Raw genomic sequence first — 57,515 nt, 5'->3', positions numbered from 1 at the left:
CGCCCAGGACACCAACGGCCCGCTCGCCGTCACCATCGCCACGCTGCGCGCCGAACGCGCCGCGCTGCTCGGCTACCCCAGCCACGCCGCGTACGTCGTCGAGGACCGCACCGCGGGCAGCACCCAGGCGGTCACCGACCTGCTGGGCCGGCTGGTGCCGCCCGCGCTGGCCAACGCCCGCCGCGAGGCCGAGGCGCTGGCCGAGCTCGCCGGCGGCCCGGTCGAGGCGTGGGACTGGGCGTACTGGTCGGCGAAGCTGCGCAAGCAGCGCTACGCCGTCGACGAGGCCGCGCTGCGCCCCTACTTCGAGCTGGACCGGGTGCTGCACGACGGGGTCTTCCGCGCCGCGCGCGAGGTGTACGGACTCACCGTCGCCGAGCGGCCCGACCTGCCCGGCTACCACCCCGACGTCCGGGTCTTCGAGGTCTTCGACGCCGACGGCAGCGGCCTCGGGCTCTTCCTCGCGGACCTCTTCGCCCGCGAGACCAAGCGCGGCGGCGCCTGGATGAACTCCCTCGTCGACCAGTCCCGACTGCTGGACCGGCGGCCGGTGGTGGTCAACAACCACAACATCGACAAGCCCGCGGCGGGCGAGCCCGCGCTGCTGACGTTCAGTCAGGTCGACACCCTCTTCCACGAGTTCGGGCACGCCCTGCACGGACTGCTCTCCGCGGTGCACTACCCCTACTTCGCCGGCACCAGCGTGCCCAGCGACTTCGTCGAATTCCCCTCCCAGGTCAACGAGATGTGGTCGCTGTGGCCCGAGATCCTCGACCACTACGCGGTGCACCACGAGACCGGCGAGCCGATGCCCGCCGAGGTGGTGGCGAGGATGAGGGAAGCGGCCTCCTTCGGCCAGGGCTTCGCGACGGTCGAGTACCTCGCGGCGACCCTGCTGGACTGGGCGTGGCACACCCTGCCGGCCGGCGCCGACCCCGGCGACCCGCTGGACTTCGAGGCCAAGGCGCTGCGGGACGCGGGACTCGCGGTGCCGGCCATCCCGCCGCGCTACCGCAGCACGTACTTCACGCACGTCTTCAGCAGCCAGTACAGCGCGGGCTACTACTCGTACATCTGGAGCGAGGTGCTCGACGCCGACACCGTCGACTGGTTCGAGTCCCGCGGGGGGATGCGCCGCGAGAACGGCGACATCTTCCGCCGCGAACTGCTCTCGCGCGGCGGCAGCGTCGACCCCATGGAGGCGTTCGCCGCGGTGCGCGGCCGCGGCCCCGACGCCGGACCGCTGCTCGTCCGCCGCGGCCTGACCGCCGGCTGACCCGCCGCCCCGACGCCGCGCCGCCCCCGCGTCCCGAGGGCGTGCCTCCCCGCGCCGAAAAGCGGGTGCGGCGCCGGGAGGCGCCGGGCCAGGATGGCCCGCATGGGATGGACCCTCGGCGGCGACCTCGACGCCTTCGCGGCGCGGACGGACGCCTTCCTGCACGCCCGCGCGGTGGAGAACTCGGTGCTGCTGACCGTCGCCGACGCGCTGCGCCGCCGCGGCGCGGACGCGTACGGCAGCGAGCCGCCGGTCTTCGGGTACTGGCGGCCCGACGGCGGGGGAGCGGTCGCCGCGGCCGTGCTCCAGACCCCGCCGCACCCGCCGCTGCTGTCCGCCGCGCCGCCGCAGGCCGCCGCGGCGCTCCCCGCGGCCTGGGCGGACGCCCTCGCCGCCGGCCTCGTGCCGGTCCCGGCCGGAGTGCGCGGGGAGGCGGCCGCGGCCCGCGCCTTCGCCGACGGCTGGGCGCGGCGGACCGGCGCCGCCGTGCGGGTGGGGCGCAACACCCGGGCCTTCCGGCTGGCCGCGCTCACCCCGCGCGAGCCCGCGCCGCCGGGCGCGGCGCGCGTGGCGGGCCCCGCCGACCGGGAGCTGCTGCTGCGCTGGCACCGGGAGTTCGCCACCGACATCGGCGGGCCGCTGCCCGGCGGCGACCGGGCCGTCGACGACGCCCTCGCGCACGGCGGCCGCACCCTGTGGGAGCTGCCGGACGGCCGTCCCGTCGCGATGGCCGGGGTCACCGTGCCGGTGGCCGGCGCGGTGCGGGTGGTCGCCGTCTACACCCCGCGGGAGCACCGCGGCCGCGGCTACGCCGGCGCGGCCGTCACCGCCGTGTCGCGCGCCGCGCTCGACGCCGGAGCCGACGAGGTGCTGCTCTTCGCCGACCTCGCCAACCCGGTCAGCACCGGCCTCTACCGGCGGCTCGGCTACGTGCCGGTGCGCGACGCGGTCGAACTCGCCTTCGTGCCGGCCGGGAGCGGCGCGGCCGCCGGGGCGTGACCCCGCACGGGGGAGCGACCGCGGGCGCCCAGGAGCCCCCACGCCGGCGCGGCGGGGCAGGGCGCGGGCGCCTTGCCTCCCGAGGAGTTCCGGCCACGGCCTCGGCGCGGCGTCACCGCATAATGGAGATCGGCGCACGCCGCGCCTGCCCCCACCCCCCGCTGGAGGTCCTGTGACCGACGCCCGCCGACGGCCGTCCCGACTCGCGCAGCTGCGCCCCGCGCCCTTCGGCGCCGACCCCACCGGAGCCCGGCTGGAGCGCATCCTGAATTCGCCGAACTACGCGGACGGCGCCTTCGTGAATCCGCTCGGCGCCCGCAGCGTGCCCACCGGCGGGCTGCTCAGGTCCCTCCCGGAGAACATGCGCAAGGAGGCCCGGCAGTCCCGCAAGCCGGCCCGCCCGGTCCCCGTGCACCCCACCACCCTCGCCGACCTGGCCCGGCCGGCCGCCTCCGGGCTGCGGCTGACCTGGATGGGCCACTCCAGCGTGCTCGCCGAGATCGGCGGCCGCCGGGTGCTCTTCGACCCGGTCTGGGGGGAGCGCTGTTCGCCGTTCGCCTTCGCCGGGCCGCGCCGGGTGCACCCCACGCCCGTGCCGCTGGCCTCGCTGACCGGTCTGGACACCGTCGTCATCTCGCACGACCACTACGACCACCTGGACATGCCCACGATCGCCGCGCTGGTGCGGAGCGACGCGGTCTTCGCGGTGCCGCTGGGCGTCGGCGCCCACCTGGAGCACTGGGGGGTGCCCTCCGCCCGGCTGCGGGAGCTGGACTGGAACGAGTCCACCGAGATCGCCGGCCTCACCCTGACCGCCACCCCCGCCCGGCACTTCTGCGGGCGCGGCCTGCGCGGCCGCCAGCAGACCCTGTGGGCGTCCTGGGCCGTCACCGACGGCGTCCACCGGATCTACCACAGCGGCGACACCGGCTACTTCCCCGGCTTCGCGGACATCGGCCGCGACCACGGGCCGTTCGACGCGACGATGATCCAGATCGGGGCCTACAGCGAGTTCTGGCCCGACATCCACATGACGCCCGCCGAGGGCATGCAGGCCCACCTCGACCTGTCGGGCGGCGCACCGGCCGGCGTCATGATGCCCATCCACTGGGGCACCTTCAACCTCGCCCAGCACGCCTGGGCCGAGCCCGCGGAGGGCACCGTCGCCGCCGCCCGCGCGACCGGCTCGAAGGTCGCCACGCCGCGGGTCGGCGCCCCGTTCGAGCCGGCCGACCCGCAGCCGGACGACTGGTGGTGGCGCGAGGTCGCGGTGGTGCCGGCCGGCGGCTGGCCCGACCACCCCGAGGCCGCGCCCGCCGCCGCGCAGCCCGCCGGGGCGAGCGCCGCCGACTCCGCCTGACGCCCGCGGGGCCTGCCTGACGCCTGCCGGGCCTGCCTGACGCCTGCCGGCGCTGCCTGACCCCGCCGGGCCCGCCGCGTCCGCCTCAGGTCCGCTCCCTGAGGCCCGCGGCTCAGGACGTGGCCCGGCCCAGATAGGTCAGCTCGCCGCTGTCCGGCACGGCGATCTCGTGGAAGCCGAGCCGATCGTAGAAGGCGCGGGCGCCGGTGTTGGCCGACAGCATCCCCAGGTGCACCGCGGGCACGCCCTGGGCGGCCAGCGCCCCGAGGTACGCGGTCATCAACGCCCGGCCGTGGCCGCCGCCCTGGAAGTCCGGCAGCACGTCGATGTGCAAGTGCGCGGGATAAGCGGCCAGTTCGGGCACCACCATCCGCTCGGGGGTGTGCAGCAGGCCCGCCATCACCTCGCTGAGGGAGGCCGGTTCGCCCTGCGGCGCGGGCCAGCGGTCGGCGACCCGCGGCAGCCACGCGTCGCGGAACCGCTTGACGAAGCCCGCGGTGTCCCCGGTGCCCAGCACGTAACCGACCGCCCGGCCGCGGCCGTCGTCGACCACGAACGTCAACTCCGGCTCCAGCACCGCGTACGGCGCCGCGAAGATCGCGCCCACCAGTTCACGGTCGGCCTCGGGGTACGACCCGGTCGCGTCGCCGCCCGCGTCCGCGGTGCGCAGGCAGATCTCGTACAGCGCCGGCAGGTCCGCCGGACGGTAGGGGCGTATCGCGGTGCTCACAGGCTCTCCTCGGGTGCGGGCCGCAGGACGGTGAAGGTGAAACCGAAGGCCGCCGGTGCGGCCGTCAGCCGGAACTCCGGCAGTACCTCGGGGCCGCACGCATGGCTGCCGACGCCGTGCAGGGCGTGGTCCAGGTGCAGCCACAGCATGTCGCCGCGGGTCAGTTCGTGGGTGTGCGCCGCGGCGTCCAGCGCCTCGGTCGTCCAGGGCCGGGCGGTCAGCCAGAACGGCGGCGCGCCGTCCACCCGCAGCCCCGACCCGTCCGTCCGGCGCAGCTCCGCCCAGCGCACGTCGGCCCGCGCGCCGTTCTCCTGCGGACGCACGTACGGCGTCTGCAACTCCTCGACGCCCGCCTCGTAGCGGCCGATCCTGGAGGCGGCCCGGGTGTCCGGGTACGCCTCGCCCGGCCCGCCGCCGTACCACCGCACCCGGTCCAGCGTCGGGCACACGCCCATCCGCAGGCCGAGGCGCGGCAGCGGCAGCGTCCAGTCGCCCTCGGGCTCCACCCGCACCTGAAGCGTCAGCCGGTCGCCGGCCGCGGTCCAGGAGTGCAGCACGCGCAGTCCGAGGTCGGAGGCGGCCGGGGCGATCCTGGTCGCCACCGTCAGCACGTCGCCGCCGACGGACACCCGCACCACCCGGCGGCGCATCCGGTGCAGGCCCAACGCCCGCCACTTCGGTTCCAGTTGCCCTTGCGGATACCAGTCCATGCCGCGGTCGTTGTCGATCGGGGCGCGCCACACGTCCAGTTCGGGGCCGCTCACCAGGCTGCCGCCCAGGTACTTCAGGCGACCGCTCGCCGCGTCGAAGGTGCCGGGGCCCAGCACCACCACCCCGCCCTCGGCCCGGCGCGCCGGGTGAGGAGCGCCGCGCCGCACCCGGCCGCCCTGCCGCTTCCTCGCCGCGAACTGCGCCCACGCCACCTCGTGTCCGGCCGGAGCCCACGCCGTGTCCTCCGCGAGCACCGCCCGCACCGTCCACCACGCCTCGGCGCCCGCCGTCACCTCCCGCGGCATCAGCGGCAGTTCGAGCCGCGCGCTCTCGCCGGGGCCGAGCGCCGGCACCTCGAACCGGCCGTGGTCGGTGCGCACCCCCTCCTCCTCGCGCACCCACCCGAAGGCCAGACCCGAAAGGTCCGCGACGTCATGGAGGTTGGTGACCGTGACCAGTCCGCGCTCCGCGTCGCCCTCGATCCGCACCGGCTGCACGACCTTCTTGAACTCCAGCAGCCCCGGCGAGGGCGTGCGGTCAGGGAAGAGCAGCCCGTCGCACACGAAGTTGCCGTCGTGCAGCTCCTCGCCGAAGTCGCCGCCGTACGCGAAGTACGCGGTCCCGTCGGCGGTCCTGTGCCGCAGCCCGTGGTCGATCCACTCCCACACGAAGCCGCCCTGGCAGCGCTCGTAGGTCTCGAAGATCCGCTGGTACTCCGAGAGGCCGCCGGGCCCGTTGCCCATCGCATGGGCGTACTCGCACAGGAGGAACGGCATGTTCCGGCGCCGCGCGTCCGCCTCGGGGTCGGCCTGCGGCGGTTCCTCGCGGCGGCCGATCAGCTCGCACTCGGCGTGGTCGGCGTACATCCGCGAGTACACGTCCACGTCGCGGCAGGACAGGTCGCCCTCGTAGTGGATCGGCCGGGCCGGGTCGCGCCGCCGGATCCACGCCGCCATCGCCGACAGGCCGCTCCCGGTGCCGCACTCGTTGCCCAGCGACCACATCACCACCGACGGGTGGTTCTTGTCGCGCTCCACCATCCGCGCCGCGCGGTCCAGCAGCGCCGGTGTCCAGCGCTCGTCGTCCACCGGATTGCCGCGCCAGCCCACCTCCTCGAAGCCGTGCGTCTCCAGATCGCACTCGTCGACCACCCACAGACCCAGCTCGTCGCACAGGTCGAGGAACGCCGGGTGCGGCGGATAGTGGCTGGTGCGCACCGCGTTGACGTTGTGCTGCTTCATCAGCAGCAGATCGCGGCGCATCGTCTCCTGATCCGGCACCCGGCCGTGGTCCGGGTCGAACTCGTGCCGGTTCACCCCGCGGAACAGGATCCGCCGGCCGTTGACCTTCAGCACGCCGTCCTCGACCGCGACGGTACGGAAACCTATCCGCAGCGGAACCCGTTCGCCCTCGGTCGCCAACTCCGCGTCGTACAGCCGCGGCAGCTCCGCCGACCACGGCTCCACCGGCACGATCACCGGCGCGCCGGTCGGGATGTCGAGCCCCAGCTCCGGCACGGTCAGCGTGCCGCCGGGCGTGCAGTCCACCCGCAGCGTGCCGAGGCCCGTCGCGTGGTCGTAGCCGCAGTGCACGAAGACGTCGCAGACCGCGCCCTCGGGCCGCTCGATGAGCGTGACCTCGCGGAAGATGCCCGGCAGCCACCACATGTCCTGGTCCTCCAGGTAGCTGCCCGACGACCACTGGTGGACCCGCACCGCCAGCACGTTGCCGCGCGGCCGCAGGCGCTCCCCGACCTCGAACTCCACCGGCAGCCTGCTGCCCTTGAAGGTGCCCAGCTCCTCGCCGTTCAGCCACACCCGCGCGCACGAGTCCACCCCCTCGAAGCGCAGCACCGCGGCCCCGCCCGGCCAGTCGTCCGGCAGGTCGAAGGCGCGCAGATGGTCGCCGGTCGGGTTCTCCGTCGGCACGTGCGGCGGATCGACCGGGAAGGGGTAGCGGACATTGGTGTACGCGGGCCGGCCGTAGCCCTGCAACGGCCAGTGCGACGGCACCGGCAGCACGTCCCAGTGCGAGGCGTCGAACCCCGGGCGGGCGAAGGACGCGTCCTCCGCCTCGGCCGTCGCGGACAGCCGGAACCGCCATGCGCCCCCGAGGTTCAGCCGGCGGGCGTCCGACACCGACCACCACGCCCGCGGCGGGAGCGCTCCCGTGCCGGGCGACACGTCCTCGTAGTAGGGGAGTGTGCCGGGCGCCGGCGCCACATCCATCGTGCTGCTCCTCGGCTGGATCGACCACACCGCGCACGCTCCGCGCCCGCGCACTGCCTGCCGGACCGATTCTGCTGAGGAGGCGGGTCCGGCGCCAGACGTATCGGCGTCGTATCGCGTCACGTGCGCGGGGCAGGCGCGGCGCCGCGCCCGCGGCTGGGGACGCGGTGCGACCGCCCGGTCGCGCAGGGTGTGCAGGGGGCGTCCGTACGCGCGGCGGGGGCCGGACGCCAGGACGGCGTCCGGCCCCCGCACCGGGGCGCACGGCTCAGATGCCGTCCACCTTGAACGGGTCGTGCTCCGCGAGCAGCTTGTCGAGCCGGGCCTGATCCACCCGGCTCGTCACCTGCCCCACCTCCTGGCGGTCGCGCACCACCTTCGACAGCGTGAACGCCGAGGTCACCACGTAGAGCAGCCCCACCGCGAGGAACGCCCGAACCCACGCCCCCACCGGCAGGTACGCCACCCCCACCACCATCGCGCCGAGCGACAGCGAGAACGAGACCGCCGCCTGCACGGCGAACGCCGTAGTCGTCTGCTGAGGAATCACCTTCGTCATGCCCCCACTGTCCGCCCCCTGTGACCCGCCCCACATGAGTACCGCTACTCATCCCGCCTGAGCCCCCCGCCGCCCCCGACCTGAGCCCGGCCCCCCACGACCGCCCGCCCCACCCCGGGGTGCGAGCGAACACCCCCCGAGGTGCGGTATCGTTCTCATGCGCGGTCAGCCCCGGGGGTCCACCCCCGAAGCCGATCAAGCACCGGGACGTGGCGCAGCTTGGTAGCGCACTTGACTGGGGGTCAAGGGGTCGCAGGTTCAAATCCTGTCGTCCCGACGGTGCGGAGGGGCCCGCTGACCTGGTATTTTGCCAGGTCAGCGGGCCTCTCTCATTTATTGAGAACGATAGTCGTCTGATGACCGGTCAGTAGCTGGGGACCCCTTGGGGACCATGGCTCTAAAAAACCCGCAGGTCAGAGGCTGTTTTGCTGGGGACCATGATCACGTCGTTCGGCTGCGGATTGTGCGGTTCCTACAAGCGGCGGCGGGTTGCTGACATGCCGGGGGAGGGGGGCGGCAGTCCGGGGGACGGGGTCAGGTGGTTGCTGAAGGTGCGGCCGGCGTTCATGACGGCTTGCAGGTCGGGGTGCAGGTAGCGCTGGGTGGTGTGGAGTGAGCCGTGTCCGGCGATCAACCGCAGGACGTGCAGGGGTACTCCGGCATCGGCCATCCATGTCAGGCCGGTGTGGCGCAGGTCGTGTCGGCGTAGGTGCTCGTAGCCCAGGGAGTTGACGACCTCGTCCCAGTGGGTGGCGTCGCGCAGGACAGCGGTGGTGATGCGGCCGCCGCGGGGGCCGGTGAACAGGCGGGCGTCGGGCTTGTCCCGCAGGGTCAGGAGGCGTTGGGCCACCATGGGACGTATCTCTTCGATGAGGGGGACGCGGCGGGCGGTCTTGCCCTTGGTGTTCTTGTCGGCGAGGCCGCCGGGGGAGGGGGTGGTCTGGCGTCGCAGGATCCAGATCCAGTTCCTGGTGTCGATGTCCTTGACCCGTACTCCTGAAACTTCCCCGATGCGGGCGGCGGTGCAGGCGGAGAAGGTGACCACGTCGCCCCAACCTGTGTACTGCTCGTGGGAGCGGGCGACCAAGGCCGCGGCGAGCTCTTGCAGGGCCGCCCAGTTGCGCAGGGCGAGCGCGCGCGGGTCGTCGAGTTCGTCCTCGGCGAGCTGGTACTGCCGCTGCCAGCCCCTGATGCGCGCGGGGTTTGCAGTGATCAGCCCGTCGCGTACAGCCTGCTCCATGACGCGCACCAGGACTGCCAGGGTGTTCTTGACCGTCGAGCGGCCCTCGCCGTCGGCGATCCAGGCGTAGGTGGTGCGGTCGACAGCCCCGTTGGTCACCATGGTCACGGGCAGGTGGCCGAGCGCGGGCACGACGCGCAGCCGCCAGCCGGCCAGGTAGGGGTCGGTCGTCTTCGGCTCCAGGCCGCGAAGGGCCAGTGTCATATGGGTGTTGCCGTATTCGGCGAGGGTCTGGGTGGCAGCGGTGGGGTCGATCCCGCGGGCAGCCGACGTGTGAAGGGCGTCGAGCCACTCCTGCGCGGCTTCCTCCGTCTGGTGGGACTGCGAGAGCGACGTGCGCCGCTTGGTGTGGGGGTTGGCCCATCGCACGCGGGCCCTGTAGGGGAGGCTCCGGTCGGGGCGGTGCTCGATGTCAGCCGACAGCGGGACGGCGATAGGCAACTCGTGGACGTAGGGCAATCAGGCCGCCCTTCGCCGGGCACCAGGCGTCGTGCGACGTTCGTCCAACCACGTCTGCAGGTCGCCTGCGTCATAGAGGACGACACGTTCGGACAGGCGGATGAACGGCGGACCCTGCGGTGGCTGTTCGGTCCGCCACCGTCGCACCGTGGACGGATCGACCCGCAGCAGGCGGGCGACCTCCTCGGTGGTCAGCAGCGGTGAGGTCCGCAGCCTTGCCAGGACGGCTTCGGCGGGGTGCGGGGGCGCGCCCGTGTCAGTTGTTGGTATGGCGGAATCCTGCGGCAATGCACTTCCTCGATGTCGGCTTCAGGAACAAGACCCGGCGGTGGGCGGAAGCCCTTCCAAGTCCAGCCAGGCGGTGGCTGTTCTCCGCGGGAGAACAGCCACCGGCTGAACCGGGGTCTTGTTTCCATCTTCATCAAGAAATACGTTTTGCCTGACGGCATTTTCCGTGTTATCAGCTCATCGGAAGGCTGTTGTCAGTCGACCGGGCACTCGCAGTGTGCCAGCGGGGCACGTCGCGGACGGAACTGGTAAGCGCGCACGTGATGCCGAGAGGAGGGCAGTTGGGTGCCTCAGAGCGATGAGTGGGCGCGGCGTCGAGGAGGGAGTGGCAAGCCACCTCAGTCGAGACAGAAGGCCCGCACGCCGAGGAAGCTCTGCGGGGCAAAAAAGAGCAACGGCTCCGGAGGCCGCGATTCTATCCGAAGTTTTCGCAGGTCAGAGCGTCATCTGACGCTTTGTCATGCGTTCTGCGCCACAAATGCGCCACGCGCTCCGACGTCATATCTGATTTTCCGTCAGGTAGTTCTCTTCCGGTGGTCCCGGGTCATGTATACCCGGCCGGTGCCCTGGAAGTCTCGCCTTTGCAGTCGATGTGAGGCAACGCGGAGCGGCCCCCAGGCAAGGGTGATCACTCGGTGTGACGTCCCTGGCCTCCCGTGGAGCGTCTACCTGGGCTGATGCATGCCTGCGGCCCTTGTGAGGGGAGTGCGGTTGGTGCTTTCGCGCCGGTGTGTGCTTCTGCGCGCCCGAGGGAGCGGGGGCGTGGGTGGGCAGTCCTTTCTTCTCGACGTGAGGGGACTGGCATGGTGCAGCAGTTGGTGCGGGGTGGGATGTCGGCGACGGGTGGCGGTCTGGTGATCGGCCGGCAGCGGGGGCGGGAGTTCCGGCATGACACCCCGGTGGAGCGGGGTCGGGGTGTGGCGTCGGTGGCGGGGGAGTTCGGTGCGGAGCTGGCGCGTGCGCTGCGGGCGAGCCTGTTGCCGGCCGGGCAGGGTGTGTACGGGTTGCGGGGGCCGTCGGAGATGACCTGGTACGCGTTCGCCACCGCCTACGCCCGGGACCGGTGGGTGGGTCGGGCGGCGACCACGCGGAACAGTACGAGCGAGGCGTTGACGCTGGTGACGCGGTCGATGCTGTGGGACATTCCCGGTCGGCCGGGCGAGGCGGTGCTGCACCGTGCGCTGCGCTCGTGGGCGTTCGTGGTGCCGGGGGCGGAGGCGCGGGAGATACCGGCGCAGGACCGGCTGGTGCTGGCGTGGGTGGCGAAGGCGTCCCGGCCGCTGATCGACCTGTATGACCCGGCCGTCGCCCGCGGTGTGCTGGAGGCGCTGTCGCTGAAGCGCGACGGAGGTCCCGCGGCGCCGGACACGGTGAGCCGCAAGCGCCGGATACTGGTGAACGCCCTGTATCACGCGATCGAGCAGGGGGAGCTGGGCAGCACCCGCTGGCCCGGATCCGCTGGCGGGCACCGAAGCAGGCCAGCGCGGTCGACCCACGGGTGGTGGTCAATCCCCAGCAGGCCCGGGACCTGCTGGCCGCGCTGTCCTACGTCGGCGGGTTCAAGCGCGCCCGGGGGCGCCGGCTGGTCGGACTGTTCGCGGGCATGTACTACGCCGGGCTGCGCCCGGAGGAGGCCGTCGCGGTGACCCTGGCGGACTGCACCCTGCCCGTCAGCGGCTGGGGCCGTCTGGTTCTGCACCGTACCCGTCCGCAGGCGGGCAAGAGGTGGACCGACAGCGGCGAGATGCACGACGACCGCGGCTTGAAGAGCCGCCCGCCCGGAGAGGTCCGCATCGTCCCCCTCCCACCCCACCTGGTCGCCATCTGGCGCGACAGCGTCCGGACGTTCGGCACCGCACCCGACGGGCGGTCACCGAACGCGGCACCATCCTGGGCTACACCACCATCCACCGCGCCTGGAAAGACGCCCGCACCCTCGCCCTGCCCCCCGAACTCGCCGCGACACCGCTCGGCAAACGCCCCTACGACCTGCGCCACTCCGCCCTGTCCACCTGGCTCGCAGCAGGAGCCGATCCCGCCGAAGTCGCCCAACGCGCCGGCAACAGCGTCGAAGTCCTCCTCACCCGCTACGCCAAATGCCTCTATGACCGCCAGTCCCTCACCAACCAGCGGATTGAGTCTCTTCTTTCCGCCTATGATCTGACGTCGGAATTCCAGTAGAGATGTACCGCGTGCCGAGTCCCCGCTTTGCGCTGGTCATCCCCAACCATCGACCCAGATCATGCCCGCCAGGGCATGATCTGCGTCAGGTACGGGGCGAAAATAGCGTCGAGATGGAGAGCACGGATAGGCGAAAATGTACATCGCGCCCTCCTTGAAGAGTTCGTTCAATGCTCGATGGACGGTTTCTGGCTTCCAGCTCCTGGCGTGGGCGAAGTCGGAGACGCAAGGTCCCTCTTCTTCGGGATCGAGCTTTTGGATCGCGGTTGCTATTCTTTGGGCCCGCCGACTAAGGTGAGCCAGTTCTGGAAACTCTCCACCTGTCAGGATTGTGTGGGTGTCCCGGCTTGGGATCCATTCGCCTGGGAAGGCCTTGTCCTTTTTGCTGAAATTGCATGAAGCGCAAGCTACGGCGAGGTTGTCTGCGTGAGTCGCGCCGCCGCTGCTGCGTGCCAGCACGTGGTCGAGTGTGGCGCGTCGTCCTAGGAAGTCGGCCTCTGACAGCGCCGCCCGCCTATCCGGGTGCAACGTGGCCTGGCCGCATGGACGGTAAACATCTGTGCCGCAGAATGTGCAGCGCAGCGGTCCGGCGGAAAATTGTCGATGAAGTCTGCATGGGTCCTGGGATCGCCCTGCTCGACGCGGGTTTTCGAAAGGGACGATCGGGTTTTCTTCGTTCCAGTTCAAGTATTCTCCGGAGAACAATTAAATCTCCTGGTCTTTGGGATCCGGGCATGCTTGACAGGGCTCGTTCCTGCTGGCTCGTTCGCCGTGCCGGCCAGGGCTCATATCGGTTGACACCGAGAGAGGTAGCCGTCTGTGCTGGTCGGTTCAAATTCTGGCGCCTTGCGAGGGTTACACGATGTATTCCTCCATGAGTTGCGCGAGATGCATGATCGCCGGCCAGGTGGTCGGGCTGTCGGTGTGGGTGCTGAAGCGGCGTTGTGCATGGACGTACATGGCCCAGTCGGCGGGGTCGTCGCCGGCCTGGAGGAAGGCTGGGACGATCTCGAGGGTGGCGGGGTTGGCGCAGGTCCAGGTGCGGTTGAGTGGCTGGGCGGGGTCGAACTTGGTTACGCCCAGGGGCGTTTGGTTCTGGTCGGAGCGTGGGTTGATTCCCCAGTAGGCGCGTTCGCCGATCTGGGTGAGGCCGGAGAACCGGCCGTGGAGCGGTGTGCCTTTCTCGTCCCAGGTGACGCCGAAGGCGCGGGGGACGGCGCGGCGGTCGTCTGCTTCTCGGAGCCGGATGATCCTCAGTCCCTTGTGGTCGTCGGGTGCGTGGAGTGTGGGCGGCCGGTCCGGGTTTTTCAGGCTGACCCCGGGGAGGATCATCTGGTCGGGGGTGAGGTGGCTGTCCTGGAGCCAGGGCCAGATGTCGTCGTCGCGCATGCGGGCACCGCGCACCAGCAGGAGCCGGTGGGTGTGGGAGTCGAGGGCGAGGGCTTGGTGGATGAAGTCGGCCAGTGCGGCCCTGGATTGGTAGACCGAGATCCTGCCGCGGCCGGTGACGAGGGCCTCGGGTAGCTCGGCGAACGGCATGAGCGGCTCGACGCGCTGCTTTGTGCTGGGCATAAGCTGGGCGGTGGGAGCGGCGTCCGTGCTCTGGCGGACAAGGATCGGTACGACGCGGTCACCTGCGGGAGCCAGCCAGATGGTGAGCAGTTCGAAGGGGTCGCTGTCTTCGATGCCCCGGGGCTTGGGGAGGGTCGGCAGGTGTCCTGCTTGGCGGAGGGCGTCTTTGAGGGCTGATGCGGTGCGTTCGATGTCGGCGTTGGTGAAGTCGGTGCCGGGCAAGCGCCGTCCGAGGGCCTTTTCGCTGGGGTTTGCGGGGGCATCCGGGATGGGGCGCAGGCACTGGACGCGGCGGTTCACGGTGGGCAGGGTCTTCTTGAAGAGGGTTTTGGGGTCGCCTTGTCGTAGGCGGGCGAAGTAGGCGGCGCCTTCCATCTCGACGACGCAGGTGCGTGGTTCCTCGCTGCGCGGGAAGCTCTCGGCGATGCGGGTGGCTCGCTCGGTTTCGGCCTGCTGGTAGACGGTCCGGCGCTGGGCGGTGTCCATGTCGGCGGTGGTGGGGCGGGGGAGGCCGGCGGTGAGGTCTCCGGGATTGACGCGTTGCAGGGTCAGCTCGATGGGGCCGGTGTAGACCGCGTTGGAGTCCGTGGTTTCGGTGCTGGGGGTCAGTCCGAGTTTTTCGCTCGCGGCGAGTTGTACTGCTTGCCAGGTGCGGGTGGAGGTGGCCCATACGTCGATCGTGTAGGTCGGTGTCTCAGGCGGTTGCGGACGCTGGAGGGCGCGCACAAGGGTGCGAGCTTTGGGCGCGGGTGCGAGGTGTTCCAGGCCGAGGGCGGCGAGGTGCTCGCCGAGCTGGTCGAGGACTTCGAGGTGGTCGCAGGGCTGGAAGCCGGTGCCGACCGGATGGTCGTGGCTTGCCGTGGCGGTGTCGCCGGGTGTTTGCGGGCTGCGGTAGGTCATGCCGGTGCTGTGCACGAGGTGGGCGGCGAAGGGCTGGGCGGCGGCCGTGGTGGGATCGGTCCGAAGCTGTTCGAGGTCCGGGGCCGGGTGGCGGCTGAGGCGGGCGAGGATCTTGGCGACGCCGGGCGCCCAGGCCCAGCCCGATTCTCCGTAGCGGGGAATGGTGAGGGTGCTGTGCAGGAGCATGGGCCGTTCACGGCGGTGAACGAATCCGTCTGCGGCCATCAGTAGGACGGTTGCGTTGGTGTCGCCGCGGCCCTTGCGGGGGACGTAGCTGACCGGGGCCGATGCGAAGCGGGACATCGTCAGGTCGGCGTGCAGATGTACGCCGGGTTTGCCGGGCACGGTCTGCAGGTGGAATGTGATCGACTCGGCGCTGGTGCCGGTGGCGCCCCGCTTGTCCACGAGGGGTTCGGGGACGCCGAGGTAGATCGTGCGTTGGCCGTCACTTCTCGTGGGCCCGAGGAGCACGGTCCGCGGCTGACCGTGCAGCACCAGTCCGGTGCGTGTGAGGTGTTCAGCGACCAGGCTGGGCAGCAACTTGAAGACTTCGGGGGCGGGGCGTGCGGTGCCGTTGGGGTGAAGGGCGTGGTCGGCGAGGTCGAGGTCGTCGGGGACCCAGTCCAACTGGGCGGCTTCGGATAGTTGGGTGTACCAGTCGCTGCCGGGAGGAGGGGCGGCGATGTTGGTGGCGGCCCATGCGTCGAGAGCGATCAGGAGCAGATCGGGGTCGACGGGGGCGCTGGCGCGCAGCCAGGCAGGGTCCCGGGGGTTCCCGCGGACGGCGGTGATCGCCGGGTCGATGAGGGTGATCAGGTCGGTGAGGGAGCGGGTGGGCAGCAGTTCGGGCCCGCTGGTCTTGCGGGTGCGGCGGGCGGGGCGTTCGTTCCAGGCCCGCTCCAGCAGGGTGAGCCAGGCGTCGGGGCAGCTGGCGCGGTAGCCGGTCGTCGGTAGGGTCGCACCGGGGGCGAAGGCGAGCGCGATCGGTCGGGCGTGTCGGTAGGTCGGCATCAGTGCAGTCCCCAGTCGAGGGTGTCCAGGAGGCGGGAGGTCAGGCCCCAGCAGGCGTGGGCGAGTGCGTGGTCGCGGCGTTGCGCGGCGGTGGCGTCGGGACCGGGGTCGGTCAGCCATCCGTGCAGGAGTTTCTGGGCAGCGACGATGACACTGGTGCGTTCGGTGTCGGGAGCCGTCTCGTCCAGGTCGGCGGTTCGCGGCGCAAACGCGGCGTCGCACAGGTAGACCAGGACTTTCTCGTTGCCGCGGATTCCTCGGCCCAGGGTTTGGTGCAGGGGCACCAGGAGGTTGCCCACGAAGGCGTTGCGTTCGGTCCGGTCGGCCAGGCGGCTGAACAGGACCGGCTCGCCCACCATCTTGCGCCAGCGGTTCCTCTCACCGTGTCGCAGTGTGCGGGCGATATCGCCCGGGGACGCGCCCGGTGCGGTCAGGTCGACGGGGTCGTGGAGACGGCGCATAGCTTCGCGGCTGAGGAGGGACAACGGGAAGGTCGCATCGTCAGCCGGCGGGTGGATACGGGCGAGGTAAAACACCGCGCCCAGAGCGGCGACTCGCCGCGCGTTGAGAATGTTGTGACCACGCTGCACTGCCCCCTCGGCCGCCACCAGGATGTCGGCACCGGTGGAGGCGAACGTGCCCAGGCGGCGGCGGGCGAGGCTGTAGGCGGTCGGTGGGTCCTCTTCGCGGATGACGTGCAGCGCTGTGTACCGGGTCTTGTGGTTGATGAACTCCGCGACTGTCTCAGCATCGCGCGTGCTCTGGACAGTGAACAGGACCTGCTGACGGTCTTCGGCAAGATGCTCGCGCACCTGCTCCAAGAGCGGTAGCAGTGCTCCTGGGCGCGGGGTGCAGATGCTGTCGGTGACCGCGGCGAGTGCAGCCTGCCGCCGCGCGGGGTTGCCACCAGTGCCGGAGACGAAGACAGGGCGGCCGTCTGCGTAGCGGGCCGGGCGGAAGAACATCCGGCTCTCCTCGAGGGCGGCCCGGGCCTTGGGCGGTTCCCGCAGGATCAGGCTGGGCGGGGTGTCCAGGTGGAATCTGGGAGAGGCCGGCATCCAGCTGGTCGCTGAAGCGAGAACCACGTTCGGACCTTCGATGCCTTCGGGGGCCAGGAGGTCGTGCAGGTGGTAGAGGAGCCAGCGGCCGACACCGCGCAGCCACAGCACGCTGAACGAGCCGCTGTCGCCTTCACGGTTGGCCTGCCACTGCAGCGCCATCAAGTTGCCCGCAGCCTGTTCGGGAATGAACGTCTGGAGGTCGCGGGGAGGCTGGTTGCTCCAGAAATCCTCCAGGCCGTCCCCGGGAGAGCTGGAAACCGCCGGGAGGAGCTGCGCCATGGTGAAGAACGATGCGGTGATCCTCGCGGTCCACAGGCCGGCCTGCAGGAGCCTGGCCAGTTCCTCCAGCCCGTCCGGAGTGGTGTCGTCCGGCGCCGGTCGATGCTTCGCCAGCCAGGCCAGGGCGGCCTCCTGGGCAGTGATTGTCGTTTCGTGGGTGGCGGTCATCGCCTGGGTGAGTTCCGCCCATGCTTCCGGGGGCGCTTGGAAGGGGTTGCTCAGCAGTGGCTCGAAGTGCTCCTCGAAGAACAGGTCTGCCTGGTCTTCCAGTTCGGTCTGCCCTTGCCAGTCCCGGCGTGCGGTGAGTCCGTGCAGGACCCGGGCCAGCCGGCGCAGCAGGCTGTATCCCGTGAATGGGCCCTCGTTGACGACATCGCGCAGGACCACGCCGGTGGACTCTAGGAGCAGTGTGTACAGCTCGGTGAGGGCTTGTTCGTGCTGGCGGGCGGCCCGGTTGATGGCTTTGAAGTCGGGGGTGAGGATGTCACGGCGCCAGGAGTGTTCGAGCTGGCGGTCGATCTGTGCCAGGACGCGGTCGCTCCAGCCCCGGCCGGGCTGGGTGAGGATCTCGTGCTGCAAGAAGCGGTCGTCGAACTGCTGCTGGACGGTGTCGGCCTCGTCGACCAGCAGCAGGTCGAGATGGTGCTGCGCTGCCTCGTACAGGCGCATGTCGGCGTTCGACGAAGGGGTGGCCATGGAAGCCAGGCCGGCCGGAGTGGTGACCCAGAGCTGTGCGTCGGTGCTGGCCCGGGCAGTGGCCTGGGACGGGCAGACGGCGAAGAGAGGGCAGTCCACCGTCCGCCTCGTGCCCACAACGGTGAGCTTGTTCTGGCACGGCCGTTCCTTACGAGGCAGGGGAGCGTGGTCGGGCCGGTTACTAGTGCGCAGATCCTCCAGGTAGCACTGGTCATCAGCGAAATCGGCAGCCGGGTCGTCTCCGTCGGGGAAGGTGGTGGTCCCGTCGTGCAGTTGCGAGCGCCAGTACCGCTCAGCGTGTTCCCCGGCGGTGTTGCGACCGAAGAAGGGAACGGCAGTGATGCCGAGCGCCCGCAGGAAGGAGACTTTTGCGTAGACGTCGCTACCTGATGAGAGCAGGTAACCGACCTTTCCTCCACGCCGTACGGCGATGAGGGCGAGCAGATCGAGGAGGGTGGATTTGCCGCTGTTCATCAAGCCGACCAGGCCGAAGACCCCGTCGATGGTGAAACCGTCAACCGGCCCCACCAATGTGCCGCTGACCGCGTCGACTGCGGCAAAGTCCATGTCCTCCAGGCGCTTGACGAAGTCCCGGTTGGTGATCTGCGGATGCTCGGCCAGCAGCGCGTCGAGCTGTTCCGCGGCCCAGTGAAGATCCTCGGACGTCACTGGCAGGGGAGTACGGGTTCGGGAACGGACCGGCTCTAGAACAGGGGGTGGCGGGTCAGGGGCGAAGGTTTCAGGGATCAGTACCTGTTCGACGCTGCCGTCGTCACGGCGGAAGTTGCACAGTGCGCCGGGCGGGGCAGGGGCGTGCAGAGTCGGTGAAGTGTATGGGGCGGGCTGCTCCAGCACCTGGCGGTAGACCTCGTGCCGGCCGGCAGCATACGGAGACGGACGACGGGTAAACACCGTGCCGTGCTCGACCTTGCGGCCCCGCAACTCACCAGGATCGAACCCGCGGACCTGCTCGGGCAGCCGCGCGTAGGTGTTGAGCTTCTCCCGCCAGGCACCGGACCGCGCGACCCCGCCCATCAACTGCCGCAAGGCCCGCACTTGCGGCTGCGACTGCTCGGACACAACGGCGTACGTCGACAGGACAGGCCACAGGGCACCGATGCCCTGCTCGGGCATGTGATCGGCCATGAACGACAAGCCCAGCTCCAGCGCGCAGAACTCGGCCGGCCTGAGCGAGCCCAGCAGAGGCCGGACAGCCTGGTCCGTGAGCTCCTTGACGAGGACCTTGCTCCATTGCGTGGAGTCCCTCATCGGGCCACCACCTGCAGGGCACGGCGGGTCACCTGGCGCACGAACTCCTCCTCGTTCAGGACCTCGATCCCGCTCACCCGCCCGTCCAGCTCACGCACCAGGTCCGTGCGATATCCGGGGACCTTGTCACGGTGCATGGGCAGCACGATGATGCGCCGACGCGCCATGATCCGTGCGTCGCTGCTGAACCCCCGTGCCAGCTGAGTTGGGCTGGCGCAGTCCTTCGCGTCGATCACCCAGCGTTCCACGGGGTGGCCGGGCGCCGACGGCACAAAGGTGACCGCACTGTCCCAGGCATCCAGTAGCGGCCACGCCTCCACTTCGACCGCTGATGGTGGTAGCTCGGCCAGTCGGTCCAGGATCCGTGTCTCGACCAGTCCCGGATCGTGGAAGAACCGGCGGGTGGCACGATGCTGGAGCCAGTAGCCATCCAGAGTCTCGAAGGTCTGCGTGCCGGTGGGCCCGGTACAACCAGGCGTCGGGCAGTTGCCCACCGCGCCATCAGCGGGATTGCCGCACCCTTGGCAGACTGCCAACCGCACCTTCCCGGGCTCGGGGCGGAAGGTGTAGGCCGTACCGAGAAACTGCCGGATGAACAGCTCTCCTGACGCCTCCGCAGCCGGGAAAATTCGTGCCAACGCCAGGACCCGTCGGTCGCTCAGAACTGGCTCCGCGATCAGCAGACGACGCAACCGCACGTAGTTCCGCGGAACCTCACGCTCACTGGTCCCGTTCCGCTGGGCGCAGGTGACCAGCGCGCGAAACGTCTGGTTCTGCACCAACTCTGCTTCCACGTCGGCATGACCGGCGAGAGCAGCAGCCTCCTCCGCGAACTCCGAAAGCTCATCACCATCCAGAAGGACCGCAGTCAGATCGCCCTCAGCCAGGGACAACCCCACTGGCCAGGTCGACAGCGGAACACGGCAGTGTGCGAACAGGTTCAGATCGTTGCGAGGCCAGTTGAGCCCCGCGACCCGGCCCATCCACCACAACCGGCGACGGGCGGCCCGCCAAGCCTGTGGGAGAGCGGGGCCGTCTTGCGTCGTCGACTGGAGCGGAGTCCCGTCTTGGACTCGCTGGTGATCGAGCCGGATCCGCGCCAACCCGGCGCAGAGCATCTCGAGCGTTGTGTAGTCCTCATTAGCCTGCAGAGTGCTGGACCTGTGAGAGACCTTTACGTCGAAGCTCTCTTCGCCACCTGGCGAGTCGATCTTGCCGGCCAGGTAAGCAGGCGGCAAGGCATTGTTGTCGGACTCAGCCCTTGCAGGCGGAGTAGGGGGTGCCACGGGGAGGCGATCCGCTTTCATAGTCGCCACTCCTACACCTAGGCACTGACAATCCACCGCCGAAGTCACCCACACGGCTTAAATGGCGCACATGTTTTCTATTTATGTGGGCGGCGGCCATGTGGAGGAGGACGCGCGAAGCGCTGACGCAGGTGACGCTGTGGGAGATGCCCAGCCGCCCGAGTCAGGACACCATCGGACGAGTGGAGTTGGGAGCAATCCGCTGCGGAGAATTTCATTCGCGGTATCGAAGCAGGTCAGGCTCCCGGGGCCGGACCTGTCTGTCCTGGATGGGACCGCTGGTCGCCGATTGTGATGGGGGACCTCTGATGAGGGATCGTTCGGGCGAGGCTTCCGTCTCCTGTCCGTCTGCCTTGGTGATCGCGATGGGTAGCGATGGGCGGGCTAGGAATTCTTGGGGCAGGACCCGCTGGGATCGATGATCCGGGTGCCAAGGAGGTGTCTCTGTGCCGCAGAGGGAGGTACTGGGGCTGGGCGGTGCTCGCGGCCGTGGTGCACAGCGTTGATCGACGAGGTGGAACGAGCCGTCGCGGGTCGGTTATACGGCGAGGCTGAGGAGCCTGGCGCGGGTGAGGGCGACGTACAGCATGCGGTGGGTCTCTCTGGTGTGGTCCAGTCCCGCTCGGAGTGCTTCCCGGTCGGGCTCCTCCAGGTGGACTCCCACCCTGTCCCACTCCCTGCCCTTGGCCTGGTGGCAGGTGAGGCCCGGGACCAGTTGATCGTCGGGGAGTCGCAGGCGTGCGCGGAGGTTCTCCAGGCGTGCGATGTGCGTTCGGTCGCGCTTTGGAGCCTTGCGGCTCGACTCCGTGGCGATCGTGGTGTTGAGGGCGTTCCTGACCGCATCGAGGTCCTCATCTCCTGCGAGAGAGTCCAAGATCGTTTGCAGTCGTGGTTGCAGTCGTGTGATCGCTTGGCTGTCGGTGATGCCCAGGGCGGTCAGTGCGTCATTCGCGAAGACGGCGCCGATACCGAATGCGCGGTCGGTCATGAGGCTGAGGAGTAGCGTGGTGGCCGCCTCCTGGAACTGCCCGCTGGGCGAGCGGATCGCGAGGGGAAGGACGCGTGGGTCGGTATCCCACAATGCGTCCCATTTGCGCGCGAGGACCACGTTCACCTGTGACACGTCGCCGTCGTCGACCACCGCGGGCTCTTTTCGGCGCAGTCGCCTGGTCAGCAGCCGCTGGGGTTCGTCTGTGAAGCGGAAGGAGGCGTGGAGGGATTGCCGCGTGAAACCCTCATGGTCCATGAGGATCGGTACTTGCTCCGGACGTGCTCCTCGGAATCCGTAGAGGGCTTGCCAGGGGTCTCCAACCAGGGTGACGGCGAGGCCGGCGCGCGCAGCGAGGGTGACGACCTGGAGGTCGAGGAGGTTCGCGTCGAAGATCTCGTCGATGATCAAGGACCTGACGGACCGCGTCAGGAAGGTGGCCAGCTCCGTGCGCACGGTATGGCTGTCCAGGGCTGCTGCCAGCACCGAGCGTACGTCTTCGTGGGTGCACGTTCCTTCGCTGACCGCAGTCTCGAAGGCTTCCTGCTCAATGGTCGGGCCGCGGCGGGACTCTCTGACGATGCCGGGAGCGATCCGGTTGCCGTGCAGTTCGAGAACCGGCCGGTTGAAGGCGTATATCGAAGGGAGATGGGATTGCCATGAGTCGAGGACACGCAGTTCGAGGTGCCCGCCGGGCCACTGGAGCAGTTCGCTGCGCAGAAGGTGGTTGAGTAGCTGGTGCACGAGGGTGTCGAGTGTGACGATGCGGTGCGGCCAAGCGAGGGCCGTTGGCCCCCAGTGTTCGAGCACACGGTTGCGTATCTCGGCTGTCGCTGAGCGGGTGAAGCTGACAGCTATCACGGCCCGATGGTCGGCTGTGCGTGCGAAGCGGTGCAAACCGAATCGCTGGGCTGAGACCGTGGTCTTGCCCGATCCCGGGGGCGCCTCGACGTACAGGCGCGCCTGCGGGCTTCCCACTGCCAGAAGCTGCTCGCGACTGAGATCAATACGCGGGTCAGGAGTGGCCATCGCGGCCCCATTCCTGCATGGTCGGGTTCGTCGGCCAGGATCCCGGGCGGCGCGGGTTCGCCGGCGGCCATGCCCCAGGCCGTATCGGTGGAAGCGGCGACGCGACGACGGGTACCGGATGGGCCGGAGCATCCCAGAGTTCCATGCCCTCGATCCACAGCGCAGCCGACACCGTGTCTTCAGGTTCCGGCTCGTCTTCCGAAGCGTCGAGGTCCTCCCAGTCATCGGTCCACATGCTGATCGAATCGGACCCACCCGGCGTGGGGAAGTCGACATCGTCGGTGTCGTCCACCCACCACGCTGCGGGATCCGGGATGCCGAAGGGTTCCCTGTCGGCTACCGCGTCGGCGGGGACGTCGGAATTTTCGGTGGAGGTCGGAGGGTAGAGGAAGTCGAAGAGCTGCTGGATGTGATCAGGGACCCGGACCGGTAGTTGAGCATCGTTGGCGTCCATCAGCCTGCCGGCGAGAGCCAGGGCGAACTGCGCTTTCTTCTTGGCTCCAGGACCAGCAGGAGCATCGTCGGCTCCACCCTTGCCCTTGCGTCGGCTCTTGAAGATCTCGTGGATGGCTTCTGGAGTGATGTCCCAAGGCGTATCCAGACCAACGTCGTCCAGAGCGTCGGCTATGAGGTCTTCGTTGCCCTCAGTGATTGCCGGCTCCAGCGTTGGGTGGCTGATGAAGGCGTCGACGACCATGGGATCGTGGTTCGGGATCCATTTCGGCTTGCGGGGTTCGGCTTCGAAGGGGAGATCGCTGTCGGTCAGCACTGCCAGCTTGGAGCACAGTTCGGCGCCCCGGCTGGCCAGGAGGTGGACGGCCCACTCGCCGACCTTGGTCCCCACCGGCACGATGCTCAGAGCATCGACGAACGCCTCTTTCACGGTGTCGGATCCCGCCCACGCCCGGCCGAATTCACGCAGGATGGCCGCCTCGGTGACGCCTTCGACCAGGACGAGGCGTTCAGCAAACAGGGCGGCGGACCGGCTGGCGTCCAGATGCAGCCGCGCCATCCGCAGGGTCGCCGCCCGATCCTTCGCCGGCACGACGGTGGCCACGGCCCGGCAGACCCGGCCGTGATCGGTCTGGCGCACCACTATGAGGTGCTCGGGGTCGCAGGAGGTGATGACATCGGTGGCGTGACTGGACAGGATGACCTGCAGCTCGGGCCTCGTCTTCACAGCCCTACGCAGATACCGGGTGAGAGCGTGCTGCAGTTGGGGATGCAGGTGCGCTTCAGGTTCTTCGATAACGACGGTGGCGTGGAAAGGGGTTGCCGGAAAGAAGGAGTCCTCCTCCGATTCGGCTTCGGCCTGGGCCTGGACGAGGCGCTCGCGGATCCGCTCCTGCTCTACCTCCGTGAAGAGGTCCTCGGCAGAGGGCTGCTCGGAGTCGGCCGCCGGGGGCTCGGAGGTGTCCGGTATGGCAGCTAGGGTCACAGCGATGTGGAGGAGGTTGACGTATCCGAGCCCGGACACCTCCAGTGGCCGGGCCGTCGTACGCCCTTCCATCACCGCAAGCATCAGCTCCAGGACGCGTGCCAGGTATGCGTCGTCAACCACCTGCCCCCTGATATAGGGCCACTGAGCGTTGACGCCGGCCGACAGAGTGGTGAGGTGGCCGCGGATCCGCTCCTCAAGAGCGTCGATGATGTCGTCCTTGGCCAGCTCCTCGAGCAGATGGGACGCGCGGACCCGAAGGGGAACCAGGCTCCGACTGCCGTTGAGACGTTGCTGCTGGGCTCGCAGGAGTTCGATGAGGATCCGCGCTTCACGCCGGGCCAGCTCGTCCAGCGGGTGACGCCAGGCCGGCAGGTAGATCAACTTGAACGGGTCGAGTTCCTGCCCGACGCCGTGCAGAGGGTCGACCTTGGCGGTAACCGTGCCCATCTTGCGGTTCAGCGAGACGCTCCACCTCTTCGCGACCGAGCCCTGGCTCCGGTAGTGGCTCTGGAACAACTGCTGCCCCAGGCGCCCCTCAGTCGCCACATCCGCCCCAAACGAATACTCGATATCTATGCTGCGAGCGACATCCCTGGGGCCGAGGGCGGCTGAGCTGTGCCGCGGGAACGCGGGAAAACGGCTGGGATGGGCAAGGTACAAGGCATCAGCGAGGGTGGTCTTCCCGGCGCCGTTGGCCCCGATCAGAACGCTGAACCGCCCAGGCAGCTCACAGACCAACTCCCCCTCGGCGCTGGCACGCAACCCACTCACCTTGATCCGACTTAGATACATCCCGACCCCCAGGGCAGCCGTGCGAACCACTGGAAGGTCATCATCCCCGGCTACTCCGACATCGGGCACATGCTTTCCGGGCCAGAAGACCCAGCCCCGCGCTTCACGGGCATGGCGTTGAGATCCAGCACGGTGATCTTCTCGGCGTGCCCGCGGCGAGGCTGCTCAGAAGCGCCATGCTGCGCCGGTAGGCGATCGAAACTGTCCTGGAATGGCGGGCCTGGGCGTCGGCATGGCCATGCTCTCGTCCTCCCGGGGCCAGCCCTGGCGATCAGCTTCACCTGGTAGGCGACCGCCGCTCGAAGCCGTTACCGATCTGCCGCCCATCGTGGTTAGCGACCTGTTCGGCGTTCATCCCAGTACCGCCTTCGGCTGGGTCCGTTACGCCCAGGGCAGCAGGGCCGCCTACCTCGCTGCTGGTGCGGAATCGGGACCTACGACTCGATGAGGTGGACCTGTCCGGCGTGGGTGAACCATGCGATCTCTCCGCCGAGCACATCCTTCACCATCCACGCGAGGTTCTCCCGACCACCGACACTAATGTCGAAGGGGTCGCTCAACTCCTCGCCGACAGTCGCGGAGATCGACCGGATCTTGGCCGCCGGCTTGCCGCTCAAGGCCAGGACGACTGGCGGGTCGAACGAACGAGTGACTCGATGGAACGGAGTCAGAACCTCCGTCGTTGGGTTGATCTCCCCGTGCTGGAGGAGGTCCATGACCCGGAGCCAACCGTCGCGCGGGTCCTGGACCTCCAACGCATAGTTGAGCACGGGTCCGCTCAGTGCGCCCGACAGCAGTTCAGAGAGATCCATATGCAAGTCCTTGACCACTGGAACACGCGGGGTCATCGAAATCTGGATCTTCATCAACCGCCCCTTGACGTCCTTGTCAGTCGGGGATCGCATCTCCAGGATGATCAAACCGTATGTATCGGCGATCTTTCGGGCGCCTAGTTGAAAGCCCTTCACATGGACCAGGACGCCTGTCGTCGGCACGTCGTCGAAGCTGACCTCTTCGACAACTCCCTTGAAGGCAAGCGCATCGTTCTGCTCCAGCGAACGGCTCTTACGCCGACACTCGAAGACGACCCGGTGCGCATGCCCGGACTCGGTCGTGAACTCCCACAGGACATCGATCTGGTGAGGCGAAGCCCGACCAGGCAGGACCAGGTCGTGCTCAAGGCGTGTCGTCGTCACCAGCGAGCGTTCTGCGATGCGCTCGACGAGGAGCCGCGTCACCTTCTCGTAGTCGGTCGAGCTCATTGAGTCGGTGCTGTCAGCCATCTGCGCTGCCCCTACAAGCTGCTTGGAATAGGTGATCAGCGGCAACTTACTCTCCTTCCGATCCCGCTGAGCGGGCCTCTCGACGATGGACCAGATGGACCGAGGCGGCTGCGGATCGGGACGCATAGCGCAGGGCAGGAACGGTTCACACCCTCTACCTGGAGGAATTCACCCACCGACTCGCCGGCGAGTGGCTCACCTACCGCCACCACCGCTGGCCAGCATCGACGAACCCCTATCTCCTCGTCAGCCAGAAGACCGCCCTCGACCCGGATCTGTGCCGTCAGGAGCCGGCGAAGCGGGACCAGAAGTTGCGACGCGCCGCGGCCGGGGTTTCGGGCTCAGTTGGCGCGGACCGGCTCGGCTCCGTGCCGTGATGTTGCCCGAGGACGGCAGTTCGCACCGCTGCCCAGTCCTCGGTCCGCCACCACTCGAAGAGGCCCATTGCTGGAATCACCGGATGCTGGAGCGCGGCTACGAACTCGGGGCGCTCGTACACCTCCTGCTTGCGCTGCGCGGGGTCGAGTTTGTGCTGGTGGTTGACGACCAGGGTTCCACGAGTGACCGGCTGGTTGGGGCGCAGCTTCGGCCAGGTGCTCAGGTGGCGCTCAAGATCGGCCACCAGCGCTTCCTTCGCCTGGCCGCCTTCGGACTTCACTTCGACGAGGCGTGCCTCTCCGCCCCAGATGGCGAGCAAGTCCGCTGACTTCGTGCCCAGCTCCTCATCCAGGTCAGTAATGTCAAAGCCAGCCGCGCGCAGAACGACCGCGACGGCGTCGACTAGCGTACTGCCGGTGCCGAACAGCAGCCCGGACCGGACCGGCTCCGCCGCATCCTTCGCTGCCTTCTGCTCGGCTTCCAGCCGGACCTTCTCGGCGGCGTAGTGGCTCTCCAGTTCCTCAAGTGCAAGGCGTGCCGAGGACTCGGCGGTCGTCTCTAGGTCGGGGTTGATGCTGTGCGGGGAACGGACTCGGCGAAGAGCTTCTGGGACGTGCGCGGGCAGGGCACGCTGGACGAGCCAGCCGACCACGGCGTTCCAGTTGATCCCGTCCGGGACGATGTACCAGATCTGCTTGCCGTCGTTGGGCATCCAGCGGGCTACGACTGGTTCACCGAGTGTGTCCACCAGGATGGGAACAAGCTCGCCCTCCGGCTGGTAGACGGTGGTACCTGACAGCCCTTCTGCCGTCACCGGCCGAGGGGTCATAGCCCACCAGGGACCGTCATCTGAACTGTTGCGGATGCGGAGCGCGAGGTCATGGTCAACCGGATCGAGGCCCGGGGCTAGCGTGATCTCCGAACTGGTCCCGAGGCGCTTGCCGGCGATCGAACCATCGAAGTTACGGAAGTACACGCTGGCAACGTCGCCACCGAAGATCGAGTTCCTCGGCTCGCTGTTCGCGTCGCCCATCGTGGCGATGATCAATGCCTTCTCGCCACGTGAAGCTGCTCCGTCGAGGAAACGCGTGAACTCGTCCGCGCCCCGCCCGCTGAAGTGGCTCGGATTGATGGCCGCAGCGCAGGTACTGGTGTCCGCCCTGAGCCACCGAGGGTCGGCACCAGCCTTCTCCCAGCCGATGCCGTCGTACCTGTGAGCGGCTGCCCACAGTTCCCGGACGTGTTCGTGCGCGTCCGGATGGGGCTCCAGGAACTCGGCGGGGTTCTGGACACCGATGTGGACAGCGACGAGCCCGCTCGGGGCTGCGGAGTGTGCCATGCGATCACCGTAGCGCCGGCCGCTGTCAGCATGAGCGCATCGGTGGCAGGCGGTTCCAGATTCCGCGCCTTCCTGCCAGTACTACCGATCTTTCGACTCGACTCGAAGACCAAGCCGAAACCCGTACCAGACCCGCCCCCTTCGCCCTCCTCTGCATACGAGTTCACCTCGGGAGCCTTCATGATTCCTCGAACCCGCGCGCTTCTGTCCTTGATGACTCCAAGCACCGCAACCGCCTGTCCATGTTCCTCAAGGAGACGGTCCGCAGCGACTCCAGCCGTGCGCTCATCGACGCCATCGTCGCGGGCCTGTACGAGCAGTTCAGCGCCATCGACAAGATGACGAACAAGGCGGTGCACGCGAACGTCGCGATCGAGATCGCCAATCTGTGTGCTCTGAACACCTACATCGTCAGCGGCGAGATCGTCAGTCTGCACACTCTGTCCTCGGAGCAGCAAAGCGATCCGACGCAAACAGACGCGACTAGCGACCCGAAGCAGCAGACCGCTGAAGAATCGGCTGGTATGCCAAGCCCGTAACCGCGGCCGACGTGGTTCATTGAAGTATGCGTACAAGCACACGAACGCTCCGGTTCCCCCCGCGCCGGGGCGTTCGACCTGCCGGCAGCACCCCGCCTCAAGCGGCGGTCGCAGCAGCCGGACGGGACGGCGGCAAACGGGGCCGCGCGGACCGCGACCCAGGACCCAGGAGCGCCGCGACTGGCAACCGCACGGTTTCGTTTGCGACGCGAGGTCCAGCAGGTTCGCGGTCTGGGCCCCGAATCTGCGCACTGCTCTCCCGCCATGGCCTTGGTGAACCCGATGGGCGAGGCGCCGGACGACTTCGCCATCGAACTCGTCCTTGTCGATGACTCAGAGTGATCTGGATCAAGCTCTGCATCCGGGAGTCGAAGCTACTCCGGACACCAATTCCCACCTGTATCGGGGCCTGCGCACGCCGAACGCGATGCCGTGAGCCCATGTGGTGACCCTACAAAATTCGGCCCGTTGTGAGCCCGTATCCCAAGAGCAACGACCAACGGGACCTCTTGTGTTTACGGGATTCATTGCAGGTCACAGGCGTACACGTGAAGAACGCAGCCTACGGGCGAATGCGGTCCGCAGTGGTTCCCGTCGCGGAGGATGGTCGGTCGGTGCGCGGCTGGCGACCGCTTGATCTGCGGAAATGACAACGGGGAGCTCGCTCACTGCCCGTTTGTAGGGTCCTCACGCCGGAGAGAGCAACGGTCGGTAGACCGTGTGTGTTTTGGCAGGTACAAGGAAGGCTGTGACCGGCGTTTCCGCTGGTCAGAGCCTTTTTCCGGAGTGCCCCCGGCAGGATTCGAACCTGCGCACACGGCTCCGGAGCTTTCCGGAGTTTCCGCAGGTCAGGGCGTTATCTGACGCTTCATCATGCGCTTTGCGCCACAAATACGCCACTCGCTCGGAGCGGGAATCTGAGGCGCTGTCAGGTTGCCCAGTGTCGTTCGGTCACTCGGTATTGGTACCCCTCCCGGGTGCGCTGGCATCCCTGGCCGAGCCCGGCGTTGGGGGGCGTGAAGGAGCGCGATAGGGCACGCGTGCTTTCCGGTTGCGCTGGGTGACCTTGGTTTCCGCTGGCGGGATGGGGACACCGGCGGGTGGTGGTTGGGCTGTTCGGGGGGTGGTGTGGATGGCGGCTTTGGGTGGTGGGCAGTCCTGCCTCCTCGAGGTGAGGGGAATGGGCATGGTGCAGCATTTGGTGCAGGGCGGGTTGAGCGGGGTGGGTGGCGGGCTGGTGATCGGCCGCCAGCGGGTGCGGGAGTTCCGGCATGACGTGCCGATGGACCGTGGCCGGGGTGTGGCAGCGGTGGCGGGGGAGTTGGGTGCGGAGTTGGCGCGGGCGATCCGGGTGGGGCTGGCTCCGCCGTCTGGTGCGGGGCCTTATGGGTCGCGGGGTCCGTCGGAGCTGACCTGGTACGCGTTCGCTGTCACCTACGCGCGGGATCATTGGGTGGGGCGGGCGGCGACGACGCGCAATGGCGGCCCACGCCTTCAGCATGCTCATCGCGGTGTCGCAGGAGCAGAACGTGAAGCTCCGCGACATCGCCGCCGAACTGACGACGACCGGCTAGTTCGGCGCGTCGGCCCGGCTGACTCCCGAGAGCTGACGGCCATCACGGGAACAACCGTGCTCAACGCGTTCGCCCGGGGAAGACCTCGATCATGGACGATCACCAGAACACGGGGCCCGCGCCGGCGAACCGGCGCCCGGAGGGAATGAGCGACGCCACCGTGGAAGCGCTCGGAACCCTCTCGAAAGCGCTGGAGACAGTGGAGCGAGCCCGCGGCGCCCTGTTCGCGTTCCACCAGCTGACCGGAGGAGCGGATCTGCGCCTCGGTGAAGCGGTGGAACACCTGAGGGCGGCAGGCCACAGCGAGCAGGCCGACCTGCTGGAACGGGAGATCGTCGGCCGGAATGTGCTGCCCGGATATTGGACGTTCCAGATGGTCGAGACGTACGACGCGACGTACTACGAGCCGTTCCGCCGGCTGGACCGCGAGATCCACGCCGAGCTGTCCGGCGGCAGACGCCACATCCACGAGGCCGAGATGAAGGAGGCCCGCCGCACGCACGGCCACCCTCACCACACTGCCCGGCCTCCGCGGGAGACTTGAACCGGCCCCTGCGGAGGGAACGGTCCCGCCTGACCGGGACACCCCGGTGGACAGCTCCGCTGGCGGATGGGTGCGTGGTGATCAAGCATGCCGAGCGGACGTCGGTCTGGTGCATGTCGTCGCGCAGCATGTCGTTGACCGGGGCGTGGGCGCGGTTGACCGGCAGGTGGGCGAAGATGGGGCCGCCGAGTCGGCTGATCTGGGGCTGCGGGCGTGCACCTACGCGCTCGTGGTCGAAGTGGGTGATCTTCTCGCGCAGGTGGTGGTCCTGGAGCAGCTCCGGGCCCCGCTGGTCGGACTTGGGCTGCGGCAACCGGCCAGTCCGCCAGTCACACATTTGGTCAAGCAGCGCTCACCCGAGTACCTCGTCCCATTCCGCTTCTAGGATTATTCGGAGTATGTCTGGCAAGACGGCATTAAATGAAAGCCCTGCCGCAGCGCAAACGTGGCGTCCCGTCAACGGAAAGGCGAGCTGATCCCTATGACGACCTCCCACCTAGCGGCCGGCCCCGGGTCCTCGACCCTGCTCCTCCTATTTGCCGCGGTGATCGTGGCGGCGGTCCTGCTCGGCGGCTTCTGGTACGGCAGCCGCCGGACGCGGTCCCGCCGCTCGCCTGGGCCGCCTCCGGTCGTCAATCCCGCCGAGTCCGGCGAAACACAGCGCGGCAGGACCTGGCAGACCATCGATGACGACCCCGACCAAGGCGCCCCCACCGAGAACCACCACAGAAAGTCCTAGTGCTCCGAACGGGGCCCCCGCCCCGGACCGGCCCTCGGTGAGCCGGTCCGGGGCGGGGGCACAGCCGATGGTCAGGGGCGGTCGCCGGTGCCGCCCGCGGTAGGGGCGGCGGTCTGCTGGTGGCCGCCGGGCCTGGGCGGCTGCTGGGTGTCGTGGATGCTGTCGCGGGCGGCGGCGGCCACCGCCTGCGGGGTGATGCCGAACTCGGTGTAAAGGCGCTGGTAGTCGGCGGAGGCGCCGTAGTGCTCCAGGCTGACGATGCGCCCGGCGTCGCCGACCACGTCGCGCCAGCCCTGTCCGACGGCGGCCTCGACACTGACCCGGGCCCGTACGTGCGGCGGCAGGACGCCGTCCTGGTAGGCCGGCGGCTGGGCGGCGAACCACTCTCGGCAGGGCATCGACACGACCCGCACCGCCAGGCCGTCGGCGGTCAGCAGGGTACGGGCGTCCAGGGCGATCTGTACCTCGGAGCCGGTGGCGACCAGGATCACCTCGGGCACCGCGCCGCCGGCCGGGTCCGCGAGGACGTATCCGCCGCGGGCCGCTCCATCGGCGGGGGCGTACTGACCGCTGGCACGGTCCAGGACCGGCAGGTTCTGCCGGGACAGGACCAGCCCGGCGGGGCGGTCGCCGTGCTCCAGGATGGCCTGCCAGCAGGCGGTGGTCTCGTTGGCGTCGGCGGGGCGCACCACGTCGAGGCCTGGGATGGCGCGCAGCGCCGCCAGGTGTTCCACGGGCTGGTGGGTGGGGCCGTCCTCGCCGAGCCCGATGGAGTCGTGGGTCCAGATGTAGGTGGCCGGTAGTTGCATCAGGGCGGCGAGCCGTACCGCGGGGCGCATGTAGTCGGAGAAGGTCAGGAAGGTGCCACCGTACGGGCGGGTCAGGCTCTGCAGGGCGATGCCGCCCAGGATCGCGCCCATGGCGTGCTCGCGGATGCCGAAGTGCAGGGTGCGCCCGTACGGGCCGCCCTTCCAGTCCTTGGTCTGCCGGTCGGACGGCACGAAGGACGGCTCGCCGTCCATGGTGGTGTTGTTACTGCCGGCCAGATCGGCCGAGCCGCCCCACAGCTCCGGCAGGACCGGCGCCAGCGCGCTGAGGATCTTGCCGGAGGCCGCCCGGGTGGCCATGCCCTTGGCGTCGGCGGGAAAGGCCGGCAGCGCGTCGGTCCAGCCGTCGGGCAGTCGCTGCTCCTGGAGGCGGTCCAGCAGCGCGGCGCGCTCCGGGTTCGCGGTCCGCCAGGCGGCGAACCTCTCGTCCCACTCGGCGTGCGCCTGCCGCCCGCGGTCGGAGGCCTGCCGGGTGCGGGCCAGTACCTCGTCCTCGATGGTGAAGTGCTGCTCGGGGTCGAAGCCCAGCAGCGACTTGGTGGCGGCGACCTCGTCCTCGCCCAGCGCGGAGCCGTGGGCCTTGCCGGTGTTCTGCTTGTTCGGTGCCGGCCAGCCGATCAGGGTGCGGAGCATGATCAGCGAGGGGCGGCCGGTCTCCTGCCTGGCGGCTCGGGTGGCGGCCAGCAGCGCGTCGACGTCCTCGACGTAGCTGCCGGTCGAGGTCCAGTCCACGGTCTGCACGTGCCAGCCGTACGCGGCGTAGCGGGCCGGAACGTCCTCGCTGAAGGAGACGTCGGTGTCGTCCTCGATCGAGATGTGGTTGGAGTCGTAGAACACGATGAGGTCGCCGAGCTCCTGATGGCCCGCCAGGGACGCAGCCTCGCCGGTGACGCCCTCCATCATGTCCCCGTCGGAGGCGACCACGTAGACGTGGTGGTCGAACGGGCTGGTCCCGGCCTCGGCGTCCGGGTCGAGTAGACCGCGCTCGCGCCGTGCCGCCATCGCCATGCCGACCGCACCGGCCAGGCCCTGGCCCAGCGGCCCGGTGGTGATCTCCACACCGCGGGTGTGCCGGTGCTCCGGGTGCCCGGGTGTGGCCGAGTCCCAGGTGCGGTACGCCTCGATGTCGGACAGCTCCAAGCCGAACCCGGCCAGGTAGAGCTGGATGTACAGGGTCAGGCTCGAATGCCCGCAAGACAGCACGAACCGGTCCCGGCCCAGCCACCGGTCGTCGGCCGGGTCGTGCCGCATGACGTTCTGGAACAGCAGGTACGCCAGCGGCGCCAGGCTCATCGCCGTGCCTGGGTGACCGTTGCCGACCTTCTGGACGGCGTCGGCCGCGAGCAGCCGCACGGTGTCGACCGCCCGCACATCGACCTCGTCCCATCCTGCCTGCTCCGCGACCGGATCCGGCACCGACCGGTCGTGCCGTGCGGTGCTGCCGGACTTCTCATTCACCATGCTGTTGCTCCTTCGTCAAGCTGATGCGCGGAGGGTTGCTCGGATCGGCTGTCCCCAGCTTTTCGGTCGCGGAGTGCGTCAAGATGAGCCGGCCTCGACCTGAAGCCGCTCGTCCGGCGGCGATCGCGCCGGAAGAGGTGCCATTCACCGCAGAGGTCCCGGGCCGGGGGCCAGGCGTCTCCGGGTCGGCGAAGTCTTCGTATCGCCAGCAGGTACGCGCAGATCGCGACTGATGTGACAGCGGCAGCAACCCATGCCAGGGCGTCCGGGACCGGGTCGGCGGGCATGGGCATCGGCGCCATCAGGGCTGCTTTCGCTCAGTCTCGGTGGCCGCGGTGCCGTCTCTCGGTGTGGAGCGGGCTGCGGAGCGCACCAGTAGGCCGCCGATGGTCAGGAAGATCAGCGCCAGGATGTTCCAGGTTCAGTCGTAGCCGACCAGGTCGACGTGGTAGCGGATCTGGTGGAGTTTGAGGATTTTGTGCTGGACGGTGCCGTCGTAGAGCTGGAAGAAGCCGGCCCCGAGGAAGATTCCACCGAGCAGGTCCCGGCCGGTCAGAACCTGCTGGCGGCGCAGGTCCGCGACCCATGCCAGCGCGATGACCACGGCGAACCAGCCGAAGGCGTGGAAGAGACCGTCGGAGACCAGACCCGCGCTCGGGGTGGACTTGTCGTAGAAGTGGTGCCAGTGCAGGAGTTGGTGGAAGACCGTCTCGTCGACGAACGCGGCGATCCCGATCCCAATGAGCACCCCCGACCACACCGATGGCGGCAGCCGGACGCCGATGTCACCGCTGGCCGGTCTGCCCGGGGCGGGAGTGGGTCGAAGAGGCATGTGCGCAGCCTTCCTTGGGAATCAATTGCCGTTACCTGCGAGCCCGGCCCGTTGGGACCCGCCCCGAACATCACGGGGCCCTCAGGGCCCGAGCGCGGCGGCCAAGCGGACTTCCAGTTCGGCGAGCCGGACGTGATCGGCAGCCAGAGCCGCGTACCGCCAGCCGAGGCCACCCACCGGGCGGTCGGTGTAGAAGAGGACCCCCTCGGTGTCGCCGGGCCGGAAGTCGAGGCCCGCTGTGTCCAGGCGGGCTACTACCGAGTCGAAGGAGAGCGGTGAGGTGGCGGTGGCGGTCCCGGTGGACCAGACCGGTGCCGGCCCGCTGGTGCGGGTGGTGCGGGGGATGCGGGTGACCATTGTGTGGGCCGTGGTGGTCGCGGTGCGCCTGACGTTGCATTCCAGCGCGTACAGGATTCCGTCCCGGGTGCACACCGCGTCCAGGCTGTAGGGCCCGCGGTAGCCTTCGTCGGCTAGGTGGTGGCCCAGTGCCCGGGTCCAGTCGGTCAGTTCCTCGCGTGCCGGGCCGGGCAGGTCGTCGAGGGGTGAGCGGTAGCCGGCGAAGGAGCCGCCGCTCATCCGCATCTCGCCGTCGTAGCTCACCTCGACCCGGTCGGCAGTGACGTGTCCCTGCGCACTGACGGCTCTGGTGTGGTCCACGTAGTGTTCGACGACCCAGCGGCTGTCCGCGGGGGGCGGTGGCTGCGCCGTTCTGTCGGAGCGGGTGACGAAGTGCAGGCCGTGGCCGCCGGCGGACCGGTCGGGTTTGACGACCACCTGTTCGTGTGCCGCCAGGAGTTCGCCGGTCGCCCGGCTGAGTTCGGTGCCGGTGCACGCCCTGCCGTGCGGCAGGCGCAGGCCGAGTGGATCGGCGACGGCGCGGAATCCGGACTTCGTGTTCAGATCGGCGACCGTCTGCAGGACACCTGGGTGCGGGGTACCCGTTTCGTAGGGAACGACAGGGATGCGGAGGTCCGCGGCAAGAGCGACGGATGCTTCGTCCAGTGCGGTCGGGAGCAGCCGCGCTCCCGGGCGGTCGCGGACCAGGGCGCGCACGGTGTCCAGCAGGCCGTGCTGGGTGAGCGCTTCGGCCATCGGCAGATGCGGGGTGTCCGGCACGGTGATGACGGTGACGGAGCCGTCCGCGATTCCCAGTCTGTCGGAGACGTAGCGGCGGAAGGGAGCGCTGACCGGTACGGGGGTGATCACCACGTCGCCGGGCCGGGCCAGCCACAGCTTGCGCGGTGCCTGCTGCGACCACTGGCGCAGCACCGCCTCCTCGCTGAGGTCGACCGCCAGCGGTGACACGAAATTGGCGAGGATGACCAGAGCGCCGCCGTCCTCGTACTCAGCGTTCATGATGCATTCCCTCCCGCGCCGTAGCGCCTTATGCGATCGATTGCGGGGCGACGCTCTCGGACGGGCACGCGTTCCTTGGTCCCGAACGGCGCAAGCGGCCGTTCTTCCGAGCGCGCGTCCGCCGTCTTGCGGTCCCCGCCTCGGTGGGCGGGAACCGCACGGTCGGGCTCAGGCGGCGGGGGTGAAGCGGTCCCAGGCGCGGTGGTGGCCCAGCAGTTCGGTGAGGGCGTCCAGCGCGGCGGTGGGGTCGGTGGCGTTGATCACTCCGGGGGCTTCGGGGGAGATGCCCGCGGTTTCCAGGACTTCGGCTCCGTCGGCCCAGGCGCCGATCGCCTTGCCGTGGCGGTACGCCTCGGTGACCAGCAGCAGCACCCGCGGGTCGATTCCGGAGACCGCCGCCTCGGTGTCGTCTACCTTGGCGTCGCGGGCACCGCTGGCGTCGGCGCCCGGGGCGGGTGCGCCGGTGAGCAGGATGGCGTCGAACTCGGTGGAGCGGGCGGTGGCGAACGTGCGCTGCACGGTGACCGGGTCGCCGTCGGTGTCGAGCTTCCCACCGGTGGGGGCGATGACCAGCGGGACCATGCCGGCGTCCAGGATCGCCTGGCGGACGGATCGTACGCCGGTCAGGTCCTGGTCGCCGGCGGTGACGATGCCGATGATTCGGCCGTCCAGCGGCCAGGTGCCGCCGAGCTGCGACAGCGCCGGGCTGGGCTGCGGGTCGGCCAGGGCCGCCGTCGGCTCGGGGGCGGGCAGGCCGAGGCCGGCGGCGACCTGCGCACACAGGCCGGTGTCGATGTTGGCGAGGACGAGCAGCGCCCGCTCCTTGACCGCCTGTTCCCAGCACTTGTTCAGTTCGAAGGTGTAGGCGGCGATGATGTGCTCGCGTTCGGTCGGGGTCATGCTGAGCCAGAACAGGCGGGGCTGGCTGAAGTGGTCGTCGAACGAGGCGGCCGCCGCACGGACCTTGGGGCCCTTCCGCACCTCCACCGGCACCTCGATGTAGGCGCCGGTGTCGGCCCCCGCCACGAACGGGCATCCGCCGTCGAGGGAGTTGGGACGGTAGGGCGCCACGCCGCTGTGCACGGCGGTCTGGTGCATGCCGTCCCGCAGCATGTCGTTGACCGGCGCGTGGGTGCGGTTGATCGGCAGCTGGCCGAAGTTGGGGCCGCCGAGCCGGCTGATCTGCGTGTCCAGGTACGAGAACAACCGCCCCTGCATCAACGGGTCGTTGGTGACGTCGATGCCCGGGACAAGGTGCCCGACGTGGAAGGCGACCTGCTCGGTCTCGGCGAAGTAGTTCGACGGATTCGCGTTCAGTGTCATCAGGCCGATCGGCCGGACCTCGGCCAGCTCCTCGGGCACGATCTTCGTCGGGTCCAGCAGGTCGATCCCGTGGAACATCTGGTCCTCGGTGTCGGGGAAGGTCTGCACCCCCAGCTCCCACTGCGGGTGGGCGCCGGACTCGATGGCGTCGGCGAGGTCGCGCCGGTGGAAGTCGGGGTCCATGCCCGCGGTGATCTGCGCCTCCTCCCACACCAGGGAGTGCACGCCGAGCTTCGGCTTCCAGTGGAACTTCACCAGCGTGGTGGCGCCGTCGGCGTTGACCAGCCGGAAGGTGTGGACGCCGAAGCCCTCCATCATCCGGTACGAGCGCGGGATGCCGCGGTCGGACATGTTCCACAGCGTGTGGTGGGTCGCCTCGGTGTGCAGGGTGACGAAGTCCCAGAAGGTGTCGTGCGCGCTCTGCGCCTGCGGGATCTCCCGGTCCGGGTGCGGCTTGCCGGCGTGGATGACGTCGGGGAACTTGATCGCGTCCTGGATGAAGAACACCGGCATGTTGTTGCCCACCAGGTCGAAGACGCCCTCGGAGGTGTAGAACTTCGTCGCGAACCCCCGGGTGTCCCTGACGGTGTCGGCCGAGCCGCGCGAGCCCAGCACGGTCGAGAAGCGGACGAAGACCGGCGTTTCGGCGTCCTTGGCCAGGAAGGCCGCCTTGCTGATCCCCTCGGCGGTGCCGTAGCCGGTGAAGACGCCGTGCGCCGCTGCCCCGCGGGCGTGCACCACCCGCTCGGGGATGCGCTCGTGGTCGAAGTGGGTGATCTTCTCCCGCAGGTGGTGGTCCTGCAGCAGCACCGGCCCGCGGGGGCCGGCCTTGAGCGAGTGGTCGGTGTCGTGGAGCCGCGTGCCCTGCGCGGTGGTCAGGAACTCACCGCCCTGCGCCACCAACTCCTGAGCGACGCCCGTCTCCTGCCCGGTGGGGCTGAACGTCTCGGGGCCGCGCTGGTCCGGCTTCGGCGGCAGCGGCCCGACCGGATCGGTCGGTTCGTCGAGCGGCGGAGCCTGCGGACCGGGGGCGCCCGGAATCTCGTTGCCGGGGTAGACGGCCTCCTGGACCTTCTCGACGACCTTGTCTGCGGCAGCGGCTACGGGGTTCTTCTTCTTGGCGGTCACGGGGTTCCGATCGTTGGGGGTGAGGGAGGCGCTGTGTCGGGACGGGGGCTTGCGGCGTCTGCGGGAGGCCACCGAGGCACTGGTGGCTGCGGGGCGGTGACGTCCCGCGCGCCCACGGATCCGCTCCGTCGGCCACGTCTGGTGGCCGTCCGGATAGCAGGGCCGAGGGGTTCACCGACCGCCGAGATGCAGGTCGGCGGTCGGCGGCGGTATCCGCAGAGCTGAACGGCCGTTCCGCCAGGCGTCCAGCAGTACCGCGCCCAGCGCGTCTTCGAGCAGGCCGGTGGCCTGGATGCCGAAGGCCACGTCGGCGTCCAAGTGGGGTTCGGCCGCCAGCAGCGGGCCGACGACCTCGTGCCGGACGACCTGCTCATGGACGGCGTCGGCTTCGACGTGCTCGTCGTAGAAGCGTGCCGCGGCCGGACCCGCGCCCGTGTTCCGCATGGCCTTCGCGAGCCGCCGGGAGCCGGGGGAGGAGGTCACCTCCACCGCGGCGAAGTGTCCGACCAGGGCGCCGCGCCGTGCGCGGTGCAGCCCCAGCAGGGACATCAGGTTCACGACGCACAGCGCCTGAGCGGGGGCGGAGTCGAGGTAGGCGCCGTAGGTGTGGTCCAGGCCGAGGTCGTCCATCAGGTCCGCGAAGAGCCGGGCGTGGATGTCCTCGGCACGTCCGGCGCCGAACTCGTCGTATTCGACGGCCACCATCGCGGCCTTGGCGCGGCCGTGCAGCCGGGGGATGACCCAGGCGTGCGGGTCCGCCTCCTTCAGGTGATACAGGGAGCGCAGTGCCGCGTACTCGCGGACCTGCCACAGTTGGCCCTCGTTCGCCAGGTACTGGCTTACCCCGGTGCCATCGTCGGCCGCCGGTTCGACGAGGACACCGTCCAGAGCCTCCTGCGCGCCCATCTCCGGAGGCACGTCCGCACGCAGCGCCGCCAGGAACCGCTCCTCCATCGCCCCGCGCAGCCGCAACAGGTCAGGGTCCCACTCGCGGTCCTCGGCCACCCCGTCGAACCCCTGGTAGTGCAGCTCGTACAGCACATACAGGGCGAGTTGCAGGTCGTCCCCGTATGGGTCGGCCGCCGCTGCCGATTGCGGCTCCAGCACGGGCGCGGTGTCGTTGTGCAGAGCCGTCAGGACGGCGCCTGAGACGGGACCGCGCGGTGCGGGAAGTGCGGGGCTTGTGGCACGAGCTTCGGCGTACCCGATGGTGGGTGCCTCGGTCATCGGTCGTCCTCTCCGCGCGGGGCGGCTGCCGTGTCCGAGGAAGGCCCGGGAACGGCGGTCCGGCGGCGGTGGCTGGTGTCGCACCAGGGGTAGGTGCGGCTGCGGCGGCACGTGCACACCGCGACCGTGAACCGCTTCGAGGTGACGGCCACGCCGTCGTCCCCGGTGACGGTCACAGGTCCTTCGACCAGGAGCGGTCCGCCTCGTTCGAGACGGATCCGGCGGGGTTCAGCGTCGTTGCGCACGGATGACCACCGGTTCCTCCTTGTCCTGCCCCTCAGCCACCAGGCCCTGGGCGCGCAGCCACGGCAGGCGGGAGCGCAGCACGGGGCCGAGCAGCACGAGTTCCCGGTCGACGACCCCGGCGTCCAGGCCGGAACGGGCCAGTACCTCGATCGTGGCGTCGATGCCGCACATCGCCGAGTGGACCATGAGGAGGACGCCGCCGGTTCGCAGGGCGGAGGCAGCGGTGGCGCAGACCCGGTCCACGACGGCACGCCCGTCCCACCCGCCGTCCCAGGCGCGGGCGCTGCCGCTCAGCGGCGGCAGGTCGGCGGGCGCCGGCACGTACGGCGGGTTGCTGACCACCAGGTCGTAGCCCGCTCCGCCGGGTGAGGACAGGTCACGGCGTCTGACCGTGACCCGGCTCCCGTGGAAGGCGGCGTTGACCCTCGCGCACAGCACCGCCCGGCGGGAGATGTCCACGGCGGTGACCCGGGCACCCAGGCGCGCGGTGTGCACGGCCAGAGCCCCGCTGCCGGTCCCCAGTTCCAGCACACGGGTGCCGAGACCGATCCGCTCGCGGCTGACGGCCCGCAGCAGCAGGTGCGTATCGTGCTGCGGGGCGTAGACGCCCGGCACCGTCAGCATCCGCAACGGCCTGCCCAGGGATACCTCGCCCACGGCCGCCTCTCCTGTTCGGGACGGCGCCGGCCGCCATCGGTCCGACCAGGATGTGCCGCCCGTGGGCGTGCTGCCACTCCGGCGCCCGCCATCGGCGGGGGGCGTCTGCCCGTGCTCGCGTCCGGCCGCGATGCGGGAGCGGGTCACGCGGAGGACCGCGCGGGAGTCAGGACGCGCTCGGCCGCGGCGAGCCGGAATCGCTCCAGGGCCGCGCTCTGCTGTTCGGCGCGCTCCAGGAGGGTGTCGAGGTGGTCGGTGAACAGGCGATCGTCGGTATCCGCCAGGGCGCGCAGGGTACGCCAGCACGCTGCCTTGCCCTGGACGCCCAGCAGCATGGACTCCAGTTCCAGCAGGTCACTGAGCGGGGAGCGGGAGAAGAGGTGGCCGTTGGGCTTGAGACGGCCCGCCTTCTCGGCCAGCCAGCCCACCACGACCTTGGTCTGGTCGGCGGACACATCCAGATCGGTCATGATCTGGGTCAGCGAGTCGCGGTCCTGCTCCACCTGCCGGGACAGTCCGGCCAACTCCGCACCGTACTTCTGGCCCTGTTGGGTCTGCGCGGCCCGTCGGAAGAGCTCCAGGCCAGCGGTCGCGCCGGAGAGGTGGTCGTTGAGATAGACGGCGAGCAGGCCCGCGCCGGCGGGTGTGTCCGTCGTCGGTGTGCCGGCCCGCGGTCGGGCCTCGCCGTCTCCGGTGGTGTGCATTTGGCGGTGGACGGTTTCGCCGAGTTCGGTCCAGCTGTCCTCGAACTTGGTCAGTCCTTCGTCTTCCAGGGTGTCGGTGACGTCGCTGAAGTCGACACCGGCTTCGGCCAGGGCTTGAAGGTGGGCGGTGGCGGCGGCGTAGTCGGCGGCAGAAGGCTTGTCGGCGGCGGGGAGGGTGCCGTGGTCGGCGAAGGCTTCCAGAGTGGTGCCGGGCATGGTGTTCACGGTGCCCGGGATGACGTGTTCGCGGACGTACATGGTGTCGGGGTAGTCCTTGTTCTTGACGCCAGTGGATGCCCACAGGGGCCGCTGCGGGCGGGCACCGGCCGCGGCCAGAGCCTGCCAGCGCGGCCCCGCCGTCACATCCTGGTATGCCTGATAGGCCAGACGGGCGTTGGCGACGGCGGCCCTGCCCTTCAACGCCACCGCGTCGGGGGTACCGATCCCGTCCAAGCGGCGGTCGGTCTCGGTGTCGACACGCGAGACGAAGAACGACGCGACCGAGTGGATGCCCGACAGATCGCGGCCGGCGGCCTGGGCCTGCTCCAGGCCGCTGAGGTAGGCGTCCATCACCGCGCGATAGCGGTCCAGGGAGAAGATCAGCGTGACGTTCACGCTGATGCCCTCGGCAATGGCCGTGGTGATCGCGGCCAGTCCCTCGCGAGTGGCCGGGATCTTCACCAGCAGGTTCGGCCGGTCGACCGTCTCCCACAGTCTGCGCGCCTGCTCGATGGTGACGTCGCCGTCACGGGCCGACCGGGGGTCGACCTCGATCGAGACCCGCCCGTCGACACCGCCGGTGCGCTCGTACACGGGGGTGAGAACGTCACAGCCGTCGCGGACGTCGTCGGTGGTCAGCGCGAACACCGCGTCGTCGACGCTCGCACCCTTGCCACCCAGAGCACGCAACTGCTCGTTGTAGCGGTCCCCCTGGGACAGTGCGGAGGCGGAGATTGTCGGGTTCGTCGTGACCCCCACCACATGCCGGTCCGCGACAAGCCTCTCCAACTCACCGCCGGCCAGCAGCTCACGCGACAGGTCGTCCAGCCATACCGACACCCCCGCGGAGGAAAGACCGGCGAGCGGATCGGATGCGGGAGCGGACGTAGATGAAACGGACACCTGAAACCTCCAGTGGGCGCGCGGCGCGGGCCGGCGCACGGGACGCGTGCTGTCCGACCGGCGATGCGGGAAAGGGCGCTGACGCGGAGGGGCCTGTGCGCCCCGTCCGGCTCTCCGGCCGGACGAGCTGTTGCTCACCCCTGGGCAGACGCCTGTTTTCCCAAGCTGTCAGCCACCCCCGATGACGTACGTCTGTCCCCGTCCGCTGGTCCTATCCGCCCGCGATCGCAAAATCACCAAGATCCGGCCGTAGGCGGCCGACCCCTCTCGGCGGTCGCAGTCCGGGGTTCGTGCCTGGCGAATCCATCGTCCTCGCCTGCCCCGAATGGCGGCATGCAGCTGCCTGCGCCGATCCGCACAGCGCAAGAACACCGGACAGCCGGAACTTTCTGACACGCATGCGCCCGCGGTCGGGTGCCGTGGGTGTGACAGCCGCAGTCCGGGACGCGGGCACCGCACATGCCATGGAGCGCTTCGCAACTCAATCGTGAGGAGGGAACACGATAGCGAGACAGGATAAAACAGTACATCTCGTCCGAGTCGATGCCGTCCTGATCTCCCGCGACTTGCTGGCGCCCAGGCTGCTCGCGGGTGGAAACCTCGAACGCCGCCGCACGGCGTGGCCGCCGGGCTGCAGACGCGGATGTCGAGGCGCACCGTCGGCCCTGCGGGTCGACCGCGTTGACATGCCCTCCCGGGTTCTCCTTCCGCGTGCGCCGCTTCTCCGACTTCGCAGGCATGACCGTGATCTGCGGGAGACATCGGTCACCCGTTGATCGGGCGGGGCCTGGCTGTGCGGAGGCGGTCAGGAGTTCAGGATGTCGGTGGTGATCTCCCTGAGGTTCCGGCCGGTGGCGAAGGCGCGGGCGCGCATCAGTGCGAGCGCGGTTTCCGAGCTGATCTTGCGTCGATGCATCACGACACCGATGGCCCGGTGGGTGTCCGACCAGTGGGCTCGCACCGCGTCGGCCGGCTCCCAGGGCGGGGCCGGGTCCTCCGCGGACAGCAGCCGCTGCGCGGGTATCAGAGCCTGGGCCACGGCGTGGGAGGCTTCGATGGCTTGTTCGATGGCTGCCTGCGGCATGCCGCCGGGTGTGCGGCAGGCCATGTCCAGCGCTCCCAGGACGTAGTCGCCGAGCCATAGCGGAAAGGCGTGCACGGCTTCGATGTCCGGGCACCGTTCGCGAAGAGCCGGCGCGAACAGTGGCCACCGCCGCGAACCGGCGGCCCAGTCGGTCAGGTGGACCGGCTCGCCCTCGGACGCGGCGGTGATGCACGGGCCCTCGGCCATCGTGAACTGGACCTCTTCGATGGCCGTCGCCATCTCGTTCGACGCGCACAGCAGTTGGCGTGAGGGGGTGTCGGTCAGCAGGGACATCGTGACCGCGTCCACCGGCAGGCCACCGGACAGGACCTCGCACAGCCGGCGCGGCACCTCCCGGGGCGGGCAGTCCTCGACGGCGCTCCGCACCTGCCGCGCCAGCGGCATCCGGTCACTCATCGCATCCCTCAACCTTCGAATTCCAGCCTGTTCCTGCCCTGCGCGCTCGCACGGGGCCGTGTGTCCTGCCAACCGCCCGCCACTGTCCACGCTGCTTCTGCTCCACGGTGGCCGGCGGCGCGCTGCCTACCGCGGTCAGATCAGCATCCGTGATGCGGGCGAGTTCCGCGTCGAGACAGCGCGTGATGTGCGCGCGGTCGAGCGGCGCGCGGTCCCGCACCGCTGCCACGAAGTCGCGGATGCCGGAAGCCGGGAAGCACACCCGGGCGGCGAAGGCGGCGGTGAGGGCGACTTCGACCGTTGTGGCGCTGCCCGGTACGGGGCGGACGGTGATGTCACCTTCCTCCGCGGGGGAGGTCATTCCGCCGGCCAGGATCTCCTAGGCGAACGTCTAGCTCGCCGCCACACTGTCGGGTTCGCGGCGCAGCACTATGTTCACCGCCAGACGGTCCCGGGGCCGGTGGACGAGGTCCGTCGCCACTGGCGCGCGCACCTCTCCCGGCAGGAGCAGCATTCCCGTCGTACGAATCCCTATCACGGGATCACCCGCAACTGATGCCATGCCATTTTTCCCTCGCTCTGGAGCAAGCCGGGGCCGCGGCTTCGTCATCGGTCGGTATGCCGGGTCTCGAGTCACCTCGTTGTGGACGCGCAGGCCGGGGTTGCGACACTGGAGCGTTGGCCGGCCAGGAGTGTTCGGCAGTTGCCCTGTGCGAATCGACGCTCACGCCGCCGCGGGCGACTCGATCGCGGTGCGCAGCAAACAGCCGGCCCAGGCCAGCACCTCGGCGACCCGGGATGCGGGGATGCTGAGTTGCTCGCTGATGCGCTGGGCGGACAGGCCGTGCAGGAAGAACCCGTACAGGATGTCGGTGTCCCGCACGGTTGTCGGCGAGCCGGGCGCGGCGTCAGTCGGGGCCGCGTGGGGGGCGAATGCTGAGGGGGTCATGGCTGCTGCCTCCAGGTACGTGAGGGAGGAGTGCCTGCTGACCGAAGCACCGATCTGCCCTGTGGGGTTCCCCGGCGCACGGTCCCGAAACGTCCATGGGAAGGGCCGCCGCACATGTTCGAATCATCTGGCGCAGCGGCGTGTCATCGCGGAGGGGCTGTCGGACGGTCGGTGCGGGGCTTCGTGGCCGGGGCGCATCACGAGGAAGATCCAGCGTCTCGTGTGTCCAAGATCAGGGGTCGAGACCCGTGATCTCCACGCCGCGGCCTGCCACAAGCAGCCCAACCAGCTCTCCTGCCACCGTCCCGGCGGCTGGAGCGATACCGTGGGACGCGATCCCTTGGCAATGTGCGGCGGAAGGCTGCGAAGAACTGGAACGGGCCGTTGCCTGCCCCGCGCGGCAGGCGCCCCGGCAGCGCCGGTTCGATCGCGGCTCGCCTGGTTCACGAGTTGCGAATAGTGCCGCCGATCCGGATACGGTGCTTCTCGCCTGGACTTCGGTCTGTTCCTCGCAGTGGTGCCGGTTTCGCCGACTACAGCGTCACCGGGCGGCTACCTAGGGCTCCGGCCGGGTCGGCGGTCTCACCCCGGCGGCCGATCCCGCTGAGGCTTCCCCGATTCGCAACAGAGCGAGGGAAGCCGACTTCCGTCCGGCGGGTTGCAACGGTTAGTCGAGGCTGCCCTGTTCGCGGACGCGGGCGGCGACTTCGCGGAGCTTGATGTTCCGCTCCTGTGAGTAACGGCGCAGCACGTCGAACGCCTGCTGTTCGGTGAGGCGGCGTGCGCCCATGAGGATTCCTATGGCCTCGCCGATGAGGTGCCGAGTGGTCATGGCCTGGCTCAGCTGGGCATGGGTGCGGGCGCTGGACAGGGCCACTGCGGCGTGGGAGGCCAGCAGCACCCCCGCGGTCTCACTCGCCTCGGTGAACGCGCCAGGGGTGCGCGAGTAGAAGTTCAGCGCGCCGAAGTCCTCGTCCTCGGTGAACAGCAGGAAACCCATCATGCTGCCCACCCCCAGCGCGTGGGCCTGCGGTGAGAAGGTCTGCCAACGCTCCCGTTCCGACCCGAGGTCGCCGATCCGGTACACCTGCTTGGTGCCCTTGAATCGCGCGGCTTCGAAACACGGGCCCTGCTTCGTCCGGGCTTGGAGCCGGTCGCTGTCGACGACCAGTTTCTCGGTGGGTGCGAGGGTCTGCGCCCTTCCGCCGTCGAGGACGAGGATGCCCGAGGCATCGCAGCCCGGGACGAGCGTGATGGCCGACCTGGTGATGTGGGCCACGGTGTCGTCGACCGATCTCTGTGCCAGCAACTCCCGCGCCATGGACGCGAGCTGGCTTGAGAACCGCTCCCAGTTCACCTGCGTTTCCACCGCGCACCTCACCTCTGTCGTCGGCCCATGCGGGCGACCTCCAGCCTGCCACACCCCAGGGCCGGCCGGTGTGGCGCTCGGTGTGATCCCCGCCCGGGCACCCGCGGCTGGCCGGGCCACTGACCACCGCGGTCTCCGGCACGTGCAGTTCTCGGCCACTGCCGAAAATCAGTCTCCGACAGTGCGCGGCACGGCGGCGGATCTGCCGGCGTCCGACAGTTGCGTGCGGGCGACGGTCAGGGCGGTCTCGACGTCCCGGGTGCCGGTGGACACACACAGGGTGTAGGCGACGTCCTCCATCCGGGTACGGGCCTGCGGATCGCCGTTCTCGGCGTGCAGCGCCGAGAACGCCTCGTACTCGTCCACCAGGTTCCTCAGGATCAGGGGATGTGCCATCAGCATGGGAGTTCTCCTTCGTGTGTGTACCGGACGCATCCGTGACGGTGCCGCGGCAGGGCAGCGGCCGGGCCGCAGGTGCGCGCGAGCGCGAGAGCGCCGCCGACGGTGGCGGCGACGCGCAACGTCCGGCTGAGGCCGGTCATCCGGAACACCCGGCGCGCGAGGGGGTCACGGGCCGCCACGCACAAGGCGGTCGACCGTGCTTCGGCGGTCGCCCGCAAGCGCAACAGCAGGTGCAAAGTGGCCGAGGTGACCGGAGAGGTGCGGATGTCAACGACCACTGCCCGGGGCCCGGATAGGGGAAGGAGCCGGCGCAGTTCCTCCTCGACCGCGGTCGAAGTGTCATGGTCGACGACGTCGTTCAGCTCCAGCACCGTGTGATGCGGGCCGATGAAGCAGCGGGAGGTCACGGCGGCTCCGGCGGGAACGGGACACGTAGGACGGCCGCTTCCTGACCTCAGGGGAGCAGGCTACCCGCTGCGCGGCCGGACAAGCACAAGTGGCCGTACCGCGTCTGTGCCGCCGCAGCGGCGCGATGCGTCCGGACGCGGACGGCGCCGCCCGGCATGGCCTCGGCCCCCGCCGTGGACCGGCCGGCACGCACCGATCGTGAGCCTCCCGCGCCACCAGGAGCCGCGGTGGGGCCGGCTTGGCGTTGCGGGCCGGTCACGCCTCCGCGAGCCCCGTCGGTCGCCCGCTTGCCCCGACTGCCTCGTCTTTCCATGTGTCATTCCCGCCACACGGGTACGCGCACTGCATGGAACAGAAACATTTGAGTGCAGTTGCTCTGATTTGCACCTTGAGACCCTCACCTGCCCCGTCCAGCTCCCAGCGGCTTGCCGAACAGACGCTCGAAGCGCTGGCGGAGCACGGCGTGACAGGTGAGGCGATCCGGATCGCCGATCACGACGTGCGGCCCGGTGTCGCGGTGGACATGGGGGAGGGGGACGCGTGGCCCGCCATCCGCCGCAAGATCCTGGCCGCCGACATCCTGGTGCTGTCCACGCCCGTCTGGCTGGGCCACCCGAGCAGTGTCGCGCAGCGCGTCCTGGAGCGGCTGGACGGCGAGTTGTCGGAGACCGACGACGCGGGCCGGATGCTGACCTACGGCAAAGCGGCGGCGGTGTGCGTCGTCGGCAACGAGGACGGCGCCCACAAGGTCAGCGCGGACCTCTTCCAGGGCCTCAACGACGTCGGGTTCTCCCTTGCCTCGGGCGCGGTCACCTACTGGGTGGGGGAGGCGATGCAGGGCACGGACTACCAGGACCTGGACAGGACGCCGGACTCGGTGGGGTCCACCACGAAGACCCTGGCCGCCAACACCGCCCACCTGGCGCGGCTGCTGCACGCGGCGCCCTACCCGGCGAGCTGACAGCCGACCCAGCCGGAACCGAGAGGAGCCACGACATGAAAGCGCTGGTCTACAAGGGGCCCTATGAGGTCTCGGTCGACAACGTGCCCGACGCCCGGATCGAGCAGCCGGGCGACGCGCTGATCCGGATCACCACCACCAACATCTGCGGTTCCGACCTGCACATGTACGAGGGCCGGACCGCTGTCGAGAGCGGCAAGGTCCTCGGGCACGAGAACATGGGTGTCGTCGAGGACACCGGCCCGGGGGTCACCCGGATCAAGCCAGGCGACCGGGTGTCGGTGCCGTTCAACATCGCCTGCGGAAGCTGCCGCAACTGCGTGGGCGGCTGGACCGCGTTCTGTCTGCGCACCAACCCGACCGAGGGCATGGACGGTGCCGCGTACGGCTACGCAAACATGGGTCCGTACGACGGCGGCCAAGCGGAACTGCTGCGCGTGCCGTACGCCGACTTCAATCTCCTCGAACTGCCCTCGGGCGGCGAGTTCGAGAACGACTTCACGATGCTCTCCGACGTCTTCCCCACCGGCTGGCACGGCACCGAACTAGCCGGAATGCGCGCCGGTGACAGCGTCGCCGTCTTCGGCGCGGGGCCGGTCGGCCTGCTCGCCGCGCACAGTGCGATGCTCCGGGGCGCTTCACAGGTGTTCGTCGTCGACAAGGAGGCCGACCGACTCGCGCTCGCGGAGTCCATCGGCGCCACTAAGGTGGACTTCTCCGAGGCGGACCCCGTCGAGCAGATCCTGGACGCCACCCGTGGGCGGGGCGCCGACTGCGGGGTCGAGGCCGTCGGCTACCAGGCGCACGACCCGTCGGGCACCGAGCACCCCGAGCTCGTCCTGGACAACCTCGTCAAAGCGGTGCGCACCACCGGCGGCATCGGCGTCGTCGGGGTCTATGTGCCCGAGGACCCCGAAGCCGCCAACGCTGGCGCCAAGCGCGGCCGGATCGCCTTCGACTACGGCACTTTCTTCACCAAGGGCCAGCATATGGGCACCGGTCAGTGCCCGGTGCTGCGCTACAACCGCGGCCTGCGCGACCTCATCATCGCCGGACGCGCCACCCCGTCCTTCCTCGTCTCGCACGAAATGAGCCTGGACGAGGCGCCCGAGGGCTACCGGCACTTCGACAAGCGCAACGATGGCTGGACCAAGGTCCTGCTTCACCCGGAACAGTGAACGATGCCCAACAGAAGGGCGGCCTGTGAGCGGCAGCACAGAACGAAAGGGTGCCGAGCACAAGGGGTGCCGAACGATCCGGTGAGCCGGCCGCCGTGCTCTTCGACGTGGACGGCACCCTGATGGACACCGTGCCCCTGCACACCGTCTGCTGGTGGGAGGCGCTCCGCAAGCCGGCCACCGGGTCGCTATGCATCGTATCCAGCGCGCCATCGGAATGGGCAGCGACCATCTGCTGGACGCCCTGCTGGGCGAGGACCACGACCACGGCCAGGACGACGCGCTCAGCGCCGCCCACGACACCCTGTACGCACAGTTCTGGTCGCGGCTGGCCCCGCTCGACGCAGCCGCGGACTTGCTGCGGGAGGGCGCGGCACGCGGTTGGCGGGTGGTGCTGGCCTCCTCGGCCAAGAGCATTGAGGCGAAGGTCATGACCGACGCCCTCGGAGTGGACGAGGTCGTCTTCGCGATCACCACGGCCGATGACATGGATGGCACCAAACCGGCGCCCGACCTCGTTCGGCGGGCACTGGAGAAGGCGGCGGTTGCTCCCGGAGGCGCGGTGTTCGTCGGGGATGCGGTGTGGGACTCCCAGTCCGCGCGGAAGGCCGGCGTGCGATGTCTGGCCGTGCTCACCGGCGGCGGATTCTCCCGGCAGGAACTGACCGACGCGGGAGCCGAAGAGGTCTACGACACCCTCGCCGATCTCCTGGCGGCAATCGACGACAGCGCCCTCGCCTCCCTACCGGCTGCGGATTGACGCCCCCGTCCGCACGCGTACGGCACATCACTTCCGGAGACCGAAAGGAACAGCATGACGACGTACGGATACTTCCTGTCGTCGGAGGAGTTCGCGCCGGGTGACCTGCTGGAGCAGGCGCGGATGGCCGAGCAGGCCGGGTTCGAGTCGCTGGCGATCTCCGACCATTTCCACCCCTGGAACGACGAACAGGGCGAGGCGTCCTTCGTCTGGGCCATGATCGGCGCTCTGTCCCAGGTCACATCGCTGCCGATCACCACGCTCGTGACCTGTCCGACGGTCCGGATGCACCCGGCGGTCAACGCGCAGGCCGCCGCGACCGCGGCGGTCCTCACCGGCGGCCGGTTCCGTTTCGGCATCGGCACCGGCGAGGCGCTGAACGAACACATCCTCGGCGATGCCTGGCCGGAGGCCGCCGTGCGCATGACCATGCTCGAAGAGGCCGTGCAGGTGATCAGGAAGCTGTTTGCGGGGGATCGGGTGACCCATCACGGTGACCACTACACCGTGCAGAACGCGCGCCTTTACACTGTGCCCGGCGAGCCCGTGCCGCTGTACGTCTCCGGCTTCGGCCCACAGGCCGCCGCGCTCGCCGGCCGGATCGACACCTCGGGCTGGCCGATCGCCGACCTCGAGTTTCGTCACCGGCTGCGGGCCCGGGCCGAGGACCGCATTCGCGCCGCCCGGGCCACCGGCCTGCGCAACCTGCCCCTGCACCGCACGGCACAGAACCGGATCTGGCTGGAGATCGTGCAGATCGCACTCGACCTGCTGGCCTGGATGCCGATGCTCGCCCTGACCGGTAAGGCCAAACTCTGGGAGCCCCGCCGCCTGCGGCTCCGCCTGTTCACCACGGCCGGACAGCTCGTGACCACCGGCCGCCGCCTGATCCTCCCCCTGGCCCGGCACTGGCCCTGGACCGGTCACATCACCGCAGCCCTCGACCGGCTCACCCACCTGCCCGACACCGGCTGACCAGCCAATTCCCCGTCCCTACGACAGCACCTCCACACCCGGAGCAGTGGAATCCGGCGCCACCCCGAGGCGACACCCGGGCCCTCGGCCTGCACAACCACAGCCCACGGCACGAAAACGATCCACCGACTCCGTCAGCAGACCGTCACGAAACTTCGAGGCTAGTTGGTGGTGCCAACGGGAATCGGGACGGAAGGGGATCATCTTGGGGCAGTCCCTGTGATGCGTTGCACCTGATAGAGGGACTGCTGCAGCAGAGATCGCGGCGTCAGTGCGTGACCCGTGTGGAGGAGGTAGCTGGCGGCCGGCTGGGCACGGAGCCCAGCGTGCTGCTTCTCCTGAACACTGCGACGCAAGCCGATAAGTCCGATTGCTGCCGATGCGGTAGCTGCGATGGCAGGGTGCCCGGCAAGAAGCGCACTACCGCCGAGTACCGCAATTTCAGCGGGAATCTCGGTCTTCACGTTGACGGCCATGGTTGCGGCATCCAACTCAAGGGCTTTCATCTGCTTGCGCAGGTCGGCTAGCGGCTGGGCGAATCGGTCAGCAACGGCACTCTCCAAGTATCGAGCGAGGACGGCTGTATCGCGGATATCTGTGAGGGACGCGAGTTCGGCGGCGACCTGGTCCACCTGTGCGCAGAAGGCGATGAAATCGTTTCCGTATCGGCGACGGAGTTCGACGATCTTTTCGACCGGTACGGCAGATAGGTTCTGTGGTACGACTAGGTCGAAGGCGAGGTAGGCAATGGCCTGGGCAATATCTCCCTGACCCGTGAGGGCGGGTGTGAGCGGACGACCGGCAAGGGCTGCTTCAATTTGATCTGCGTTCCAGTCTGCGGATACGGCGTAGGTCTCCGGCATGTCGGTGATGGGCTGCATCTTGTTGGCTCGGGCGAACTCTGCGGCCAGCATACTTTTGTAAACCATGACGAGACGAGGATCAACGATGGCCCAGCGATCCCGCCCCACGGCCCAGGATTCCGCCGTGTGCCCCTGCGTCGTCACGTACCTGGTGGGGCCTGGCAGTCGGGTCCCACCTCTGGCACCGAAGGCAAAGCAACGCTCAGAAAGAAGCGCTCGTAGTCGTGGGGCGCCTCGTCCTTGTGGCGAGCCGCAACATTAATGGGATCCGCTGGCAATCCTGGCCGAAATAGCTGCAGCGGCGTCAACGACTGACGCGACAGTGCATCTTCGAAAGCAGGAGCTACGGCCTCCACTGAAGGTCCCGGCGGAATCTCGTTAATGAAATCGAACTTTTCCGTGAGGGCCTGAATAGTGCGCGCTACGCCCTCTCCAGGTCCTAAGGACTCCGGATCTGCAAAGCTACTCGGGCGGTTAAAATAATCAACGAGCCGATCGGGCTGATTTGTGCTTGAAGGTACCATGCGTGTTATTTTAGGCCAATATAAAGCCATCGCCTTTAACCAGCCGTCATCGCGCACGTGAAAGAGAGGATAATAGAGACCATATGTCCGAGTTGTTTCTATGCTCATACAAGGAGGATATGGCTATGGGCGATCCAACGAGAGGCGGATGCAGCCTCTGGCCTTGGCCGAAGCCGGGCTCTGAGCGTGGCCGGCGCAGCGGTCCGCGCCGCGTACTGAGCCAACCGGTGGACGGTCGGGGTGGGTGGTCCGGTGCGGGGCAGGAGGAGAAGATGGCTGACCTTGCGCAGTTGCTGCAGCGGACCATGCGTCGCCGTGAGGTGACCGCGGAGTGTCTCGCGGAGGTGACGGGGATCCGTACGCCGCGGATACGGGCGTTCGCCGAAGACGGCGCCAGCGGACCGGTTTGGCCGACGGAGCTGGAGCTGGCGGAGCTGGCGGGGGCTCTCGGGCTGCCGCTGCCGGACGTCTATGAGGCTGCCGGTGTTCCTGCCGCGGCGCCGGTCTGAGCGCCGCCCCGCCCGTGGAGATGGTCACTGTCGCTCTGCCGGGTCTCCTTCTCGGGCTGCTGCTGACGCTGGACCGCTACGAGGAGCGCGTGCTGGCTCCCCGGCCCGGTCCCCGGCACCGCCGCCCCAAGGCAGCCCGGCACGCGCGCCGCTGGCGGGCCGCGTGGGATCAGTCGGCGGCCCGGTGGGATCCGGGCGCCGGGGTACACGCTGATTGGGCCACGCATCAGGGAGGGCAACAGTGGGCGACGGGTCGATGAAGGCCGTGGGGTGGGCGCAGTCCTTTCCCGTATCGGGCGGAGTACGCGCGGGTCGGCAATGGGCGCGCGAGCACGTGGAGGCTCTGGAGTGGACTCGGGAAGCGCCCGGGACGGTGGACGATATCGTGCTGGCGGTCTCAGAGCTGATCACCAACGCCCATGTGCACGCCCGCAGCGGCGCGCAGGTCATGCTGGCCTGGGACAGCCGGTGCCTGCACGTCAGCGTCCACGACGCCGCCGGCGGCGAGCCCGCCTCCCCCGCGCCGGACCCCGACCGGCCCTCCGGCCGGGGCCTGCTCCTTGTCGATGCTGTATCCGACAGCTGGGAGACCCGGCAGCAGCGGGACGGCAAGACCGTCACCGCCTGCTTCTCCGCACCGGGCCAACCCGACCCGCACGCGGTCGCCGGGAAATAGGGGTCCGCGAACTGCCGGGCGGCGTATGCAAGCAGCTGGGCCGGCCCTGGTTGCGAGCGCCCGGTCTCTGCGACGACGAGGCGGTGTGCGGTTGGCTACCGGTTCACACCAGAGCCTGGTAGATGTCCAGATGGTCACTTCACGCGCCGATTGACCCGGACCGTGGCCGGAGTTCGCCGGTTCGTGCCGTGGGGCTGCTGTGTTGGATGGTGCTCCTGCCGGTCGTTGCGCGGATCCTTTCCCCGGGCGGGGCCGCGGCGGATGGCCGCTGGTCTCGGTGATTGCACCGGGCCCCCGTAGGATGGCAACCCCCTCTGGAGGTGCCCGGTGTTCACTGACGTACGGCTGGTGATGGTTTTCGCGGATGATCCGGAGGTGTCGGCACGCTGGTGGGGCCAGGTTCTCGACTTGCCGGTGAAGACGGATGTCAGCCCCACTGGGGCCGTTTACGCCTGGGTGCAGGCCGGGGGCGTGGAGCTGGGGTTCCACCCGGCCGACGACGAGCGCAACCCCAGGGGCGGCAGCCCGGTGGTGTACTGGGGCGTCGATGACCTGGACCGGGCCCGGGACCATCTGCTGGCCGCCGGGTGCGAGCACCACCGCGGGCCCCTGGTCATCGAGCCCGGCCGCCGGATCGCGCAGCTCCGCGATCCGTTCGGGACGGTTATCGGCCTTGAAGGCCCGTAGCCCCCGGACCACAACCGGCCGGTGCTCCCGCTGACCGAGCCTCAGCGGGTGCACCGGCCGGTTGGTGCCTAGTCCGTCAGGCCGTGCAGGCTGTCCAGCCCGGTCGCCGCGGCGTACGCCCGTAGAGCCCCCCGCAGAGAGCGAGTAGTCCATCGGCCGCCCAGGGCCGTGGTGGCACCGACGTACAGCTCCACCACCTCGTCGGGTGCCGTCTGGCGGCCGGCCTGCCGCAGAACCGCCGGCAGCGTCACGACGTCGATCAGCCCCGTCACGTCCGGACGCACGGTCTCGACGTCGAACAGCACCACCTCACCCCCGGCCCGCGACCGCAGATGATCGGGCTTGAGGTCCAGGTGGCCCAGCGGCACCAGGTCGGACCCGTAGGCGTCCACGTGCGCGGCCACCACGTCGCACCAGGCCGTCTCGTCCCGGATCCACGCGGGGGCCGGGGCCGTCAGCAGGCGCCCCACTGAGAATCCGGCCAGCGCTTCCACGGCGTACCGCAGCAGCCGCAGGGCCGCAGTGTGCACCGCGGCCACCCACTCCACCAGAACCCCCGGCATCCGGGTGTCGCTCCAGTCGGCGGTCCCGGGCAGGTACTCCAGCAGCAGCGACAGCGACCGCTCGCTTTCCGCGTACAGATGCGGGACCGGCGCTGTGCCGGTCAGTAACTCGTATGCGAGCGTCTCCCCGGCGAAGGCGGCCGGGTCCGCGTGCAGTTTGAGGATGCGCTGCCCGTACTGGTCGCTGACTGCGAACACCGCGGCGGTGTAGCGCGAGCTGAGCAACCGCAGGCGCCCGGCCCACCCGGGGCGCTCGGCCTCCAGCGCTTCCCGGGCACGGTTCAGCAGCGCTCCGGGGTCATCGGGCATCGGGGTGGCCAGCCACCCGTCGGGGCGGATGCGCGCCAGACCGGCCAGCGCCTGCGCGGCCGAGGCCGGCACGGCCGTCACCGGGTGCCCGCCGGCACGACCGCTTCAGCGACGCCACCGGCCAGGTGGACGTACGACCGGCCCGCCAGGTCGGGCCGCTGGTGCTCGCCGTAGATTCCGAAGAAGGCGTATACCAGGCTGTCCAGCGGCGGCCCGATGTGCCAGCACTCCATGGATCCCCCGGCCACGTCCCACACCTGGAGACGGCCCTCCAGCAGCGCCACGAAGTCGCAGAAGAACAGCTCCGCGCCGAACGGGTACGTCGCCATCGCCTCGTCGCGGGTGGTGGCCGGCACCGGGTCGAATGAGGCCGTGGTGACGTCCCATGCGAACTGGAGCAGGTGGCCGCCGGGGCCGTCCTTGAGGCGCAGCACCGCGCGGTGGCGGCCCAGCGGACCGGACAGGTACTCGTGGATGCTGCACGCCAGGATGCCGCTGCTGGTCGCCAGCAGTTCCCGGCCCAGCCGTGGCAGCTCGCCCGTTACCGTGTCCAGGGCTTGGTCCCAGTCGGCGGGCTCATCCGCCAGCGCGGCGAGCACGACTTGCCCGGGGTCGGTACGGAAGGCGTTGTGTGCCCGCAACTGCTCGTGTTCGAACGTGCCGTCGATCTGCACCCAGCCCACCGGGCGGCTGGTGACCTTCTCGGCCGGGGAGCCGGGGACGCAGAGTTGGTCGCCGGGGCGCGGCCCGTGCACGGTGAACAGGTGCTGTAGGCGGTTGGCGGTCGCGGCCATCTCGACGTGGTCGGAGTACAGGAACGGCCCGTGCGGGGAGCCGGGCGGAACGAACCCGTTGCCGCACAGCGCGATGTCGGCGACGCCGTCCAGTGGGGCCGCGACCTCCAGCAGCAGTTGGTTCAGCACGCTCAGGCCGGTCTTGTGCCGGGTGCCGTCCAGGCCGGGCAGGAGGTTGACCGAGGAGGCCGGCATCCCGGGCGGGACGATCTGGGAGTTGTTCGACAGCACCGTCATCCGCGGCACCGGCTGTACGCCTTCGGCGATGTGCTGGAGGTACAGGTCGGAGATGTCGGCGTCGACCGCGATGAACACGGCCGGCCCGTCGCCGGCCTGAACGCACGGCTGGAAGACGCGGTCCTCCCAGAACAGCGTCTTCGCACCCGCCGGGTACAGCGTCGCGCGCAGGCCGCCCAGCTCAATCGGGCTGGTGTGGTCGAGCCGGTGGACGGTGAAACCGAGCCGGATGATCGCTGCCTCCACGGGTTCGAGCAGCAGCGGCCCCACGTAGACCGGGATGCTGCGGTCCAGCAGCGCCAGCGACGGCAGGTGGAAGTGGTCCAGGTGCTCGTGGGTCAGGATCACCGCGTCCACCTGCGGCATCGCGTCAGTATCGATGGCGCGCGGCGGCCACACCCGGCACTCGGCCCGGCCCGGCAGGCCGAAGGCCGGAGCGAGCACGGGGTCCACCAGGACGCTGCGGCCGGCGCCCTGGACGAGCCAGGTCTGATGGCCGAGGAACGTCAACTCCAGCTGTGTGTCCATGGGAAGCCTCCCGGTCAGGGGTTGGTGCAGAGCAGGCCGCCGGGGGCGGGCGGGACGACCCCGGCCCGCCCCCGGCGCGTTCCTCAGTGGTGGTAGGTGTGCGGGGCCGCGGTCAGCGCGCCGGTACCGATCAGGCGCGTCAGCTTGGCCTGGAGGGTGGTGACGTTCTTCGGGTCGAGCGCGGCCCGCGTCGACGGGCCGGTGCTTCGGGTGCTGGTGTCGCTCATGAGCAGTACCTCCAAGGGTGCGGTTGCTTGCCCGGCCCGGCCCTGACCGGCCGGGCCGTGACGTTCAGTCAACGCCTCGCGGCACAGGGTGGGGAGCTGCCACAATGTCTGCCAGGTGTAGGCCAGTTGTGAACCACCGACGACGATCGGCCGGACATGACCATCGGGGAGCACATCCGCGCGGCACGCGAGGCCAGGAGGCCGAGGTGCAGCCAGGCACGGCTGGCCGAGGAGCTGTCCGAGGCCCGCTGGGGGAAGACCGGGTTCCTCGACCGGCAGCAGGTCTACCGGTGGGAGACCGGCAGGCGAGTCCCCGGCGAGTGGCTGCCGTTCATCGAGCAGGTCCTCGTCCTTGATCTGTCCCGCCCCGCCGAGGCCCCGATGGCCGATACCGTGATCTCAGTCATGCGCTTGGGAGGCGGCGACGTGGACCGACGGCAGTTCCTCGCGGCATCCGCTGCCACCGGCCTTGCTGCGCTCGACCTGCCCGACGCCGAGGCGGTGACCCGCCGCGCGAACCGCCCCGGGCCCGTTGGCGTGGGCATGGGCGAGGTATCCGCGGTACGGACCATGACGACCACCCTCGGCAACGCCGCCTCCGAACTGGGCGGCGGCCACGCCCGCCACCTGGCTGTGCGCTACCTGACGGTCGACGTGAACCGCTGGCTGGACGGCCGCTACACCGAGACGGTCGGCCGGGAACTGTTCGCGGCCACCAGCGAACTCGTCCACCTGATCGGCTGGATGGCCCGCGACGAAGGCAACCAGGGCCTCAGCCAGAAGTACCACCTGCACAGCTACAGCCTCGCCGCCGAGGCCGGCGCCAACGAACTCGCCGCGACCGCGCTGCGCGGACTGGCAGACCAGGCCATCGACCTCGGCCAGATCCCCACCGCCGTCCGCCTCGCCGAAGCGTGCGAGCAGCGCGGCCGGAAGCTGACCAACCCCAAGGCCCTCGCCTACTACCGCAACACCCTCGCCCGCGCCGCCGCCGCAGACGGCGACCGGACCACAGCCGCCGAGCTGCTGACGCTCGCGCAAACCGCGATCGAGAACGCGCCGGCCCTGCCTGGCCAGTCCTGGGCCAGCCACTACAGCCACGGCCGGTGGGCCCACGAGGCCGGCATGATCCACGCGAAGCTGGGCGACCTCGCCACCGCCGAGGAACACCTCCACCTGGCCTTGGACATCCACGGCCTGGACCGCAAGCGAACCCGCGCGATCGTGCTGGCCGACCTCGGACACGTCCAGCTCAAGCGAGGCAACACCACCCAGGCCCTGGCCACCTGGCACGACTTCCTCACCTGCGCGGACGGAGTGCAGTCGGTCCGCATCAACGACGGGCTGGCGAACATCGCTGCTCGCCTGCCCGCCATCACGCACAGCCCGCAGGCCCAGTTGCTCACCGAGCGCATTGCGGCCTCGGCCACCCAGCCCATG

The 57,515-nt window shown here is 69.5% G+C and carries 49 protein-coding genes and 1 tRNA gene (2 of these 50 cut by a window edge); 18 read left to right on the top strand and 32 right to left on the bottom strand.

What is annotated here, in order from left to right; translation table 11 throughout:
- The 3 genes from V2S66_RS19270 to V2S66_RS19260 all read left to right on the top strand — a co-directional run.
- Positions 1-1,276, top strand: the 3' portion of a protein-coding gene (locus V2S66_RS19270) for a M3 family metallopeptidase (protein ID WP_330797076.1). 746 nt of this gene lie to the left of the window's left edge; the window shows 1,276 of its 2,022 coding nt (coding positions 747-2,022); the start codon falls outside the window, past its left edge; its stop codon occupies positions 1,274-1,276.
- Between the two features lie 102 nt (positions 1,277-1,378).
- Complete coding sequence (locus tag V2S66_RS19265) at positions 1,379-2,275, top strand: GNAT family N-acetyltransferase (protein WP_330797075.1); 897 nt, start codon at positions 1,379-1,381, stop codon at positions 2,273-2,275.
- 172 nt (positions 2,276-2,447) lie between these two features.
- The gene (locus V2S66_RS19260) at positions 2,448-3,635 is read left to right on the top strand and encodes an MBL fold metallo-hydrolase (RefSeq protein WP_330797074.1); all 1,188 of its coding nucleotides are present in this window, start codon (positions 2,448-2,450) and stop codon (positions 3,633-3,635) included.
- A gap of 112 nt (positions 3,636-3,747) precedes the next feature.
- On the opposite strand, the gene V2S66_RS19255 is transcribed toward V2S66_RS19260, so the two are convergent.
- The 3 genes from V2S66_RS19255 to V2S66_RS19245 all read right to left on the bottom strand — a co-directional run bounded on the left by V2S66_RS19255 (position 3,748) and on the right by V2S66_RS19245 (position 7,863).
- A complete protein-coding gene (locus tag V2S66_RS19255) occupies positions 3,748-4,365 on the bottom strand; it encodes a GNAT family N-acetyltransferase (RefSeq protein ID WP_330797073.1) in 618 nt (205 codons plus the stop codon).
- Positions 4,362-7,304, bottom strand: a complete 2,943-nt coding sequence (locus tag V2S66_RS19250) for a glycoside hydrolase family 2 TIM barrel-domain containing protein (RefSeq protein ID WP_330797072.1) — start codon at positions 7,302-7,304, stop codon at positions 4,362-4,364. The genes V2S66_RS19255 and V2S66_RS19250 overlap by 4 nt, the downstream gene beginning before the upstream one ends.
- A 268-nt stretch (positions 7,305-7,572) precedes the next feature.
- Positions 7,573-7,863 (bottom strand): YiaA/YiaB family inner membrane protein, encoded by a 291-nt coding sequence (locus V2S66_RS19245; protein ID WP_330797071.1) that lies wholly within the window; start codon positions 7,861-7,863, stop codon positions 7,573-7,575.
- Between the two features lie 203 nt (positions 7,864-8,066).
- Between V2S66_RS19245 and V2S66_RS19240 the strand changes: the two genes are divergently transcribed.
- Positions 8,067-8,140, top strand: a tRNA-Pro gene (locus V2S66_RS19240).
- 195 nt (positions 8,141-8,335) lie between these two features.
- Here the strand turns inward: V2S66_RS19240 and V2S66_RS19235 are convergent.
- Positions 8,336-9,562, bottom strand: coding sequence for a site-specific integrase (locus V2S66_RS19235; protein ID WP_413966426.1), 1,227 nt, complete (start codon positions 9,560-9,562; stop codon positions 8,336-8,338).
- Positions 9,563-9,850 (bottom strand): helix-turn-helix transcriptional regulator, encoded by a 288-nt coding sequence (locus tag V2S66_RS19230; RefSeq protein WP_330797069.1) that lies wholly within the window; start codon positions 9,848-9,850, stop codon positions 9,563-9,565.
- An 803-nt stretch (positions 9,851-10,653) separates the two neighbouring features.
- Here V2S66_RS19230 and V2S66_RS19225 point away from each other — a divergent pair.
- On the top strand, positions 10,654-11,496 hold the full coding sequence (locus tag V2S66_RS19225; protein WP_330797068.1) for a hypothetical protein: 843 nt from the start codon (positions 10,654-10,656) through the stop codon (positions 11,494-11,496).
- Positions 11,497-11,575: 79 nt separating this feature from the next.
- Positions 11,576-12,031 carry a hypothetical protein gene (locus tag V2S66_RS19220; protein ID WP_330797066.1) on the top strand — a complete coding sequence of 152 codons (456 nt, stop codon included), beginning with the start codon at positions 11,576-11,578 and terminating at the stop codon, positions 12,029-12,031.
- Positions 12,032-12,067: 36 nt separating this feature from the next.
- Here the strand turns inward: V2S66_RS19220 and V2S66_RS19215 are convergent, their stop codons facing one another.
- From V2S66_RS19215 to V2S66_RS19180, 8 genes are all read right to left on the bottom strand, one after another.
- Positions 12,068-12,559 carry an HNH endonuclease gene (locus tag V2S66_RS19215; RefSeq protein WP_330797101.1) on the bottom strand — a complete coding sequence of 164 codons (492 nt, stop codon included), beginning with the start codon at positions 12,557-12,559 and terminating at the stop codon, positions 12,068-12,070.
- A gap of 327 nt (positions 12,560-12,886) precedes the next feature.
- Positions 12,887-15,514, bottom strand: coding sequence for an RNaseH domain-containing protein (locus V2S66_RS19210; protein ID WP_330797064.1), 2,628 nt, complete (start codon positions 15,512-15,514; stop codon positions 12,887-12,889).
- A complete protein-coding gene (locus tag V2S66_RS19205; RefSeq protein WP_330797062.1) occupies positions 15,514-18,819 on the bottom strand; it encodes a pPIWI_RE_Z domain-containing protein in 3,306 nt (1,101 codons plus the stop codon). Before V2S66_RS19205 ends, V2S66_RS19210 begins: the two co-directional genes overlap by 1 nt.
- Positions 18,816-20,057, bottom strand: coding sequence for a restriction endonuclease-related protein (locus V2S66_RS19200; protein WP_330797060.1), 1,242 nt, complete (start codon positions 20,055-20,057; stop codon positions 18,816-18,818). The genes V2S66_RS19205 and V2S66_RS19200 overlap by 4 nt, the downstream gene beginning before the upstream one ends.
- Positions 20,058-20,664: 607 nt before the next feature.
- Entirely contained in the window at positions 20,665-22,143 is a 1,479-nt protein-coding gene (locus tag V2S66_RS19195; protein ID WP_330797058.1) for a UvrD-helicase domain-containing protein, read from the bottom strand.
- Complete coding sequence (locus tag V2S66_RS19190; RefSeq protein WP_330797056.1) at positions 22,130-24,346, bottom strand: ATP-dependent nuclease; 2,217 nt, start codon at positions 24,344-24,346, stop codon at positions 22,130-22,132. Before V2S66_RS19190 ends, V2S66_RS19195 begins: the two co-directional genes overlap by 14 nt.
- Positions 24,347-24,810: 464 nt before the next feature.
- Positions 24,811-25,704 carry a hypothetical protein gene (locus tag V2S66_RS19185; RefSeq protein WP_330797054.1) on the bottom strand — a complete coding sequence of 298 codons (894 nt, stop codon included), beginning with the start codon at positions 25,702-25,704 and terminating at the stop codon, positions 24,811-24,813.
- A 238-nt stretch (positions 25,705-25,942) separates the two neighbouring features.
- Positions 25,943-27,376 carry a hypothetical protein gene (locus tag V2S66_RS19180; RefSeq protein ID WP_330797052.1) on the bottom strand — a complete coding sequence of 478 codons (1,434 nt, stop codon included), beginning with the start codon at positions 27,374-27,376 and terminating at the stop codon, positions 25,943-25,945.
- Positions 27,377-27,618: 242 nt separating this feature from the next.
- Here V2S66_RS19180 and V2S66_RS19175 point away from each other — a divergent pair, with 242 nt between their 5' ends.
- From V2S66_RS19175 to V2S66_RS19160, 4 genes are all read left to right on the top strand, one after another.
- Positions 27,619-27,915, top strand: a complete 297-nt coding sequence (locus V2S66_RS19175; RefSeq protein WP_330797051.1) for a hypothetical protein — start codon at positions 27,619-27,621, stop codon at positions 27,913-27,915.
- A gap of 1,665 nt (positions 27,916-29,580) precedes the next feature.
- Positions 29,581-30,033 carry a hypothetical protein gene (locus V2S66_RS19170; protein ID WP_330797050.1) on the top strand — a complete coding sequence of 151 codons (453 nt, stop codon included), beginning with the start codon at positions 29,581-29,583 and terminating at the stop codon, positions 30,031-30,033.
- 46 nt (positions 30,034-30,079) lie between these two features.
- Positions 30,080-30,418, top strand: a complete 339-nt coding sequence (locus V2S66_RS34715; RefSeq protein WP_330797048.1) for a hypothetical protein — start codon at positions 30,080-30,082, stop codon at positions 30,416-30,418.
- Positions 30,419-30,514: 96 nt separating this feature from the next.
- A complete protein-coding gene (locus V2S66_RS19160) occupies positions 30,515-30,772 on the top strand; it encodes a DUF6479 family protein (RefSeq protein WP_330797046.1) in 258 nt (85 codons plus the stop codon).
- A 71-nt stretch (positions 30,773-30,843) separates the two neighbouring features.
- On the opposite strand, the gene tkt is transcribed toward V2S66_RS19160, so the two are convergent.
- The 14 genes from tkt to V2S66_RS19090 all read right to left on the bottom strand — a co-directional run bounded on the left by tkt (position 30,844) and on the right by V2S66_RS19090 (position 46,283).
- Positions 30,844-33,060: a transketolase gene (tkt, locus tag V2S66_RS19155; RefSeq protein WP_330797044.1), complete on the bottom strand. Its 2,217-nt coding sequence runs from the start codon at positions 33,058-33,060 to the stop codon at positions 30,844-30,846.
- Between the two features lie 421 nt (positions 33,061-33,481).
- A complete protein-coding gene (locus V2S66_RS19150) occupies positions 33,482-33,892 on the bottom strand; it encodes a DUF2243 domain-containing protein (RefSeq protein ID WP_330797042.1) in 411 nt (136 codons plus the stop codon).
- 81 nt (positions 33,893-33,973) lie between these two features.
- On the bottom strand, positions 33,974-35,248 hold the full coding sequence (locus V2S66_RS19145; RefSeq protein ID WP_330797041.1) for a preATP grasp domain-containing protein: 1,275 nt from the start codon (positions 35,246-35,248) through the stop codon (positions 33,974-33,976).
- A 168-nt stretch (positions 35,249-35,416) separates the two neighbouring features.
- Positions 35,417-37,699, bottom strand: a complete 2,283-nt coding sequence (locus tag V2S66_RS19140) for a catalase (protein ID WP_330797038.1) — start codon at positions 37,697-37,699, stop codon at positions 35,417-35,419.
- Positions 37,700-37,870: 171 nt separating this feature from the next.
- Positions 37,871-38,926: an iron-containing redox enzyme family protein gene (locus tag V2S66_RS19135; RefSeq protein ID WP_330797037.1), complete on the bottom strand. Its 1,056-nt coding sequence runs from the start codon at positions 38,924-38,926 to the stop codon at positions 37,871-37,873.
- Positions 38,923-39,171 carry a CDGSH iron-sulfur domain-containing protein gene (locus V2S66_RS19130; protein ID WP_330797035.1) on the bottom strand — a complete coding sequence of 83 codons (249 nt, stop codon included), beginning with the start codon at positions 39,169-39,171 and terminating at the stop codon, positions 38,923-38,925. Before V2S66_RS19130 ends, V2S66_RS19135 begins: the two co-directional genes overlap by 4 nt.
- Positions 39,155-39,796 (bottom strand): HemK2/MTQ2 family protein methyltransferase, encoded by a 642-nt coding sequence (locus V2S66_RS19125; RefSeq protein WP_330797100.1) that lies wholly within the window; start codon positions 39,794-39,796, stop codon positions 39,155-39,157. The genes V2S66_RS19130 and V2S66_RS19125 overlap by 17 nt, the downstream gene beginning before the upstream one ends.
- 176 nt (positions 39,797-39,972) lie before the next feature.
- Positions 39,973-41,694 (bottom strand): transaldolase, encoded by a 1,722-nt coding sequence (gene tal, locus V2S66_RS19120; protein ID WP_330797033.1) that lies wholly within the window; start codon positions 41,692-41,694, stop codon positions 39,973-39,975.
- A gap of 766 nt (positions 41,695-42,460) precedes the next feature.
- Entirely contained in the window at positions 42,461-43,156 is a 696-nt protein-coding gene (locus tag V2S66_RS19115; protein WP_330797031.1) for a GAF and ANTAR domain-containing protein, read from the bottom strand.
- Complete coding sequence (locus V2S66_RS19110; RefSeq protein WP_330797029.1) at positions 43,149-43,517, bottom strand: hypothetical protein; 369 nt, start codon at positions 43,515-43,517, stop codon at positions 43,149-43,151. The genes V2S66_RS19115 and V2S66_RS19110 overlap by 8 nt, the downstream gene beginning before the upstream one ends.
- 363 nt (positions 43,518-43,880) lie before the next feature.
- The gene (locus V2S66_RS19105; RefSeq protein WP_330797027.1) at positions 43,881-44,105 is read right to left on the bottom strand and encodes a hypothetical protein; all 225 of its coding nucleotides are present in this window, start codon (positions 44,103-44,105) and stop codon (positions 43,881-43,883) included.
- A gap of 667 nt (positions 44,106-44,772) precedes the next feature.
- Positions 44,773-45,426 (bottom strand): GAF and ANTAR domain-containing protein, encoded by a 654-nt coding sequence (locus tag V2S66_RS19100; protein WP_330797099.1) that lies wholly within the window; start codon positions 45,424-45,426, stop codon positions 44,773-44,775.
- A 216-nt stretch (positions 45,427-45,642) separates the two neighbouring features.
- Positions 45,643-45,876 carry a DUF5133 domain-containing protein gene (locus V2S66_RS19095; RefSeq protein ID WP_330797025.1) on the bottom strand — a complete coding sequence of 78 codons (234 nt, stop codon included), beginning with the start codon at positions 45,874-45,876 and terminating at the stop codon, positions 45,643-45,645.
- Complete coding sequence (locus V2S66_RS19090; RefSeq protein WP_330797023.1) at positions 45,870-46,283, bottom strand: STAS domain-containing protein; 414 nt, start codon at positions 46,281-46,283, stop codon at positions 45,870-45,872. The genes V2S66_RS19095 and V2S66_RS19090 overlap by 7 nt, the downstream gene beginning before the upstream one ends.
- A 347-nt stretch (positions 46,284-46,630) precedes the next feature.
- On the opposite strand from V2S66_RS19090, the gene V2S66_RS19085 reads away from it, so the two are divergent.
- From V2S66_RS19085 to V2S66_RS19070, 4 genes are all read left to right on the top strand, one after another.
- A complete protein-coding gene (locus V2S66_RS19085; RefSeq protein ID WP_330797022.1) occupies positions 46,631-47,245 on the top strand; it encodes a flavodoxin family protein in 615 nt (204 codons plus the stop codon).
- A 35-nt stretch (positions 47,246-47,280) separates the two neighbouring features.
- The gene (locus V2S66_RS19080; protein WP_330797020.1) at positions 47,281-48,423 is read left to right on the top strand and encodes a glutathione-independent formaldehyde dehydrogenase; all 1,143 of its coding nucleotides are present in this window, start codon (positions 47,281-47,283) and stop codon (positions 48,421-48,423) included.
- A gap of 190 nt (positions 48,424-48,613) precedes the next feature.
- A complete protein-coding gene (locus V2S66_RS19075; protein WP_330797018.1) occupies positions 48,614-49,183 on the top strand; it encodes an HAD family hydrolase in 570 nt (189 codons plus the stop codon).
- 54 nt (positions 49,184-49,237) lie between these two features.
- Entirely contained in the window at positions 49,238-50,158 is a 921-nt protein-coding gene (locus tag V2S66_RS19070; protein WP_330797016.1) for a TIGR03557 family F420-dependent LLM class oxidoreductase, read from the top strand.
- Positions 50,159-50,358: 200 nt separating this feature from the next.
- Here the strand turns inward: V2S66_RS19070 and V2S66_RS19065 are convergent, their stop codons facing one another.
- Together V2S66_RS19065 and V2S66_RS19060 are read right to left on the bottom strand one after the other, a co-directional pair.
- Positions 50,359-51,165, bottom strand: a complete 807-nt coding sequence (locus V2S66_RS19065) for a DUF6236 family protein (RefSeq protein ID WP_330797014.1) — start codon at positions 51,163-51,165, stop codon at positions 50,359-50,361.
- On the bottom strand, positions 51,162-51,653 hold the full coding sequence (locus tag V2S66_RS19060; RefSeq protein ID WP_330797012.1) for a hypothetical protein: 492 nt from the start codon (positions 51,651-51,653) through the stop codon (positions 51,162-51,164). Before V2S66_RS19060 ends, V2S66_RS19065 begins: the two co-directional genes overlap by 4 nt.
- Before the next feature lie 164 nt (positions 51,654-51,817).
- Between V2S66_RS19060 and V2S66_RS19055 the strand changes: the two genes are divergently transcribed.
- From V2S66_RS19055 to V2S66_RS19045, 3 genes are all read left to right on the top strand, one after another.
- A complete protein-coding gene (locus V2S66_RS19055; protein ID WP_330797010.1) occupies positions 51,818-52,054 on the top strand; it encodes an XRE family transcriptional regulator in 237 nt (78 codons plus the stop codon).
- A 256-nt stretch (positions 52,055-52,310) separates the two neighbouring features.
- Positions 52,311-52,730 (top strand): ATP-binding protein, encoded by a 420-nt coding sequence (locus V2S66_RS19050; protein ID WP_330797098.1) that lies wholly within the window; start codon positions 52,311-52,313, stop codon positions 52,728-52,730.
- A 327-nt stretch (positions 52,731-53,057) separates the two neighbouring features.
- A complete protein-coding gene (locus V2S66_RS19045) occupies positions 53,058-53,417 on the top strand; it encodes a VOC family protein (protein ID WP_330797008.1) in 360 nt (119 codons plus the stop codon).
- A 68-nt stretch (positions 53,418-53,485) separates the two neighbouring features.
- Here the strand turns inward: V2S66_RS19045 and V2S66_RS19040 are convergent, their stop codons facing one another.
- From V2S66_RS19040 to V2S66_RS19030, 3 genes are all read right to left on the bottom strand, one after another.
- The gene (locus V2S66_RS19040) at positions 53,486-54,361 is read right to left on the bottom strand and encodes a hypothetical protein (RefSeq protein WP_330797005.1); all 876 of its coding nucleotides are present in this window, start codon (positions 54,359-54,361) and stop codon (positions 53,486-53,488) included.
- A gap of 5 nt (positions 54,362-54,366) precedes the next feature.
- Positions 54,367-55,848: an MBL fold metallo-hydrolase gene (locus V2S66_RS19035; protein ID WP_330797004.1), complete on the bottom strand. Its 1,482-nt coding sequence runs from the start codon at positions 55,846-55,848 to the stop codon at positions 54,367-54,369.
- Positions 55,849-55,931: 83 nt separating this feature from the next.
- Positions 55,932-56,075 carry a hypothetical protein gene (locus V2S66_RS19030; protein WP_330797002.1) on the bottom strand — a complete coding sequence of 48 codons (144 nt, stop codon included), beginning with the start codon at positions 56,073-56,075 and terminating at the stop codon, positions 55,932-55,934.
- Between the two features lie 381 nt (positions 56,076-56,456).
- Here V2S66_RS19030 and V2S66_RS19025 point away from each other — a divergent pair, with 381 nt between their 5' ends.
- Positions 56,457-57,515, top strand: partial view of a tetratricopeptide repeat protein gene (locus V2S66_RS19025; protein ID WP_330797097.1) — the 5' portion only. The gene runs 12 nt beyond the window's last position; 1,059 of the gene's 1,071 nt are visible here — the first part of the coding sequence; it begins with the start codon at positions 56,457-56,459; the stop codon falls past the right edge of the window.

It is taken from the genome of Actinacidiphila polyblastidii, from assembly GCF_036353415.1.
Lineage (GTDB): Bacteria > Actinomycetota > Actinomycetes > Streptomycetales > Streptomycetaceae > Actinacidiphila > Actinacidiphila polyblastidii.
Note: the sequence above shows the minus strand (reverse complement) of the source record. Positions and strands in the feature narration are given on the sequence as shown.

Coding starts and splice junctions, on each gene's coding strand:
- V2S66_RS19265 (WP_330797075.1), top strand. CDS start 1,379: ATGGGATGGACCCTCGGCGGCGACCTCGACGCCTTCGCGGCGCGGACG.
- V2S66_RS19250 (WP_330797072.1), bottom strand. CDS start 7,304: ATGGATGTGGCGCCGGCGCCCGGCACACTCCCCTACTACGAGGACGTG.
- V2S66_RS19245 (WP_330797071.1), bottom strand. CDS start 7,863: ATGACGAAGGTGATTCCTCAGCAGACGACTACGGCGTTCGCCGTGCAG.
- V2S66_RS19225 (WP_330797068.1), top strand. CDS start 10,654: ATGGTGCAGCAGTTGGTGCGGGGTGGGATGTCGGCGACGGGTGGCGGT.
- V2S66_RS19210 (WP_330797064.1), bottom strand. CDS start 15,514: ATGCCGACCTACCGACACGCCCGACCGATCGCGCTCGCCTTCGCCCCC.
- V2S66_RS19205 (WP_330797062.1), bottom strand. CDS start 18,819: ATGAGGGACTCCACGCAATGGAGCAAGGTCCTCGTCAAGGAGCTCACG.
- V2S66_RS19195 (WP_330797058.1), bottom strand. CDS start 22,143: ATGGCCACTCCTGACCCGCGTATTGATCTCAGTCGCGAGCAGCTTCTG.
- V2S66_RS19180 (WP_330797052.1), bottom strand. CDS start 27,376: ATGGCACACTCCGCAGCCCCGAGCGGGCTCGTCGCTGTCCACATCGGT.
- V2S66_RS19175 (WP_330797051.1), top strand. CDS start 27,619: ATGTTCCTCAAGGAGACGGTCCGCAGCGACTCCAGCCGTGCGCTCATC.
- V2S66_RS19170 (WP_330797050.1), top strand. CDS start 29,581: ATGGACGATCACCAGAACACGGGGCCCGCGCCGGCGAACCGGCGCCCG.
- V2S66_RS19160 (WP_330797046.1), top strand. CDS start 30,515: ATGACGACCTCCCACCTAGCGGCCGGCCCCGGGTCCTCGACCCTGCTC.
- tkt (WP_330797044.1), bottom strand. CDS start 33,060: ATGGTGAATGAGAAGTCCGGCAGCACCGCACGGCACGACCGGTCGGTG.
- V2S66_RS19150 (WP_330797042.1), bottom strand. CDS start 33,892: ATGCCTCTTCGACCCACTCCCGCCCCGGGCAGACCGGCCAGCGGTGAC.
- V2S66_RS19145 (WP_330797041.1), bottom strand. CDS start 35,248: ATGAACGCTGAGTACGAGGACGGCGGCGCTCTGGTCATCCTCGCCAAT.
- V2S66_RS19135 (WP_330797037.1), bottom strand. CDS start 38,926: ATGACCGAGGCACCCACCATCGGGTACGCCGAAGCTCGTGCCACAAGC.
- V2S66_RS19125 (WP_330797100.1), bottom strand. CDS start 39,796: ATGCTGACGGTGCCGGGCGTCTACGCCCCGCAGCACGATACGCACCTG.
- V2S66_RS19115 (WP_330797031.1), bottom strand. CDS start 43,156: ATGAGTGACCGGATGCCGCTGGCGCGGCAGGTGCGGAGCGCCGTCGAG.
- V2S66_RS19110 (WP_330797029.1), bottom strand. CDS start 43,517: ATGACCTCCCCCGCGGAGGAAGGTGACATCACCGTCCGCCCCGTACCG.
- V2S66_RS19105 (WP_330797027.1), bottom strand. CDS start 44,105: ATGACCCCCTCAGCATTCGCCCCCCACGCGGCCCCGACTGACGCCGCG.
- V2S66_RS19100 (WP_330797099.1), bottom strand. CDS start 45,426: ATGGCGCGGGAGTTGCTGGCACAGAGATCGGTCGACGACACCGTGGCC.
- V2S66_RS19095 (WP_330797025.1), bottom strand. CDS start 45,876: ATGCTGATGGCACATCCCCTGATCCTGAGGAACCTGGTGGACGAGTAC.
- V2S66_RS19085 (WP_330797022.1), top strand. CDS start 46,631: ATGGAACAGAAACATTTGAGTGCAGTTGCTCTGATTTGCACCTTGAGA.
- V2S66_RS19080 (WP_330797020.1), top strand. CDS start 47,281: ATGAAAGCGCTGGTCTACAAGGGGCCCTATGAGGTCTCGGTCGACAAC.
- V2S66_RS19075 (WP_330797018.1), top strand. CDS start 48,614: ATGCATCGTATCCAGCGCGCCATCGGAATGGGCAGCGACCATCTGCTG.
- V2S66_RS19070 (WP_330797016.1), top strand. CDS start 49,238: ATGACGACGTACGGATACTTCCTGTCGTCGGAGGAGTTCGCGCCGGGT.
- V2S66_RS19060 (WP_330797012.1), bottom strand. CDS start 51,653: ATGAGCATAGAAACAACTCGGACATATGGTCTCTATTATCCTCTCTTT.
- V2S66_RS19055 (WP_330797010.1), top strand. CDS start 51,818: ATGGCTGACCTTGCGCAGTTGCTGCAGCGGACCATGCGTCGCCGTGAG.
- V2S66_RS19050 (WP_330797098.1), top strand. CDS start 52,311: ATGAAGGCCGTGGGGTGGGCGCAGTCCTTTCCCGTATCGGGCGGAGTA.
- V2S66_RS19035 (WP_330797004.1), bottom strand. CDS start 55,848: ATGGACACACAGCTGGAGTTGACGTTCCTCGGCCATCAGACCTGGCTC.
- V2S66_RS19030 (WP_330797002.1), bottom strand. CDS start 56,075: ATGAGCGACACCAGCACCCGAAGCACCGGCCCGTCGACGCGGGCCGCG.